The organism is Sphaerotilus sp. (genome assembly GCF_034519685.1).
Classification (GTDB): Bacteria; Pseudomonadota; Gammaproteobacteria; order Burkholderiales; family Burkholderiaceae_C; genus Sphaerotilus.
Genome location: NZ_JAXHOF010000002.1, coordinates 111,989 through 167,495 on the forward strand (window position 1 = coordinate 111,989; position 55,507 = coordinate 167,495).

Sequence of the window (55,507 nt, forward strand, 5' to 3'; positions counted from 1 at the left end):
CCACGAGGCTACCTGAATGCGGATGCAGGTGTCCTTGCCGGGCAGCAGTGCCCACTTCTCTTTGTCGCAGAGATCCTGCAAGAGTTTCTCAACCAGATCGAAGTAAGCTTTGGCCATTTCATGGGGCGGCCCATTCGCCTTCCATACGGTAACCGGCAGATAGATCCCGTAATCCCAGTCCATCTCCTGAGGTGGCGTCATGGCCGGCACAACACAAGTGTCGTATGACCACGAGCCTTGGGTGCGAAAGCGTGGTATCACGCTGCGATCCATGCCGAGGACGGTTTTGGTCACCTGTGTGATGCGTGGCTTGAGATGGTCCGAGATCTTCGTGACACATGATCGCAAGTAGCGACGCTGTTCCGCACTGGGGCGAATGTGGCTCTCGAAGGCATCCGCATCTGGATTACTCTGAAAGAAGAGCTTGGGAAACTTTAACATTGGATTTCACAAACAGCGTTAGGACCGCAGTAAAACTTTGGGGTGGCGCAGCGGTGGCGAAGGAACGACTGGCAGTCGTCACGGCCCAAACTGGCCTTCGATTTCTCGGATGCGGCACCGATCAACACCTCGCGCGCGGGCGCATTAGCTATATCTAGGGCGACAGCTCGGGCGCGCTCGTCGGTCAATACATCATCGATCGGCACGTAACGTGCGCCCAAGCGGTGCTTTAGCATGAAGTCACTGAGGGACTCCTGGACTGAAATCGACAAGCCGAACAGTCGTTTCGGCATGTTGGCGGGATGAAACCCTCCCCAGTCATATGTCCCTCCGCTACGATTTCGGCGTGGATCAGCCGTGAACTTCGAGGACATGGTACCAATCGACATCATATGTACAGCCTCAGACGGCTGACCCAAAAAAGTCTGGGCCTCATGTAATGCAAGTAGCCCAGGCGCATTTGCGTATAAGCCGCCGTCCACATACTGGTTGTTGTTGAAGGTGTGCCTCGGAAAATATCCCGGTGCGGCACTCGTCGCTAGGGCGATGTCTACTAATCGGAACCGGTGGTCGCGTTTGAACGATGAGTGGTGCGGCGTCTTGAACAATTGCGGCTGCCCAGTCGAATAGTTGATTGCGGGCACGATGACGGGGTGCTTGCATACTCCCAGGGTCTGTTCGCCGAAAAGTTTCGGTTCGCTCAGAAGCTGCTTCAAGGGCTCCGGGGAGTAAGGGGCACGCAAGATCCCCCACAGCGAGAGGCGCCGCCTGAAGATTTCTTGCCCGTGCTGCTCGAAGAGCCTGACCATCTGCTCAGCGGGAATCTCCATGGCAACGGCCAGGGCCAATATGCCTCCGATCGACGTTCCAGCAATCAAATCGAACCGCTGGGCGATGGGGCCGCCGATTTCCTGTTCCAGATCGGCCAGAATCTTGGCTGTGTAGAGCCCTCGATAGCCTCCTCCAGAGAGTGCTAGCACTTGAAAGCGTGTTTGTTCTGAGTGCACTACGAAATTCCCCTTCTGTTGTGTGCTGTCGTAGGACAGTCAGCATGCCGCGAATTCTTTAGATAGCGATCAATCAGACGGTTTGAAGCAGCTCCCGCGGCGGCTCTCGCTAGCGGCATGCTTGCCGATGGCCTCAGGTGTTGCCCGCGGGCATGACTGGCAGGCGCCTACTTCAGCCTTTCGGAGGAAAAGGGCTTTGTTGCACAACCCACCCCGCCGGCCGATGGTCGAGCGGTGAGGTAGGCTGACAGGATGAGCAAGCCAGCAAAGCAGAAGTACGTGACGAAGAACTGGGCGCCGTACACGAAGGCGCTGAGGGCGCGGGGCTCGCTGACGATGTGGCTGGACCGGGACATGGCGTGGCAGGCTGCGCCGGTCAGCGGCAAGCCGGGGCGACCGGCGACGTACAGCGACGCGGCGGTGCAGTGCTGCCTGACGATGAAGGTGCTGTTCGGACTGGCGCTGCGCCAGACGCAGGGGTTCGTGCAGAGCGTGCTGGGGCTGTCGGGGCTGGACTGGCAGGCACCGGACTACAGCACGATGAGCCGGCGCGAGAAGCGGCTGACGGTGGAGATCACGGCGCGGCCGAGCCGGGGCGGGCTGCACCTGCTGGTGGATTCCACGGGGATCAAGATGCTGGGCGAGGGCGAGTGGAAGACCAAGAAGCACGGGGCGGAGTACCGCAGGCAGTGGCGCAAGGTTCACCTGGGGATCGACGCCGAGACGCTGGAGATCCGGGCGATCGAGGTGACGGACAACAGCGTGGGTGACGCGCCGATGCTGCCGGAGCTGCTCGGGCAGATTCCGGCAGAGGAGGTGGTGCTGTCGGTGAGCGGGGACGGGGCGTATGACACGCAGGACTGCCACGACGCGATCGCCGAACGAGGGGCCGAGGCGGTGATACCGACGCGCAAGAACGCCCAGCCGTGGAAGGCCAAGCGGCCGGGGGCGGCGGCGCGCAACGAGATACTGCGGGCGACGAACCGGCTGGGCCGGGGGATCTGGAAGAAGTGGAGCGGCTACCACCGGCGCTCGCTGGTGGAGACGAAGATGCGCTGCTTCAAGCTGCTGGGCGAGCGGGTGATGGCGCGCACCTTCGAGCGTCAGGTGGTGGAGCTGCAGGTGCGGGCTGCGGTGCTCAACCGCTTCACCCACCTGGGCACCCCGGTGACGCAGGCTGTGGCGTAACTCCGTCTGGGGTCAGGGGAAACTCGGCTTCGGCGGAGTTGTGCAACAAAGCCGAGGAAAAGGATCGTGACCGTGGCTGTCTTTGTACTGGATCTGCCCGTTTTGACCGTGGACTACCAATTCGGTCTGCTGGTTCTTGGCGATCTCCCGGGCCCGGCTCACTGCATCTTGCTTATGGTCGAACACTTGGGTGACGCGCTCGGTGCCAGCACCCCTGACGGCCCAACCATCTTCGTGCGGGACGACATGCTGATTACGTTTGCTCATGATGAAGCTCCAATTTACGGCAGGATTGCCGCTTTGTAGGTATGCGGTGGCCGAATTCGGCGCGGACAATTCCGTGTGGATGTCCGCGCGGACAATGTCCCCCGCACACATAGAAGACTAGGGAGAAGTCGTGCTACCGAAGCCATCATCAGAACGACATGCCACCGTCGAGGAGCTAAGCAATGGAGTTGCCAAACTCACTCCTGCGGAACTGCTACGCTTGGCCTCCAAGGCCAAACTGTTGGCTTGGGGCACTGAGTTCACCAACCCGCAGGAGTTGCTCAACGAAGCAGTCAAACGGGCGCTCGTTGCCGCCAGTGGCAACAGGCAGGATGGCGAGCGAGGGCGACCATGGCCGATTGATCGCGTTGAGCTTGCTGCGTTCCTGTCAGGCTGCATGGAAAGCATATCTGAAGCATCCCGCGATTCAGTAGTGCAAACTCGAACCAGCCGACTGGACGCTCTCGCGGGTGAGCGAGGCGACATGGACGCCGCCATTCATCGAGCTGGGTTCTGGACCTCTGATGTAGTCGAGCAGGCGGTCGAAGCAGAGGAAGTGGCCGAACGACAGGAAAAGGCTCGGGCCGATGCCGAAGCTATCGAGTTGCACTTCAAGGATGACCAACAGGTTCTGGCTGTCATTGAGGGCGAGAAGGATGATATGCCTGTGGCCGAAGTTCTCGCTCTGTTCGATCTGGATCAGAAGACCTACAACTCTGCTAGGCGAAGGCTGAGGAGACAAGTGGACAAGTTGATGCCGGGCAGGAGCAGGAGACAGCGATGACCAACAAATCACCGAAAAAGACGCTAGATGCTGTGCGAGCCTTGGCGCTCAAGGATTTGGAAGCGTCATCCGACGACGGAATTCGAGCCGAGTTCGTTGCAGATGGTATCGATCCAGACGATTTTGCTGCGAAAATGGCTGTAACCCTCGATGAGGTCGTGTCAGCGTACCTTCGCCAGCAGGCTGCGGCAGCCAAGGTCGCCATGCGGTTACAAGTAGTGCCGAGGGCTGCTATGCGTTTCACACTGGAGCATATTAAAGAAAAAATCGCTCAAGCCTTCGCCATGGAGCCTCAGTTGGCAACTGCATTCCGAGAGGGGACACGCCAAAGCGATGCAGACCTCCAGTCGCTTTATGACGACCTTGTCTTGATGGGTAAGATTGCGTCCAGCGATGATGAGCGTTGATATTTGCAGGCTTAGCTCGCCTGAGCGTCTACTTTGGTCTCATGGAGTTCGAAAGCCTGAGCATATAGATTTGGAAGCGATTGCCGGGGCCAAAGGCGCACGGGTCATATACCGCAGCCTCGACGGCTGCGCAGCACGCTTGATAGCGGCTGGTGACCAAGCTGTGATCAGCGTATCAGTTGACGATAACAAGGGCCGGCAGCGATTCTCCTTAGGTCACGAACTTGCCCATTGGCTATGCGATGCGAACCGAGCATCCTTTAGGTGTGCAAGCACTGACATTGCAGGGCAATTGCATCATCGTGTCTATCAGTAACAAGCCCATTCGCTGGCTGATTCAGGCACTCACGGTCACGCGGACGTCAGGCCAAAGAGCATCTCCAGGTAGTCAGGGCTCCAGGAGGCCCGCTTGTGCTTGAGCTTGACGCTGGCCTTGGTCGATTTCTCCTTCTTGATCAGGTTGAGCACGATGCGGCGCAGGATGGCGAAGTTGTGCGCACCGTGGCCGACGTGCAGCCGGGCATCATCCTCGTGGAAGACGACATCCAGCAGCCAGTGGCACTGGTTCTCGATCTGCCAGTGCGCCCGGATGCGGCGGTTGAACTCCTGGGCGTCGAGCGTGGCCGAGCTGATGTAGTAGCGCCGCTCGGTGCTGGTCTGGCCCTTGCGCTTGCCGCTGATGAACTCGCGGGTGGACTCGATCATGATGGCCGATCGCACACCGGGCCAGAGTTCGCGCACCACCTCGCCCAGAGCGCTCAGGTCATGGGTCACCACGCATCGGCGGGTGTCGCGCCGGGCGTGGCCCTGGTCGATGGTGGTGTGCTCCTGCAAGTGCCCGAGGGCCACATCGCGCACCGAGTGGTCGAACGGCGTCTGCACGGCCTGCGCCAGATTGGGCTGGTTGTTCTTGGCCGACAGGATGAAGTCGGCTCCACGCTCGACGATCTTGTCGGCGATCTCGCGCTGGCAGCCGATGGCGTCGATGCTGATCGTCGCCCCGCGTACATCCAGCATGTCCAGCAGCAGTGGCACGGCCGTGATCTCGTTGCTCTTGTCTGGCGTGCGGCACTGCGCCAGCGTCAGCCCGCTGGCCGTCTCGCACAACGACACCAGATGCACCATTGCCTGTTCACCGCTGCGCGAGCCCCGCACGCTCTTGCCGTCGATCGCCAGCGCCGCCCCCTCCAGCGTCGGGCACAGGGGCTGCATCCACCGCACGAAGCACGCCTCGAACTGCTGGGCGTCGAGCAGCGCAAACACCCGGTTGAAGGTGTCGTGCGAGGCAATGCCACGCTCGAACGGCAGCCAGCGCCGCAGCCACTCCAGCTTCATGCGGCCCCAGTACGCCACGTCCACCCAGTCCTCGGCCCCGCTGGCCACCCCGGCCAGTGCCACCAGCAGCAACTCCTGCAGCGGGTAGCAGCAGCGCGCGCTGTCTCTCGGGTCGGCCAGATCGGCGAACGCCGTCAAATTGCCCAGTGGGTCTTCTGGCGTACTCGCTTCCATCCTGCTGACTCTGACCTGCTGCGTTTTCGGGTGGCCGTTGTAGCACCACACCGCTCGCTCAGCAGACGTTTTCAGTGGCTCACCACGTCGCCGTTACGAACTGATACGGTGGTGCAATTGCCCTGACTGACATTGGGCCGCAAAACGCTGAGGCGAAAACCGTTGAGGCGGACGCCAATAGTTATGCCAGCCAGCTAATCTTGCCAGATTACTTGGTACGGCCATGGGTGGGTGATCGTAAGGTTAATCTCGACCTCGCTCAGTCATTGGCCAATGAATTTCAATCAAGCGTCACAGCATCTGCCCTAAAATTACTTCGGCTTACGAAGGTGCCAACTGTTATAGCCTGCCACGATCAGAGGCGGCTGAAATGGTCTAGACGTAGCCTGAACTTCCCAATTGATTTCTACATCCTCAACGAACTACATCAAGACACCGCCGCCTTCGCGATGGCTTTTGGGCAAACTAAGGGATTGTCGAGGCCGAAGCGCGAGAGTGCCTCGTGTTGGATCAGCGGTCCCGGAGTGTATCGCATGGATGTTTGGTCGCAAACAATCAAGCTTCCGGAGGGCTCGGTACTTACTATGTTTTCAATAGTATGAATTTATTTTAACCGGAGAACTGCTCTGGGTTTCTCAGATATTATTTTATGTAGGAAGCCGAACCGCTGGTATTTTCTAGTGATTCTTCCCCTAATATGTCAATCTGACGAACTAACCCCCTCCAGCATGGCCCGCTCCACGAGCGTGACCAGCGCCCCAGCCTCATACCCCAGCGCTGCCGCCACCTTGAGGATCACGTACAGCGTCGGCTGGTTCTGCCCCCGCTCGATCCGCCCGAAGTACGACCGCTCCACGCCAGCCATGTAGGCGAGTGACTCCTGCGAGATGCCAGCCTCCAGCCGCGCCTGCCGGACCACGCGCCCGAATGCCGCAGCCGTCGCCGGATCGAAGCTGGTCGAGCCGGGAGGTCTGCCACGCTTGAGCGGCGTTTGGGGACGGGTGGTCATCCACCCGAGGTTCCCGGAGTCGCTCTATCTGAACCACGTTATAAAAAACGTAGCCTGCATCGGATGTGTGACTGCTGGCGGCTCACTGCATTGCCCATCACCCCACTCGTTCAGCCCGGTTGCCCAACCTACGACGGATCTCTCCGACGGATCCGCGCCACCCGCCGAGCCCGGAACATGGCGTCCGGAATCGGCAACCCCTCCAGCCGGTTGTTCAGCTCGCTCATGAAGGCCGAGAAATCGACATCCAGCGCGCGCAGCCAGGCCAGCAGTTCGATGACATCGAGTCGGCGCTCCCCGCGCTCGACCTTGCTGATGGTGGCCTGATCCCGGCCCAGGCGGATGGCCAGATCTGATTGGCGCACGCGCTGCGCTTCCCGGCTGCTGCGCAGCATGTCCAGGAACACGTCGTTGTGCCGGGTGTGGATCGACTTGAGCATGGCGACCTTTCTTGGATCACCCTAGACCCGTTGGCGCCGTATTCGGAATCCGAATCTATGGCCTGACACCCTCGTCACCTTCGTGCGTCCAAGTTGGTGTTTCGGCCAGCTTCGCACAAAATGCAGACGTTATAAATAACGCGAAGTTGGCGCCCGGCAGACTCAGTTCCGCGGGCCCGCCAACCCTCTTGCAATGTCTGCCCACCCGTGCGCGACCTGACCCCACCATGACTGAACGCATCGGCGCCTTGCAGACCTACCCGGACGACGAATGGATGCCGGCGGATCCCCAAGCTCGGAGCGACTGCCGCTACTGGACGAGCGCCGAAATCGCAAGCGATTACTGGTTCCTCGTCGAGTTCCACGGTGATCCGTCGGCACGAGAGCGGCCCGTGCGCCAGATGTGGATCACCGTCTGTGCCGAAACGGCGGTCAAGTTGACCCAGCGACCAGACCAGGGTCCGGCCAGCCTGATGGCCTGCCTGCCCGCACCCCGTGATGGCCAAACCGAACGCATCTTCCTGTTCGGCGAGGTCGAAGAAATCCTTGCGGATCGGACCAACGATCGGCAGGTCGTTCGCTTGCGCGATGGCCGCGCGTTCTGGGTCGAGCGACAGGACGACTCCGGCGTTCGGCACAGCACCCAGTTGAGCCGCCTGTATGTCGCGCCGCCCGACAACCCCGCCTCCATGGTCTCTGCGCCGTGACCGACTCGCCCTCCTGATTCCGCACTGAACACCCACCGGACCATTCGACCGCGTGATCGTCATGCTGTCAGGGTAGAGCGCTCCGGCGCCTCGAACGACTCTCTTCCTGCTTGTGGTGCCCATTCCGCCAGTCCGCGATCTCGCGATCGACGCTGGCACCTGCATCCACCCCTGTGCAACGCAGCACCCCCGCTGCGTGACAAGACCCCACCGATCCTTTCGGCCTCGGTGACTCACCCACCACTCCCTGTCTCGCCCTTGCGGTTTATGTCCTCTTCCATGGGAAGCGGATCCGACCGACGGACCTCACCAAGCGCTGGTCCGCGCTGCCCGATGCCACCGTGCTGCCGCCGGTGGCTGCTCTGCAGGTCTTGCCTGCAGGCGTCCTGGTTGCATGACTGCGACCGTCCAACCGACCACTCCCCCTATCGCACACCACACCAAGACCGCCACGGCGCGACATGACTGCCATGAATATGAACCACACCCACCGCCCATCCAGGACGCGCAACACCCCGGTGCCTGGAGGCTCACCGATTCGGCGGAAATCTGACGCCGCCATGGCCGCAGCGATGCGGCGCGTGCGCACCGCCGTCCGGGACGGCGATGCAAGCCGGCTGCTGGCGGCGATGGCCCGACAGCCCGATGCAGGTTTGCAGGGGGTGCTGTTCGGGGCCTGGACGATGGCTTCAGGCGCCTTGGCATGGCGTCGGCCGGCAGGCGCAGCATCCATGACGTCTGAGCAGGTGCAGCGGGTCAAGCGGTGTCTGTGGGGACTGGCCGGTGATGCGGTCTGGGTGGAGGCGTCCGTTGACCTGCTGACCAGCGAGCCGCGCCGGCTGGTGGCCCTGGCGCCGCAGCTTTCTCGACCCGAGGCGCTGGACCATCTGCTCGGGATGGTGGTGGCACGGGTGGCGCTCGACCGGATGACGGGGCGATCGGGGGGAGGATCCAGTGGCGGGGGCCATGAACCGTTTGGCCACCCCACGGCGGAACGTCACGAAGCGCGTTCCGAAGGACCGGGCGCGGTAGTGGGTGGCCGTGCCACTGAAGGGGATCCCTTGGTCACTGACGAACCGCCTATCGTCCAGCGCACCCACCTGAAATCACCGGTGCTGGTCATGCTCGCCAGCGCCGAGGGTCTGACGGGGGTAGCGCTGGCCGCGGCCAAGCCTTTGCGCCTGGCGCTCGATGAGCGACGCTCCCGCATCGCCCGGCTGGATGCCCTGGACGTCTGCATCGACCGGTTGTGGGCCGTGATGCCCGAGGCTCGGGCTCTGGAGTGCTTGACCGAGGAGCTGTTGACGGCGGTCGAGCCTGCGCTGCATGGGCCTCGCCACCGGGAGTTGCAGCTCAAGCCGGCTGTTCGTCGGATTGGCGTCAAGTGGCGCGATTTGCGAACAGAAGGTTGGGACAGTGACAACCCCGACGGACTGACCGACTTGCTGACCATCCCGGGTGCGGACCAGCTCAGAAAGGATCTGTCCCCGATCATGAGGCTGTGCTGGCGCGAACCGCTCGACGAGCAGTTGCACGACACCGAAGAGGCGGTGGCGCTGATCCGGCTGTTGCGGCTCTATGTGCAGTTGAACCTGGACACCTCGCTGGACCAGCCGGCGCAGCCGACGCTGAATGCGTGTGCGCGGGCATTCGGGATGTGGGCCGCCGTCGAGCAGCGGCTGCCAGACTTGCCGACACGCCCCGGTGGACCCGCAGCGCTGTACGGGAACGAGGAGTCGGACGAGACTTCAGCCATGGAGCCTGGTGCCGCTCTGCGGGTGTTGCTGCGGGACAGCGTGGAAGTGCGTCAGCAGGCAACGTTCCAAGTGGCGGGCCACACCGACATCATGGACGCGGTGCAGTCGCGACCGGCGTCGAAATCAGCGGGCGCCGGTCCGATGGTGCCGAGACCGACGTCAACAGAAGTGGCGATCACCGCCGCGCGTGACGCGGCCGTGGCCGCCTCGGCGATGGCGGTGGCGGCGCACCAGGAACTGCTGGCCGAGCGATTCCCTCAGCAGGCGCTGAGCACATTGGTCGAGCACACCACGTGGGTGGTGATCCGCGAGCCGATTGCGGAGATGCGCGACAAGGACGACCGGTTGATCCTGGCGTCCTATGAAGGGCTGCGGGTGCCGTTGCCACTGGCACTGCTTCCGGAGGCGGTCGAACTGGAGGCACGCATCGCGCAGTTGCACGCGGAATTCCCCTGGGCAACCCGGGCGATCGAGATCGTGGCGGGCGAGATGCTGGCCCGGCGCAGGCTGGGGGCGGTGAGCTTCGCGTGGGCGCCGATCCTGCTCGTCGGCCCGCCTGGTACGGGAAAGACCCGACTGGCGCGGCGGCTGGCCGAGGTGATGGGGCTGTCGTTTCTGCCGCTCGGCGTCGGGGGCAGCAACGACAGCAAGCTGCTGACGGGGACGAACCGCGGCTGGGCCAGCGGCGAGCCGTCACCGATCGTGCGGGCGCTGCGAGACCGGCGGATGGCGCAGATCCTGGTGCTGCTCGACGAAGTGGACAAGTGCAGTCATCGCACGGTGAACGCGGCGCCGATCCAGGCGGCGCTGCTCGGGCTGCTGGAGCCGGAGTCCAGTCGGAACTGGATCGACGCCTACCTGCAGGTTCCCTGCGATCTCAGCAAGCTGCTGTTCGTCGCGACGGCGAATCGACTGGGGACGCTTGACGCGGCGCTGATGTCGCGGTTGCAGCCGGTGCTGGTGCCGACGCCGGAGCGGCGGCATTACCCGGCGATCATCGAGCAGGTGGTGCGGGATGTGGCCAGCGACTGGGGGCTGCCGCAGGAGGTGATGCCGGAACTGGATGTGTCGGGCATTGCGCAGGCGGCAGGGTCGGTGCGGGAACTGGTGCGGCTGGTGCGGCGGGAGATCGTGCGGGAAGTGTCCGCCGCCGGGGCTCGGCATTGAACAGACGAAAGGTGCCACGATGAAACTGCTGATCCTGTCGGACTTGCACTTGGAGTTCCACCCGATGCGGGTGCCACCGGGGGATTTTGATGCGGTGGTTCTGGCTGGAGATATACAGGCGCCGGGCCGCCGAAGTGTGGCCTGGGCGGCGGCAGAGCCGGCCTTCGCAGGCAAGCCGGTGCTGTACGTGCCGGGCAACCATGAGTTCTACGGGCAAGTGCTGGCATCGGAGCTGGCGGAGATGCGCACAGCGGCGCAGGGCACCAATGTGCAGGTGCTCGATCAGGACGTGGTGACACTCGCGTCTGACGCGGGTCCTGTGCGCGTGCTCGGCGCCACCATGTGGACGGATTTCAGGCTGAAGGTGCTGGGGGCCGACGGCCAGTGGCGGCGCGATGCGCGGTTGGCCGCAGCGGAGGCCGGCGTCGGGTTGAACGATTTCAGCGTCATTCGGGTCAAGCGCACGGCGCCAGAGTCGGGCGTGCGACGGCTGCGCCCGCTGGACACGGTGCATTGGCACCAGGCGACACGGCGCTGGATGCACGATCGACTGGCCGAACCCTGGGGCGGGAGAACGGTGGTCATCACACACCATGCGCCGCATCGCAGTTCACTGGCGGCATGTTTCGAGCGAAGCGGCTTGAGTCCTGCGTTCGTGAACGACCTGCCGCCGAGTTGCTTCGACGGGGTAGACCTGTGGGTGCATGGGCACACGCACGACAGTTTCGACTACCTGGTCGATCGACCGGGCGGTGGGACATGCCGGGTGGTGTGCAACCCTCGGGGCTATGTGCGCTGGGACGGAGCACTGGAGAATCAGGGGTTCGATCCCGGGTGCTGGGTGGTCTGTGATCTGGCTCTGCGGGGACGTGTATGGGCACTTCGAGCACCTGATCGAGGCGGTGCTGCAGTCGCCGCCCGAGCAGCGGCCGGCAGCGATCATCCTGCTGGGTGACATTCAGGCGCAGCAGCCACTGGAGGTGGAACTGGCGGCGACCCTGGTGCATACCGAGGTGTAGTTCATCCACGGCAACCACGACACCGATACGGACGCCGACCACGACCATCTGTTCGGCTCTGCGCTGGCAGGTCGGAACCTGCATGGCCGGGTGGGCGAGATCGTAAGGGTGCGCGTCGCGGGGTTGGGTGGTGTGTTCCGGGGTCAGGTGTGGAGGCCACCCGAGCCACGGGAGGTCGAGACAGCACAGGCGTATGTGGCTCGGGCAGAGGGTGGCTACCTGTGGCGAGGCGGCCTGCCGCGGCGACATCGCAGCACGATCTTCCCGGCTAATTACCAGTCGCTTTGCCGCCAGCGGGCTGACGTGCTGTCACGCATGAGGCGCCGAGCTGTCACCCGTACGGGGTCGCGGTGATCGACGAGCTGGCCCGGTGCCTGCGGGTGCGCCAAACCTTCCACGGGCACCACCACGACCGGCTGGACTACCGCGCCGAGTGGCCAAGGCTGGGGTTCGAGGCCCATGGGGTGGGGCTGCGGGGGATCACAGCACTCGACGGTCGTGTGATCCAGCCGGGGGAGCTGGATGGACTGAGGGCTATCCGAGGTGGGTATGCCGCTCCACCTGGGTGCCGGCTTCCATAGCGGCCAGCCCACGCAAGATGCCGCAGGCATCGACCGCCTGTTCCACCTGGCATTGCTGGCGCAGCGCCCCGAGCTGCTGCTTCAGGTGCAGCAGTTCAGCGATCCGAGCATCGACATGCCCGATGTGGTCGTCCAGCAGCGTGTTGACAGCCCCACAATCCTCGGCCGGCGCGTCCTTCAGGCGCAGCAGCCCGCGGATTTCCTCGTGGGTCATGTCGAGTGCGCGGCAGTTGCGGATGAAGCGCAGGCGTTCAAGGTGTGTCGCGTCGTAGTGCCGGTAGTTGGCCTCTGTCCGGCTGGCCTTGACCAACAGTCCTTCCCTTTCGTAGAAGCGCACGGTCTCGGTTGTGCATCGGGCAGCATTCGCCAGTTCGCCGATCTTCATCTGCATGCCTCGGGTAGTTCCAGTGATCATTGCTTGACATTGTAGTTACACAAAGGTTTCTACTGAGTGCATGACGAATGCATTGCATGACCCCATCGACTTCGATCCGATCCTGTACGCACACCTGATGAAGAAGTATCGGGAGTCTGCGCCGCATGATTTTGCAGACCAGTGGCTGTTGCTGGAGACGCTCCATGTCGTGAGCCAGACGCAGTTCATCCCTCACTTGAGGGTGCATGACCTCATGCTCCATCAGGCATGGCGGACCCGTGACTGGGCTGAGGTGAGCGGGCAAATTCTGCGACTGCTGCTGGTCCCCTTGGGACATCTCACCGGCCGGCTACCCCTTGGCAACTCCGGACGCTCCGACATCAGCCCGTTCAAGCCGATGCCGCCGCGTCGTGACATGGCCGAAGTCGTTGCACAAGCACACCGCACCATTGCCCGTGCGGCAGAGATCCCGTCTTGAGGAGGCTGGCCCTACAATCTGCCGATGCGCAAGTGGTTGGCCATCCTTTTGTTGGTGCTGGTACCTCTGCAGTTTTCGTGGGCTGCGGTAAACGCCTATTGCCAGCACGAGAGTGGGCCGACCGCCTCACATGCAGGCCACCACACCCATGAGCACCAGCCGCAAGCCCAGTCAGACGAGACCGAGGGCGGAACGAGCGCGATGATGTCGGCCGACGCCGATTGCGTGACCTGTCATGCAGGTTGTGTGCTGTGGACCATGCCCAGCCACCACGATCCTGTGCGCATCCTTGCGTCGTTGACCAGTTCAGCCGACCCCGGCGCCATGCTGGTCTCACCACCTGCTGCACGGCCGGAACGCCCGCAGTGGGCGAGCTTCTCGCCGATCTAGCAGGAGCGGTGGCCTGCAGGCTCGGACCCGTGCTGAGCCTGTGACCTGCACGGCCATGACCGTCGCAGACCGGCCGTCCCATTTTCCAATGTGAACCGATTCCGAACTTTGGTTGCTAACGCACCGAGGGCAGGACATGGCACGCACTCGGGCTTGTGTGTCTGAGCGAGGATTGACATGAACAGCAAGACTTGGTTGCTCCTGATGGGGGCGTGGCTTATCGCGATGCTGGCCACGGTTGGCGCATTGTTCATCGGTGAAGTCATGATGATGACCCCCTGCACGCTGTGCTGGTACCAGCGCATCTTCATGTTTCCGATGGCCATCGTCTTGACCATCGCCTGTTTCAGCGAAGACCGCCGCGGTGCAGTCTATGCCTGGGTGCTGGCGGCCGGTGGCCTTGCGGTGGCGGGGTATCACACCCTGCTCGTTGCGGGATGGATTCCAAAATCTTGGCTGCCGTGCCAATCCGGTATTTCATGTGCAGATCAAAAACTAGAAATACTGAGCGGTGTCCAGATCCCTTGGCTGTCTTTGGCTGCGTTTGGTTTGATCTTGATCCTCCTCACCTATTTTTTACGGAAAACCTCTCGATGAATACAAAGAAAATCGCTGTAGCCGTTGTGCTTGGTGTCATTGCACTGGCTTTTCTGATCGGCATGAACGCTTACCAGCGAAGTGTTCAGATTGATCAGGAGGAGAAGGTCAGCCAACAGAATGACAGACTGGTTCGTCCCCACTCCCCAATCTTCGGCCCGAAAAAAGCGCCCGTGACCATTGTCGAATTCTTTGACCCTGCTTGCGAAAGCTGTCGATATTTTTACCCGATCGTCAAGGATATTCTCAAGAAATACCCGGAAGATGTACGGCTTGTCCTGCGATATGCCCCCTTCCACAGAGGGTCCGAGCAAGTCGTGGCGCTGCTGATCGCCGCCAAATCACAGAATCAATACCAGCCAGTGTTGGAGGCGCTCCTGGATGCCCAGCCGCAGTGGGCCGACCACGGCACGCCAAATATCGCCCTTGCGTTCAAATCCGCTCAGCAGGTTGGCCTTGACATGGACAAAGCTGCAATCCAAGCACAAAGTCCTGAGACGGAAGCTGTGATTCGACAAGAGATGCAAGATCTGACGTCCTTGGGCGTCACTAGAACACCTACGTTTTTTGTCAATGGGCGCAGTCTGTTGAATTTCGGCCCCGAGCAACTGGCTTCCTTGGTAGCCGAAGAGGTGGCGAAGGTCAAAAAATGACATCAGCCCTCAATCGACAGGTACGCTGGCAAACAGATGCGTTGGCATTTCGTACCTTGAACCCTTGATGCGGTGCGGGACTAAACCTTGTCAAGAAAGGTTGTGTTTATCATGCGTATAGGGGAAGTTGCCCAAGCCAGTGGCGCATCGGTCACTACGGTCAGATTTTATGAGCGGGAAGGGTTGCTGTCTGAGCCAATGCGTTCCGATGGGAATTACAGAGTCTACGAAAGGCACCATGTCAGCTCGCTGAGATTCATCTTGCATTGTCGCAGCTTGGGTATGACGCTGGATGAGGTGCGTTCACTTCTGAAATTCATGGAAACCCCTGATCAAGGATGTCAGCTTGTGAACAAGCTACTGGATGAGCACATTGCTCAGGCAGGGCAATTGCACCACCGTATCAGTTCGTAACGGCGACGTGGTGAACCACTGAAAACGTCTGCTGAGCGAGCGGTGTGGTGCTACAACGGCCACCCGAAAACGCAGCAAGTCAGAGTCAGCAGGATGGAAGCGAGTACGCCAGAAGACCCACTGGGCAATTTGACGGCGTTCGCCGATCTGGCCGACCCGAGAGACAGCGCGCGCTGCTGCTACCCGCTGCAGGAGTTGCTGCTGGTGGCACTGGCCGGGGTGGCCAGCGGGGCCGAGGACTGGGTGGACGTGGCTTACTGGGGCCGCATGAAGCTGGAGTGGCTGCGGCGCTGGCTGCCGTTCGAGCGTGGCATTGCCTCGCACGACACCTTCAACCGGGTGTTTGCGCTGCTCGACGCCCAGCAGTTCGAGGCGTGCTTCGTGCGGTGGATGCAGCCGCTGTGCCCGACGCTGGAGGGGGCGGCGCTGGCGATCGACGGCAAGAGCGTGCGGGGCTCGCGCAGCGGTGAGCAGGCGATGGTGCATCTGGTGTCGCTGTGCGAGACGGCCAGCGGGCTGACGCTGGCGCAGTGCCGCACGCCGGACAAGAGCAACGAGATCACGGCCGTGCCGCTGCTGCTGGACATGCTGGATGTACGCGGGGCGACGATCAGCATCGACGCCATCGGCTGCCAGCGCGAGATCGCCGACAAGATCGTCGAGCGTGGAGCCGACTTCATCCTGTCGGCCAAGAACAACCAGCCCAATCTGGCGCAGGCCGTGCAGACGCCGTTCGACCACTCGGTGCGCGATGTGGCCCTCGGGCACTTGCAGGAGCACACCACCATCGACCAGGGGCACGCCCGCCGCGATACCCGCCGATGCGTGGTGACCCATGACCTCAGCGCTCTGGGCGAGGTGGTGCGCGAACTCTGGCCCGGTGTGCGATCGGCCATCATGATCGAGTCGACCCGCGAGTTCATCAGCGGCAAGCACAAGGGCCAGGCCAGCACCGAGCGGCGCTACTACATCAGCTCGGCCACGCTCGACGCCCAGGAGTTCAACCGCCGCATCCGGGCGCACTGGCAGATCGAGAACCAGTGCCACTGGCTGCTGGATGTGGTCTTCCATGAGGATGATGCCCGGCTGCATGTCGGCCACGGTGCGCACAACTTCGCCATCCTGCGCCGCATCGTGCTCAACCTGATCAAGAAGGAGAAGTCGACCAAGGCCAGCGTCAAGCTCAAGCACAAGCGGGCCTCCTGGAGCCCTGACTACCTGGAGATGCTCTTTGGCCTGACGCCCGCGTGACCGTGAGTGCCTGAATCAGCCAGCGAATGAGCTTGTTACTAATAGACACGGTGGTGCAATTGCCCTGATTGCTCAGGTCGCAGAAAAAATTGGGCAACTCCAGGCGCTGAAAAATGAGCTTCAACGGGTCAGAGCGAAATGTCATGGAGCTGATTCAATAAACCAGTGCGGCATCCTTCGTGAACTGACGCACCAAGCTTGACCTTAAAGCCACTTTAAGGTGTCCACTGGGTTCTGTTCATCAAGGAGTCCCTATGGACGGCTGCTGCGACCACCCACACGACAAGAAATCCACGCATGAGGTCCATCACCACGGACACGACCATCCCGGTGCCTCCTGCGGCTCGGCTTCCACTGTGCGGGCTGATCTGCCTGTGCCTGAACCGATGGTGGATGGGATACGTACTCCGATCCGGATCCTGCAGATGGATTGCCCTACCGAGGAAGCACTGATCCGTCAGGCGCTGGGTCATTTGCCCTCGGTCAAAAGCATGGAGTTCAACCTGATGCAGCGCGTGCTGACCGTGGTGCATGTGCCCGATGCCCTCGACACCGTGCTGCAGGCCGTGCGTTCGCTCGGTTTCCAGCCCGAGGTGCTGACGGTTGGTCAGCCTGCTGAATTGGCTGTTGAGTCACCCAAGCCCTGGTGGCCCCTGGCGCTAGCGGGTGCAGCCGCCGTGTCTGCTGAAGCGGTGGGCTGGTGGGGCCTCCTGCCCGAATGGCTGGCGGCGGCTCTTGCGCTGCTGGCCGTGGTGTCCTGTGGATTGACCACTTACCGCAAGGGCTGGGTGGCGCTGCGCCACGGCAACCTGAACATCAACGCGCTGATGAGTATCGCCGTGACGGGTGCGCTGCTGCTGCGGCAGTGGCCGGAAGCGGCCATGGTGATGGTGCTGTTCACGATCGCCGAGCTGATCGAAGCCAAGTCGCTCGACCGTGCCCGCCACGCCATCTCTAGCCTGATGAAGCTAGCCCCGGAGACCGCCACGGTACAGCAAGCTGACGGAACCTGGCGTGACACTGTGGCGGCAGAGGTGACCGTGGGCAGCCTGGTGCGGGTCAAACCCGGCGAGCGCATCGGGCTGGACGGCACGATTGTCCAGGGCCGCTCGGCGGTGAACCAGGCCCCGATCACCGGGGAAAGCCTGCCAGTGGACAAGGTGCCCGGGGATGCGGTGTTCGCTGGTACGGTCAATGCGTCTGGCGCCTTCGACTACCGGGTCACGGCGGCCGCGAGCAACACCACGCTTGCCCGCATCATCCATGCCGTCGAGGAGGCCCAAGGCGCCAAGGCCCCCACACAACGCTTCGTCGATCAGTTCGCCCGTGTCTACACGCCGATTGTGTTCGCGACGGCCCTGCTGGTCGCTGTCGTGCCCCCGCTGCTGTGGAATGGCAACTGGCACGACTGGATCTACAAGGCCCTGGTGCTGCTCGTGATCGCTTGTCCCTGCGCGCTGGTGATCTCGACGCCGGTCACCATCGTCAGCGGACTGGCTGCAGCGGCCCGACGCGGCATCCTGATCAAGGGCGGTGTCTACCTGGAGGAAGGTCGCAAACTGGTGTGGCTGGCCCTCGACAAGACCGGCACGGTCACCCATGGCAAGCCGGTGCAGACCGAGTTCGAGTTGCGTGCCGAGGTGGACACTGCACTGTGTCGCCGACTGGCCGCCAGTCTGGCCGGTCGCTCCGATCACCCGGTGTCGCAGGCCGTGGCTCAGGCCGCTGACCGCGACGGTGTCACCCGCGAGAGCGTCGAAGCCTTCGAGGCGTTGCCCGGCAGGGGCGTGCGCGGGGTGATTGGCGGCAAGGCGTATTCGCTGGGCAACCACCGCCTGGTGCATGAACTCGACCGCTGCTCTCCTGAACTGGAAGTGCGACTGGACACCCTGGAGCGGCAAGGTAAAACGGTGGTCATGCTGGTCGATGACCGGCAGGTACTGGCCTTGTTCGCCGTGGCCGACACGGTGAAGGACAGCAGTCGCGCTGCCATCGCCGAGCTGCATCAGTTGGGGGTCAAGACCGTGATGTTGACCGGCGACAACCCGCACACGGCGCAGGCGATTGCCGGGCAGGTGGGGATCGACCAGTCGCGTGGCAACCAGTTGCCCGAGGACAAGCTGAAAGCGGTCGAGGCGTTCGCCACCGAAGGCCCGGTGGGCATGGTCGGCGACGGCATTAACGATGCCCCGGCGCTGGCACGCGCCGACATCGGCTTCGCCATGGGCGCCATGGGCACTGACACCGCGATCGAGACGGCCGATGTCGCCTTGATGGACGACGACCTGCGCAAGATCCCGGTCTTCATCCGCCTGTCGCGGACTACGCACGCGGTGCTGGTGCAGAACATGGCGGAGTCAAGTCTGAAGTGCAACGTTTCTGAGCGCGAGGGCCTGCCGCTCGGCGAGCTTGGCCTGAACGATTTCGGTATAGACCTCGCGAGGGGTGCGGAAGTCGAGGATCTTGCGGGGCCGGTCATTGAGCATGGCCTCGATGTAGGCGAGCTTCTGCGGGGTGACGGTGGACAGGTCGGTTCCTTTGGGCAGGAACTGGCGCACCAGGCCGTTCATGTTCTCGTTGGAGCCGCGCTGCCAAGGGCTGTAGGGCTCGCAGAAGAACACGGGCATGCCGGTGGCTTCGGTCAGCTCCTGATGACGGGCCATCTCGGAGCCGCGGTCGTAGGTGAAGCTCTGGCGCAGCTCGGGGATGACGGTCTTGAAGCGGCGGCTGAAGCCGTCGAGTGCGTGCTGTGCGGTGCAGCCGTTCATCTGGGTGAGCAGCACGAAGCGGCTGTAGCGCTCCACGGCGGTGCCGATGGCGCTGGCGTTGCGCGCACCCTTGATGAAGTCGCCTTCCCAGTGGCCGGGCACCTCGCGGGAGTCGACCTCTGCGGGGCGCTCGCTCAGGGGCGTCATGTTGGCGATGTTGCCGCCCTTGCGGCTGGTGCCCCGCGCACGCGGCATGCGTTTGGCGTGGCTGCGGCGCAGCTCGGCGATGAGTTCGGTGCGCAGCTCCCCGCGCGGCACCAGGTAGACGGCTTGGTAGATGGTCTCGTGCGAGACGCGCTGGGTGGGGTCTTCGGGGTGCATGCGCTTGAGCCTTCCGGCGATCTGTTCGGGGGACCAGGCCCGCTGGAGTTCGTGGCGCACGAACTTGCCCAGCGGGGTGTCGAGCAGGGCGCCGAGCTTGCGCACGCCGGCCTTGGCCTGCACCCGGCGCTGACTGGCCTGCTGCTGCGCGCCCGCGGCCAGGTAGCCTCGTTTCGGGTGTGCGTTGCGCGCCAGCTCCCGGCTGATCGTCGAGGCCGAGCGGCCCAGTTGCACGGCGATCTCTCGCTGCGTCAGCTTCTGCGTGACCAGCAGCCCAATCTGCGTGCGCTCCTCCAGACTCAGGCTTGAATACTCTTGTCCCATCGGCTCAACCTGTTGATTCCATTGCGGTGTTGCACTTCAGTCTAGAGCGTGCCCACTGGTCTGGCTCCGGGTTGTCGATGGGGTACGCTTATCGGCGCTGGATTGGCTCGGCGCTGGTGTGGCGCTGTTGGGAATGTTGATCATCGTGGCAGGTTGGGACAGTAGAAATTAGTCACGCAAACCAGCCAGCCGCAGTCGGTCTTCGGCTGTGATCGACGTCAGCATTTCTTGGATGAATTTTTGCTGCATTGAAAATGCACGAGGCTTGTCAGGGTCAATACTGGAAACTCTGAACAAGAGTCCATCTGCGATATCACCTTGCATCGCGTATGAAATTTCCTTCAGTTTCTTGTCCAGCCCGGACTTGACGGCGTGATTGCCGATGGTTGTCCAGTAGGTGACTGGCTCGACCCTGCGGGACTGAAATGTGGTTTCCAATTGCTTGGTGGGAATGTCACCGTAGGGCGTTGTCAGGGTCAGTTTTCGCGAGTCACCAACCTGAAATCCTTGCGCTGGGTAACATATCTCTGGTAGATGCACTTGGAAGGAATCGTTCTGGTTTTTGCCGTAGGCAATCGATAACATAATCACGTAACCTTCGTTTGATGCGTAAGTTCTTGTAACCAGCTCGGTGTAAAGTTCATCGAGTAACTGCTGCTGCTGTGGATTAACTATCCCTGTTGATACGTCCATTTTTTTCCAGGAGCCAAATTTCTCTGGAATTATGCTGGATATTTTAATGCCGCCTCTCGTGTCAGACATGAAATTGGTTGGTTTGATTTGATTTGCGGAAAATCCGCTGAGCAACATTGCCGCACACAAGATGATGGCGGATATAATTTCACGAGTCATGATTTTTTAACGAAGATAAATCTGAGAAATCCATCAAATAAAATTATCAACAGCAAGGCTGCCATGAAAAGTACCATTCCGGCAAAGTCATGTAGAAAACCTTGCCCGGCTTCATCGCCAAGATGATAAGTGATTAGTGTCAACGCAATGACGCGAATGACGTTGGCGACAAAACTGATCGGCACTATGCAGATGGCTAAGACGATGTTTCGTGCTATTGATTGGTGTTTCACCAAGTTCAAGTAGAGTAGTCCCAGAGCCTCTAGTGTGAATAGTGTGTTCAATCCTGCGCAGGCATCCGCCACCAGTAACTGGTACTGTCCGATTTGCAAAATGACCCCACTACGGCTGATAGGATACCCAACAGCATAAAGTACCGACTCAACCACATAGGACACGGCGGTTTTCATGGGCTGAGTCATGGCATCGACAAACACGCCTGGCAGAGGAATCATGAAGATCATGAAAACCAGTGGAAACCATAAATACCGCAAGGCTTCTGTTCCCCGAAGTATAAGCACGGTACATGCGACAATAACAATGAGTGAGCCAACCTCAAATATTAATATATTTTGAGATCTTCCAATGATGTATATCAGCAATCCAAAAATCAGCAATGCCCAACCTACAAAAAAAGTAGGCCGTAGCGGTGCCGCAATGACTTGGAATGCTTGCTTCCAAAGCAGCCAGACAGAAACAGCTAATACGATGGGGCCATGTCCTTGCTGATCTCCGGCCCACAACCCATTGAACAGGTCTCGGAAAGTTGGGAAGTACATCACCAGTAATCCGAGTAATGCAATGGCCCATGGAATTAATTCTTTTCTGGCGTCAGGTAGGGAAAATGGTTTTGCGGTTTTATGTATAGTGGCTTGATTTATTTTTGACATATTTTATTGATTGCCTGTATATAGGCTGACCAGTTAATGCGTATATATATCGGTAAATAATAATTATTTAATTTAATTTCGCTTGGTGGCGATTCGCTGCTGGGCAATTAATTGATTTAACACCTCAAAGACTTGAACTTCACCGCCCGCTTGATGAGGCTCCGTACTGAACTGTCCATTCACGATAAATTTTGGTACCCCATCTATTTTGTAAGTATTTGTCAGGGTTCTCATTTTGTTCACCTGAGCTTGCATGCCGAATGACTTGTACATGGACTCAAAAGCTTTGCTGTCTATGCCATTTTTTATCGCCCAGTTGATGATCGCTCCGTCTTCCCTAAAATTGATGCGGTCTTTGTGTATGGCTTCGAAAACAGCCAGGTGATACTTCGAGAGGGAGTCCATTGCGCGCAGTGTTGCAAATATTTGGGCGTGGATGGAAGTTTCTTTTCTGGAATCCCAGACGATATGTTCTCGTCGAAAAGAGACATCGGCTGAAAGCTTCTTCTCCCACACATTCACCATTGGATCCACTTTGAAACAATGTGGGCATCCGTACCAAAAAAACTCAACGATCTCAATCGTTTCAGCGTTGGCATTGGGGACGGGTGGCTTCATGGTGGAAAACACACCCTCAGCACCATGATCTCCTGCTGCTTGCGCCCAGTGTGGGATGGAAATTAGTCCAAGTGACAATGATGTTGTGATGGCTCTTCGCAATTGATTCATGATGCTTTGAATGTAAGATTGTTTTGTTGATATAGGTTATGCGAGGAGGGCTTTTATGTCCGCAGAGAAGTCTGAGGCTGTCTGCTCATGTTTCATTGCCAGACGCAATAGCCCTTGTGTGTCGAATATATAGGTCAGCGTGGTATGGTCCATCGTGTAGGATTGTCCTGTGGCTACTTTCTGATAAAAAACCTTGAATTCCTTGGCAAACTCAGCGGTGGCTGCAGCACTGCCGCGCAAGGCGATGATTTTCTTGTCGAATGCACCAACATAGTCACGCAGAAGAGTTTCCGTGTCTCGCTCCGGGTCAATGGTGACAAAAATGATCCGAAGTTTCTTGGCGTCCTCCCCCAGTAAGCGACTGACTTCTGCCGCTCGCCCGAGCGCAGTTGGGCAGACATCAGGGCACTGTGTAAATCCGAAGAACAGCATGACAACGCTGCCTTTGAACTCAGACAGAGTTCTAGTTTTTCCATCTATGTCTGTCATGCTGAAAGACTGGCCGAATTTCGCACCGGTTAAGTCCAGTCCTTTGAATGAATACGGGACACGTCTCTCGCAGCCCATTAAAACCAAGGCTGATAGACAATTCATGGCCAGCCATGTACGGCGATTCCTGTAAGGTGATATGTCCATGGGGCTTGATTTCATTGTTGTTTCTTTCCGAGTGGCTTGCCAGATACCGTGCTGCTTGATGGATTTAGCCTTATCTCCGTGGTTTGAGGTGGATAACAAACCCCAAGCGTCTCGAAGCAGCCCTGGTATCGTGCAATCAAAGTGATGGGGGGTGAGGTTTTTTCGGTGTTCGCAATTGTTCCGCGAATTTCAAAAGATTCTGGGTACACCTGCGTGGGGCCGAAACTCCTGTCTTGTTTGGTGATGGCTGCCGGATAATCTGTGCGCAGTAGCTTTACTCCGGTGGAGCCATTTATTTCAAGGCTCACCTTGTCTTTGTATAGATAATAATATGGCTTCAGCGTAAACTGAACGCTGATCCTGCTAGGATCTAACAAGCGTGCTGAAACTTGAAATGCCTGTTCAGGGGGGAGCGGCTCGACAGCTTTCGTGTCGAACCATGCATTCAATCGCCCGGGCTCTGCGGCACTGATATTTGGCGCGCTAATACTGCCGACCACGAACAGCAATGCGCTCCAGATTTTTCTACGACAGATGGATGAAAAAATGATCATTACGTGCTTTCACTCGTGGCTGCAGGGGTGCTGAAACTGATTGTCAGCAGCAAGAATGCTCCTGACATGACATAAATGTCTGCAAGATTGAATGCTGGCCAATGCAAATCTGCCCAGTGAAAATCCAAGTAGTCAACTACAGCACCTATGCGTAACCGATCCAGTACATTACCGAGGGCTCCGCCTATAAGTAATATATAGGCAAAACTTTTTATAAAGCTTTGAATGCCCATCCAAAGTAATCGTGTCAAAATCGCACTGATAATTAATCCAAAAGCACTCAGAAAGTATTTCTGCCATCCACCTGCATTCGCCAGAAATGAGAATGCGGCGCCAGGATTGAGAACATGCACCAGATTAAACCATGCGCTAACCTGTTCAATCGTGCCGACTGGCATGGTCAATGCCACGCCAGCTTTGATTCCCTGATCCATCAAAATCAGTGCAGTCGCCAAAGAAAATATTGGAAATCTGTGCTGATTTGAATTAAATACGTGATTTTTTAACATCGAAGGTCAATCTATTATTTTAAATCTCGACAAATAGCCCAATAAAGATGCTATTAGGACTTACGCAAGTTGAACTCAGTTAGCACAGAGCTTGGACTTTTGTAGCCATCTCAAATGTACGCCATCGGCACTGACGGTCGAGCTATTTCCTGCCGCATGTAATTCGACATCATCGCCTTCTTGATGCTGTAGATATTCGTCCTCATGTCTCTGGCCAGCGCGGACAGATGGTTCCACGCCAAGATGACACAGGCAATGTGATTCCTCTGCGCCCTGGCAGATCGACACTGGCATTTCTCCATGCCCAGCACCTGCTTGACCTCCCGGTGATACTGCTCGATCTTCCACCTGATCGCGCAGATCTCTCGCGTGTCGTCCACCGAAGTCTGTTCCAGATCATTGGTCACCACCCATTCCGTGCGACCGTTTCCCGTCGCCACCCGAAACAGCTTGACCTTGAGGCTGCCTGGAAACTTGTTCACCTTGACGAGCTTGCCGTGCGCGGCGCCTTGGTCGCTCCACTGCAACTCACTGACGGCCTGATAGGGCGCCTGCGCCTGACTGTCATCGACCAGGCGATTGCTCTTGAGCGGGCAGTAGAAGATCTTGCCCGCACGATGGATGTGCACCATCAGCTCCTTGGTGGCGTACCAGGAGTCCATCAGCACCACGCGGAATGGCAGCTTCTTGCCCGTCATGGCCTCGTCGAACATCTCCTGGACGTGCTGGAGCTTGGTCTTGTGGTCCACCTGCGGGGCGAACACTCGCCAGTCGATGATCCAGTAGCGACCGCTGCGGGGGTTGACGTACAAGCAGTTGACCACACCGATGCCCTTGATCAGGCCATGGGCATTGCCGCTGTACTGCCGCCGCACCAGCTCGATCGCATGGGAGTGGTTCTTGTCCGAGACGCTGTCGTCGAACAGCAAGAAAGCGTTCGGATCAGGTTCGATGGATTTCTCCACCTGCTCCCAGACGATGGCAGGCGTTATGTTTTCGTCTTGCAGGTAACGGTTGATGGCGTCATGCGAGAAATGCGGGTGATGGTCGGCGAAGTAGGTTTGGGTATAGTTGGTCTGGGTGGAGATCAGAAACTGACAGTAGTCGCGTCTTGTCGGCTTCATCATGGCTCCTGTTGAGTTGAGGCAAGCCAATTGTAGGCATATTTAATGAATCCGAACAGCCAGTTGAAACAAGATATTTCAGTGCACATCGGGTGCCGGATCAATCCATGGATCAGAATATGGCACTCAAAACTCAGTTGAGTTTGAAAGTTTCTTTTGCGTAAGTCCTAGCTATGCCAAAGATAATCAACAGAAAGGCTGTCCTTTTGTTTTGCCGTCGTAGTTGACTCTGCTGCTGTTGCGTGTGTGCGTTGTCCATGAACGGTGACCAAGATAAAACTTCTATTTCAAACCCTGCAGCAGGTGTAGGGTCAAATCCACCTGTAATACCCCTGACTTGGTTCAGGTTTTGAGAAGATGTCGCCGTGGTGAAGATGTCTCGAAGTTCTCGTGTGAGGTTTGAGATCTGTGCCGCGTCTTGGCAGGTTGGTTCCGAGCTACTCCCCTCCATCCAGTAGTGCTGAGGGTGCCAAGGCAACGGGGTGACGAATTTCTAGAAGCAAGTCACTTGCACATGAGATCGGGGGCCATGCACAATGGTGCGCATCTCATGCTTGCCCTTCTGCGCACTGTCAATGCTCCTGCCCAGACCATCCGTATCGGTGTGCTGTTGGTTGTGTGTCGGCTAAGGGCTGCTGTGAGGTGCGCAGCGTGAAGCGATCGTTCTTGCTGACAATCTGCCGCATGCTGATCGGCGTCGTGCTGTTCGCGCAATTCGCGGTGGCCGCGTATGCCTGTCCAGGGCTGTCGGTCGCCGGTACTCCGAAGCCAGGGATGGTCATCCCTGTCGTGGCAGAGGTGCAGTCGATGGGGACCGATAGAGTGTCGATCACGCTGGCCGCCATGGACTGCGACGACATGGCGGGGTCGATGGACCCGTCGTCTGCCAATCTCTGCGCCGAACATTGCCGCCAGGGGCACCAAAGCGACCAGGCGGCCACGCTGACGCTGCCCGCCGCACTGCTGACGGCCCTGTACCGCCTTCCCCTTGCCCCTGAGCCGCCTGCCCTCAGTCCGCGCCAGGCAGCCGAGGAGGTCAGCGCCCTGGCGGCGGCTTCTCCGCCGCACGCCATCCTGCACTGCTGCTTCCGAACTTGACCGTCCAGACCGCCTGACGCCGACGACCCTGCGGTCGATCCGGCGCCGTGGTCGTGCTCGTCCGTGCCCTGACACCAGTCCGCCGTCCGCACCGAGCCGACACGAAATCACCGTTTCGTTGTCTGGAGAATCCATGTTCTGTCCCCCATCGCCCCACGGCGCTCCCCGGGTGCCTGTCCGTCGCCGCTTGGCCGCGCTGCTTGTCCTTGGTGCCGCATTGCTCCCGCTTGCCAGTCCGGCCCAGTCCACCCTAACGCTCGATCAGGCCCTGCAACTCGCACAGGACCGCTCGCACCAGCTTCCGGCACAGGAGGCCGCAGCCACCGCCGCCCGCGAGATGGCCATGGCGGCCGGCCAGCGTCCCGACCCGACGCTCAAGGTCGGCCTCAACAACTTGCCCTTCGACGGCCTGGACCGGCTCAGCCTGACACGCGATTTCATGACCATGCGCTCGGTCGGCGTGATGCAGGAAATCACACGCGGCGACAAGCTCGCCGCCCGATCAGCACGTTTCGCTCGGGAAGCCGAGACAGCAGAAGCCGCACGGACGGTGGCACTCGTACACCTGCGCCGTGACACCGCCATGGCCTGGTTGGAACGGCATTTCCAGGAGCGCATGGTCGAACTCCTGCAGAGGCAACGCACCGAAGCCGGCCTGCAGGTCGAGGCCGCCGACGCGGCCTACCGGAGCGGGCGTGGCGCGCAGGCTGATGTGTTCGCCGCCCGGGTGGCGGCGGCGCTGATCGACGACCGCCTTCGTCTGGCTGCACAGCAGGTCGAGGCCACTACGATCCGGCTTGCCCGCTGGGTCGGCCCGGATGCGCAACAGCCACTCGGCGAATGTCCGTCCCTGACCACCGTTCCTGCTGCGGTGCATGACCTGGATGCCCATCCGAGCCAGCATCCCGAGATCGCGCTGCTCGCCAGACAGCAAACCATCGCACAGGCCGACGCTGAGCTTGCGCGGCGCAACCAGCGCCCGGATTGGAGCGTGGAACTGATGCTCAGCCAGCGCGGCCCTGCCTACTCGAACATGGTCTCCGTCGGGGTCTCGATCCCGCTGCAGATCGACCCCAGAAACCGCCAGGATCGCGAACTCGCCGGCCGGCTCGCCGTGGTCGAGCAGGCCCGCGCCCAGCGCGAGGAGGCCACGCGGGAGCACCTGACCGAAACCCGTCTCCGGCTCTTGGCATGGCATGGTAACCAGGCGCGACTGGCCCACTACGACCGCACGCTGATGCCGCTGGTCGCCGAGCGCACGCTGGCTGCGCTGGCCACCTACCGGGGCGGCGGCGGCTCGCTCGGCGCAGTGCTCGAAGCGCGGCGCCTGGAGATCGACACCCGCATGGACCGGCTCCGGCTCGACATGGAAACCGCCGCACTGTGGGCCCAGCTCCACTACCTGATCCCGGCCGAGCGCAACGCCGCCGCCGTCACGGAGCAATGAACATGCAACTCAAACCCCTTCTGATCGGCTTGACGGCAGCCGGTGTCCTGGCCGCCACCGGCTACGGCCTGTACACCACCGGCCTGCAGCGCGGCATGGGCATGGCCGCCGCGCCAGCGCCGGCCGCGCCGCCCACGCAGGCCATCCCGCAGAGCATCGCGCAGGGCGAGGACGCCACCCGCCGACACCTCACGGCGGGCCTCAAGGCCGGCGATGTCGATCCGGCCACCGGCCGCAGGATCCTGTACTACCACGACCCCATGGTGCCCGGGAACCGGTTCGACAAGCCCGCCAAGTCGCCCTTCATGGACATGATGCTGGTGCCCGTCTACGCGGACGGCGGTGGGGACAGCGGGGCCGGCGAAGGCCGCACCGTCACGGTCAGCCCCCGCCTGCAGCAGAACCTGGGCGTGCGCACGGTGCCGGTCACCGAGGGCACGCTGTCGCCACCCGTCACCGCTGTCGGCAGCATCGCCTTCAACGAACGCGACCAGGCCACCGTGCAGGCCCGTGCTACCGGCTACGTCGAGCGCCTGCATGTGCGGGCCACGCTTGACCGCGTGGCCAAGGGGCAGGCACTGGCCGAGCTGTACGTGCCGGACTGGATCGCCGCGCAGGAGGAGTTCCTGTCGGTGCGCCGCATGCAGGGCACCGACCTCGCGCCGCTGATGGAGGCGACCCGTCAGCGCATGCGCCAGGTCGGGATGAACGAGGCCCAGATCGCCTGGGTGGAGGGCAGCGGAAAGACGCAAGCCCGCACGATCCTCCTGGCGCCGATCAGCGGCGTGGTCACCGAACTGGCGGTGCGCGAAGGCATGACCGTGACGGCCGGCACCACGCTGTTCCGTCTGAACGGCCTCGGCACGGTGTGGGCCAACGCCGAGGTGCCAGAGAGCCAGGCGGCCCTCCTTCGCCCGGGCACCCGAGTCAGGGCAAAGAGCACGGCCATGCCAGAGGTGACGCTCGACGGACAGGTGCAGGCGCTCCTGCCCGAGGTCAACCCGACGACCCGCACGCTGAAGGCGCGGCTCGAACTCGCCAACCCCGGCGGGCGACTGGTGCCGGGCATGTCCGTGCAGATGCAGTTCACGGACTTGCAGGTAGGCAAGGCCCTGCTGGTGCCGACTGAGGCGGTCATCCAGACCGGCCGGCGAACGGTGGTGATCGTGGCGGACGGCGAGGGCCGCAGCGGACACTTCCGGCCGGTCGAGGTGGAGATCGGCACCGAGGGCGGTGGCCAGACCGAGGTCAAACGCGGTCTGCAGGCCGGTCAGCGGGTCGTGGTCTCGTCGCAGTTCCTGATCGACTCCGAAGCCAGCCTGAAAGGGGTCGAAGCGCGACTGAACACGGCCGAGTCAAAGCCGCAAGCCGAGGACACCACACCGCGCCATGAAGGCGATGCCACGGTGGAGAGCCTCAACCGCGATGCGCTCACGCTGTCCCACGGCCCGATCCCGTCCCTGAAATGGGGCCCGATGATCATGGACTTCAAACCGCCGCCACAGGGTTTGCCCAGCGGATTGAAGGCCGGGGACAAGGTGCGCTTCACGTTCTACATGGGCACGGACAACCTGCCGCAGCTCACGGCTGTGACCATGCAGGCTTCTGCCTCCAAGGCCAAGCCGGTGACGGGTGCCAAGACCGGGAGCCAGCCATGATCGCTCGCTTGATCCGCTGGTCGATCGCCAACCGCTTCCTCGTGCTGCTGGCCACGCTGATACTCAGTGCCTGGGGCCTCTATTCGCTGCAGCGCACGCCGCTCGACGCGCTGCCCGACCTGTCAGACGTGCAGGTCATCATCCGCACGTCCTACCCGGGCCAGGCGCCGCGCCTCGTCGAGAACCAGGTCACCTACCCGCTGACGACGACGATGCTGTCGGTGCCGGGTGCGAAGACGGTGCGCGGCTATTCGTTCTTCGGCGATTCGTTCGTCTACGTGCTGTTCGAGGACGGCACCGACCTGTACTGGGCGCGTTCGCGGGTGCTGGAGTACCTCAACCAGGTGCAGTCGCGCCTGCCACCCGGCGCGAAGGCATCGCTCGGGCCGGATGCGACCGGCGTGGGCTGGATCTACCAGTACGCGCTCGTCGATCGGCGCGGCACGCAGGACGCGGGCCAACTGCGCGCCCTGCAGGACTGGTTCCTGAAGTTCGAGCTGAAGACGGTGCCGAACGTGGCCGAGGTTGCCTCGGTCGGCGGCATGGTGCGCCAGTACCAGGTCGTGCTCGACCCGGACAAGCTGGCGGCCCACGGCATCCCGCACACCCGGGTGGTCGAGGCGATCCAGAAGGCCAACCAGGAGGCCGGCGGCTCGGTGCTCGAACTGGGGGAAGCCGAGTACATGGTGCGTGCGTCGGGTTACCTGCAGTCGCTCGACGACTTCCGCCAGGTGCCGCTCGTGACGACGGAGGCGGGTGTCTCGGTGCGGCTCGGGGACGTGGCCCGCATCCAGATCGGGCCGGAGATGCGGCGCGGTATCGGTGAACTCGACGGCGAGGGCGAAGCCGCTGGTGGCGTGATCGTGATGCGCTCGGGCAAGAACGCGCTGGAGACGATCGCGGCGGTGAAGGCCAAGCTCCGGACGCTGCAGGCCAGCCTGCCCCCAGGCGTCGAGATCGTGCCGGTCTATGACCGTTCGGGCCTGATCGAACGCGCCGTGGAGAACCTCGGGTTCAAGCTGCTCGAAGAGTTCGCTGTCGTCGCTGTGGTGTGCTTCGTTTTCCTCTTCCACCTGCGCTCGGCGTTCGTCGCGATCGTCTCGCTGCCGCTGGGCATCCTGATGGCCTTCATCGTGATGCACCACCAGGGGGTCAACGCCAACATCATGTCGCTGGGTGGCATCGCGATCGCCATCGGCGCGATGGTCGATGCGGCTGTCGTGATGATCGAGAACGCGCACAAGCACCTGGAGCACTGGACCCATGAGCACCCCGGCCAGACGCTCGACGGCGAGGCCCGCTGGCGCGTGATCGGTGACTCGGCCGCCGAGGTCGGGCCGGCACTGTTCTTCTCGCTGCTGATCATCACGCTGAGCTTCATCCCGGTGTTCACGCTGGAAGCGCAGGAGGGGCGGCTGTTCTCGCCGCTGGCCTTCACCAAGACCTACGCGATGGCAGCGGCGGCGGGCCTGTCGGCGACGCTGATCCCGGTGCTGATGGGTTACCTGATCCGGGGCCGCATTCCGCACGAGCAGGCGAACCCGCTGAACCGGCTGCTGATTGCCGTCTATCGGCCGCTGCTGAACAAGGTGCTGCAGGCGCCGAAGGTGACGCTGGTGGCGGCGGCGGCCATCCTGGTGCTGAGCCTGTGGCCGCTGCAGCACATCGGCGGCGAGTTCATGCCCAAGCTAGACGAGGGTGACCTGTTGTACATGCCCACGGCGCTGCCTGGGCTTTCTGCGGGCAAGGCGGCCGAGCTGCTGCAACAGACCGACCGCCTCATCCGGACCGTACCCGAGGTGGCAAGTGTCTACGGCAAGGCTGGCCGCGCCGAAACGGCCACCGACCCGGCGCCGATGGAGATGTTCGAGACGACGATCCAGTTCAAGCCGAAAGACCAGTGGCGGCCCGGCATGACGCAGGACAAGCTCGTCGAGGAACTGGACACCATCGTCCGGGTGCCGGGTCTGGCCAACATCTGGGTGCCACCGATCCGCAACCGCATCGACATGCTGGCCACGGGCATCAAGAGCCCCGTCGGCGTGAAGGTGGCGGGCGCTGACCTGGCCGTGATCGACCGCCTGACGGGCGAGATCGAGCGGGCGCTGAAGGACGTGCCGGGTGTGAGCAGTGCGCTGGCCGAACGGCTCACGGGGGGGCGTTACGTGGATGTGACGATCCGGCGCGACGCTGCCGCACGCTTCGGGCTGAACATCGCCGATGTGCAATCGGTCATCACCTCGGCGGTGGGCGGGGACAACATCGGAGAACTGGTGGACGGCCTGCAGCGTTTCCCGATCAACTTGCGCTACCCGCGAGAGGTCCGCGACTCGCTGGCGGCGCTGCGCGTGCTGCCCATCGTCACCGAGAAGGGTGCGCGGCTGGTGCTCTCCGATGTGGCTGACATCCGCATCACGGATGGCCCACCCATGCTGCGCAGCGAGAACGCACGCCTGTCCGGCTGGGTGTACGTGGACATCCGGGGCCGCGACCTGCGCTCGGCAGTGCAGGACATGCAGCGCGTGGTCGCCGAGAAGGTGATCCTCACCGCTGGCTACTCCATTTCGTGGTCGGGCCAGTTCGAGTTCCTGGAGCGGGCGACGGCGAAGCTGAAGGTGGTCGTGCCGTTCACGCTGCTGATCATCTTCGTGCTGCTCTACCTGACCTTCAAGCACTTCGACGAGGCGCTGCTGATCATGGCGACACTGCCTTTCGCGCTGGTCGGTGGTGTCTGGCTGCTCTACCTGCTGGGCCACAACCTGTCGGTGGCCGGTGCGGTGGGCTTCATCGCGCTGGCGGGCGTGTCGGCCGAGTTCGGCGTGATCATGCTGCTGTACCTGAAGCAGGCGTGGGGCGAGCGTGTGGAGGCCGGCACGACAACGACCGACGACCTGCTCGACGCGATCCGCGAAGGCGCGGTGCTGCGCGTGCGACCGAAGGCGATGACGGTGGCGGTGATCCTGGCCGGGCTGCTGCCGATCCTGTGGGGCACCGGCACTGGCTCGGAGGTGATGCAGCGCATCGCCGCGCCGATGGTCGGCGGCATGGTCACGGCGCCGCTGCTGTCGATGTTCGTCGTGCCGGCGGTCTTCCTGCTGATGCGGCGCTACCGGTCCTGAGATTCAGCGTCACGGTCGTGGTGCCTCTTGCTGTCTTGGAAAGAGCATGCGGAACACCGTGAGTCCATCCTGAGATTGGGCATCGATTGTTCCGCCGTGGGCCTGCACGATGGCGCGGGTGATGGGCAGACCCAGACCTGCACCCTCGGACTCCGGATGCGCCCGTGATGGATCAGCCCGGTAGAACCGATCGAAAAGCCGGGGCAGTGCCAAAGGATCTATGCGTTCTCCCGAGTTTTGCACCGTCACGAGGGTGCCTTCGACTGTCTCGTCAACCTTTACCACCACCGTGCCTCGGTGATGGGCGTGGCGCAGGGCATTGGACAGCAGATTGCTCAGTGCCCTGCGGAACATCAGGCGATCACCCAGGATGGCACCGTCGCCGTGCAGGCTCAGCGTGATGCCCTTTTCTTCCGCCACGGCTTCATAGAACTCCAGCAAAGCCTGTGCATCCTGGGCGGCCGAAAACGGCTCCTTGTGAGGAAGGTCCACCCCCCGTTCCGTCTTGGCCAGAAAGAGCATGTCCGAGACCATGCGGGCGAGGCGCTGGTACTCCTCCGCATTGGATTCCAGGGTGTTGCGGTAGGTCTCGGCATCACGCCTGGCGGACAAGGCCACCTGCGTCTGCGTCAGGAGATTGCTGATGGGGGTACGCAACTCGTGTGCCAGGTCAGAAGAGAATTCCGACAACCTCCGGAAATCCTCCTGCAGGCGATCCAGCATCTGGTTGAGTTCCCGGGCGAGGTCGGCCATCTCGATCGGAACAGCCTCGACGGACATGCGCTGGCTGAGCTGCTGGCCTGTGACGACAGAGGCCCGGGCTTTCATCGCCCGCAAGGGGGCCAGGCCCTTGTAGGCGGCAAACCAGCCCAGCACACCACTGACGCCGACGGCCAGCACCGCATACAACGCGAAGGTGCGCCGCAACTGGGCCATGAAATGCGTGTGGTGTACCGTGTCGATGGCGACCAGAACATCAAGTCTGTCGGATGAGGCATCGGCCAGGTTGGCCTGGAATCTCAGGCTGCGGAATTCATGGCCCTTGTCACGCCAGTCCTGAATGGCCGTCTGCGCACTGGCAGCGTGCGCCACCCACAACGACTCTGGTGGCTGAAATCCATTGGATCTGAAAATGGTTTCCCCTTGCCTGGATGCGACGAGGGCATACAGGCCATGGTGGTTGCCCAATGCCTCACCCAATCGCCACCGAGCGTCGTCGGTGGAATTGGCGGTGGTCAGGATCTCCTCGATCAGGTGCTGCTTGTCCTGCAGGGAGGATCGGTCCAGGTCCACGAAATGCCGCTCCGTCAGGACCATGAACAACACACCCAGACCCAGCACGATGGCCGCCGCCGCCATCGTGAAGAAAACGGTCAGCCGGCTCGTGAGCGAAAACGACCGCCACACTCAGGGGGTCTCCGGCATTTCCAGCACGTAGCCCATGCCGCGCACGGTCTGGATCAGTTTGGGTTCCTGCCCCTCGTCGATCTTGAGGCGAAGGCGCCGCATCGCCACTTCGATGACGTTGGTGTCGCTGTCGAAGTTCATGTCCCAGACCTGTGAAGCGATCAGGGAGCGGGGAAGCACCTCGCCCTGTCGCCGCATCAGCAACTCCAGCAAGCCGAATTCCTTGGCCGTCAGGTCGATGCGCCGGCCGTTGCGGGAGACCCGGCGGCGCAGCAGGTCCAGCTCCAGATCCGCCACGCGCAGTGTAGTGGGCTCGGTACCGCTGCGCCCTCTGCGCAGGATGGTGCGTACCCGGGCCAGCAGTTCGGCGAACGAGAAGGGCTTGACCAGATAGTCGTCTGCGCCCAGCTCCAGGCCCTTGATCCGGTCCTCGACCTGGTCGCGGGCGGTCAGGAACAGCACGGGCATGTGCAAGCCACGCCTGCGCAGGGACTGGAGCACTTGCCAGCCGTCCATCCCGGGCAGCATCACATCCAGGATCACCAGATCGTGCTCGCCCTGCAGCGCCAGATGCAGCCCGTCCAGCCCGTCCTGCGCCAGGTCCACCACGAATCCAGCCTCTCGCAATCCTTGGCGCAGGTACTCGCCGGTCTTCGGTTCATCCTCGACGATCAGGATCTTCACGCACTCGCTCCGCTGTGTGGCATGGCGTGCAGTGTGCAGAGTTTCAGGGCGACTGGCCTGCAGATGACAGAAATGTCATCTTGCCGACAGCATCCTGACGGCCTCGGGTTTTCAGAATCTCCCTCCAACAAGTGTCGAGATTGCCCCCGAGGAGCCCATGTCCACCACGAACCATCCTGTTGCTGTCAAAGACCTGCTGCCGTGGGCGTTAGTCTTGCTGGCAGGCACGGCAGCAGCGCAATCGCCTGCCGCACCGACCCAACCGGCCATGCCGGCCATGCCGGCCATGCCGACCAGGCTGCAGTACACCTCCACGCTGAGCGGTTACCAAGCCTATGCGGACGAACCCGTCCAGTCCTGGCGCGAAGCCAACGACCGGGTGGGGCGTATCGGGGGCTGGAAGGTGTATGCCAAGGAAAAACCCCCGGGAGTGGCTCCGACTGCAGAAACACCGGCTGCACCGCTGCCCCACGGTGCCCACCACGGAGGTGGCAAGCCATGAAGCGTGTCCTGGACGCTTTCCGTGGCCGGCTGATGCTGTCCACCATCACCCTGGCCGCACTGTCCGGTTGTGCCAGCGTCAGCCTGGAACAGCAGATGGCGAAGGTCAATGACGAGACGGGATCTTTCACCGACGGACGACTGGCCCTGGCGCGCACCGACCGCGAGCGCACCCAGCGGGCACAAACCGCAGCCGACTTGCTGAAAGCGCCCGTGGGGCAGCGTGAGGCCGTGCATCTGGCCCTGGTCAACAGCCCGGCCTTGCAAGCCCTGCTGGCACGGGGATGGGCCGAATCGGCCGATGCTGCACAGGTGGGCCGCATCGCCAACCCGGTGTTCAGTTTAGAGCGCATGGTCGCCGGCAGCGAACTGGAACTGGGGCGCGCCTTGTCCTTCGGGTTGCTGGATCTCCTGACCCTTCCCAGTCGCCAAGGCATCGCCCGACGCCAGATCGACCAGTCGCAACTGCGGCTTGCCAGCGAGGTGGTGGACCAGATCACGCAGGTGCGCCAAGCCTGGGTTCGTGCCGTCACGGCACAACAGACGTTCGCGTATACCCAGCAGGTCTTGACCAGTGCCGAAGCCAGCGCGGACATCGCTCGTCGCCTGCAGTCCGTCGGCACCTTCAACCGGCTCAGCCGGGCGCGTGAACAAGCGTTCTACGCCGACGCCGCCACCCGACTCGCCACGGCGGGTCATCAGGCCACGGCCAGCCGGGAAGAGCTGGTGCGCCTGCTGGGGCTCGATGAAACGCAGGCGCAGGCCCTCCGCTTGCCCGAGCGCCTGCCCGATCTGCCCAAGCAGGCACTGGAACCCGATGCCGTGGGGTCGCTCGCCACCCGTGGCCGCCTGGACATTCGCCTGGCGCAGGCGGAGCTTCAGACCTCCGCCCAAGCACAGGGGCTGAACACGTTCACCAGCTTCACGGACATCGAGCTGACCGCACGGCGCAACACCCGGTTCGACAACGAATCAGGGACGAAGTCCACCGCACGGGGATTCGAGATCGACGTGCGCCTGCCGGTCTTCGACTGGGGCGGGCTGCAACGTGATGCCATGAACGCACGCACGCTGGCCGCCACGAACCGACTGGAGGCCACGCTCCGGGTTGCGGGTTCCAGCCTGCGCGAGAGCTACTCGGCCTACCGCACGGCCTATGACATTGCCCGCCACCACCGCGACGAGGTCGTGCCGCTGCGCAAGGTCATCTCGGAAGAGAACCTGCTTCGCTACAACGGGATGCTCATCGGCGTGTTCGAGCTGCTGGCCGACTCGCGGGACCAGGTGAGCACCGTGATGGCCGCCATTGATGCGGAGCAGCAGTTCTGGCTGGCCGACGCGGCGCTGCAAGCCTCGCTGATCGGCCGTCCCACCAACACCACCCTGTCCGTGAATGCCAGTGCGCCCAGTGGGGGCGGTGCTGGTCACTGAGGGAAAGACCCGTTCCATGACATCCAGACGAGATTTTTTCAGATACGCCGGGGTGACCGGCGGAGCCGTGGCCATCAGTGCGGTGAGCCGTGTGGCGATGGCGGCACTGCCCGAGCCGGTGATCCAGACCCGGCCGGACACCATGCCGCCGCTGGTGCCCGACAGTGGCACGCCCTATAACCCGGTGGTCACCCTCAACGGGTGGACCCTGCCGTGGCGCATGAACCAGGGCGTCAAGGAGTTCCACCTGGTGGCCGAACCGGTGGTGCGCGAGATGGCGCCGGGCTTCAAGGCCCACCTGTGGGGCTACAACGGCCAGAGCCCGGGGCCGACCATCGAGGTGGTCGAGGGCGACCGCGTGCGGGTCTTCGTCACCAACAAGCTGCCCGAGCACACCAGCATCCACTGGCACGGCCAACGCCTGCCCAGCGGCATGGATGGGGTGTCGGGCCTGACACAGCCCTCCATTCAACCCGGCAAGACCTTCGTCTACGAGTTCGTGGCACGCCGTCCCGGCACCTTCATGTACCACCCGCATGCCGACGAGATGACGCAGATGGCCATGGGCATGATGGGTTTCTGGGTGACCCACCCGAAGACCCGGCATCCACTGATCGACGAGGTGCAGCGGGACTTCTGCTTCCTGCTCAACGCCTACGACATCGACCCGGGCAGCTACACGCCCAAGACGATGACGATGACGGACTTCAACCTCTGGTCCTGGAACAGCCGCATCTTTCCGGGCATCGACACGCTGAACGTGCGCCTGAACGACAAGGTGCGCATCCGCATCGGCAACCTGACCATGACGAACCATCCCATCCACGTCCATGGTCACGAGTTCACCGTGACGGGGACTGACGGCGGGCCGACACCCAAGGCATCCCGGTGGCCGGAGGTGACCGCCGACATCGCGGTCGGTCAGATGCGCCAGATCGATTTTGTGGCGGATGAAGAGGGCGACTGGGCGTTCCACTGCCACAAGAGTCACCACACGATGAACGCCATGGGCCACAACGTGCCGACGCTGATCGGTGTGGACCACAGCGGGGTGGCCCGGAAGATCAACAAGCTGATCCCCGAGTACATGGTGATGGGCGAGCGGGGCATGGCCGACATGACCGAGATGGAGATGCCCATCCCCGACAACACTGCGCCCATGATGACCGGGGAAGGCCCGTTCGGCTCGGTGGAGATGGGCGGCATGTTCAGCGTGCTCAAGGTGCGCCGTGACCAGAAGCCGGGCGACTACAAGGATCCGGGCTGGTTCAAGCACCCCGAGGGCACTGTGGCCCACGAATACACCGGTCCGCTGGCTGAGCCGGCACGCTTCAAGGCCGAAGGAGGGCAGTCGATGCCCCGCGTCCAGTCGCCGGCCAAGGTCACTGAAGTTCAAGTTCGCAAACCCGCGTCGCACAGCGGCCACTGAGTTCCTTCCACCCCACCCCTGGAGATCCCCTGATGCTTTCCAAGCTTTCGCGCACACAACAACTCATCACCGTCGCCGCATTGGCTTTGTCGAACACGGCGTTTGCCGGCGGTACGCATGGGGGCGGCCACGATGCGGCAGAAACCGCCATCGGCAAGCCCGGCGTGGCGGCCAAGGCAGCCCGCACGGTGACCATCGAGATGAGCGACGCCATGCGCTACACGCCGTCGGACATCCAGGTCAAACAAGGCGAGACCGTCCGCTTCATCGTGAAGAACAGCGGCAAGGTCAAGCATGAGCTGAGCCTCGGCACCGAAAAGGAACTGCTGGAGCATCTGGAACAGATGAAGAAGTTCCCGGACATGGAGCACGACGAGCCGAGCAAGGTTTCGCTGGCCCCCGGCAAGCAGGGTGAAATCGTCTGGCAGTTCACCAAGGCTGGGGCGGTCAACTTCGCCTGCCTGATGCCCGGGCACTACGAAGCCGGCATGAAGGGCGCGGTCAAGGTCGCCAAGAAGTAACGCAGCCGTCCACCAGGAGCCTTGTCGATGCACCCGGCTGTACCTTCACTGAATCCCCGGCGACGCACACTGCTGTTGGGTGTGCTTGCGTTGAGTGCGGCCACGCCGACCTTGGCAAAAAAACCGCAAGTCGTAGCAGTCCCCATTCAGGTCTGGAAAGACCCCAGTTGCGGCTGCTGCAAGGATTGGATCGCGCATCTCGAAAGGAATGGCTTTGCCGCGACAGCTCTTGATCAAGGCAATAGCGCGGCTCGGGTTCGGCTCGGGATGCCCCAGAAATATGGCTCCTGCCACACCGCGCTTGTTCAGGGCTATGTGATCGAAGGACATGTCCCGGCCGCGGACATCCAGCGTCTGCTCAAGGAACGACCCAAGGCCCTGGGGCTGGCGGTGCCGAGCATGCCCCTCGGGTCACCCGGGATGGATGGCCCCGTCTACGGAGGGCGCCACCATCCCTATCAAGTGCTGCTGGTCCAGAAGGACGGCTCAGCGCAGGTTTTCAACTCCTACTCGTGAAGAAACCATGAACTCATTCAAACAGATTCTCGTCATCTTCGCCCTGACTTTGGGTGTCGCCTTGTCCATGAGCAGCTTCGCTCAGACAGCGATGGAGCCAGGCAAGATGGACATGTCGCAGCAGGCCGCCATGACAGATGGGGAGGTGAAGAAGATTGACATGGAGGCTGGAAAGATCACCCTCAAGCATGGCGACATCAAGCACATGGACATGCCCGGCATGACCATGGTGTTCACCGCCAAGGACAAGAGCCTGCTCACCAACGTGAAGCCTGGCGACAAGGTCAAGTTCATGGTCGTTCACGAGGGCGGCAAGATGTTGGTCACGTCCATCCAACTGGCGAAATGAGCATGCAGGGCCTGCGTGAACCTGCTGGTCATGTTGCCCGAGATGCCGCGGCGAGGTCTGGGCTGCTGGACGAGTCCCAAGGCTATGGCCTCGTCTCGAAAGTGTTGCACTGGGTCGGCGGCTTGATGGCGCTATTGCTGTTCGGTGTCGGCACAGCCGTCTGGTTCACCAGTGGTTCTGACAGTTCCCACCTGCATCACAGGTTGTCGGCCCTGCATATTGCGCTGGGCGGCTTGTTTGCTCTGCCTTTGCTGGTCAGGGTATTGTGGCGCCTGTCAAGTTTTTGGGCAGGGCGCCACCCATTACCGGTTCCCAGCCAAACCGGGATGAGAAGGCTTGCGTGGACAGTGCAGTTTGGTTTGCTCACCATGCTGACGGTACTGATCGTCAGCGGACCACTGCTGCGGTGGTGGAGCGGAAATCCGATCGAACTGTTCGGAGGGTGGTACATCCCCAATCCTTTAGAGGACAACAAGCTTCTGCGAGTCTATACACGGGCCATTCACCAGCGCGCTTGGCAAATCATGGCCGTGCTGCTGGTGTTCCACATCGGGGGTGCGCTGCTGCATCGGCGTTTGTCGTGGCAACGCATGCGATGGTTTGATTTTAGGTCTCGATGTCAGCCTTAATAAGTCAGGTCAATTTCATCGGCTCGCGAGTCAAGGTTGATTTTATGGCGACGCTCGGCTTTGTTGCACAACTCCGCCGAAGCCGAGTTCCCCCTGACCCCAGACGGAGTTACGCCATAGCCTGCGTCACCGGGGTGCCCAGGTGGGTGAAGCGGTTGAGCACCGCAGCCCGCACCTGCAGCTCCACCACCTGACGCTCGAAGGTGCGCGCCATCACCCGCTCGCCCAGCAGCTTGAAGCAGCGCATCTTCGTCTCCACCAGCGAGCGCCGGTGGTAGCCGCTCCACTTCTTCCAGATCCCCCGGCCCAGCCGGTTCGTCGCCCGCAGTATCTCGTTGCGCGCCGCCGCCCCCGGCCGCTTGGCCTTCCACGGCTGCGCGTTCTTGCGCGTCGGAATCACCGCCTCGGCTCCCCGCTCGGCGATCGCGTCGTGGCAGTCCTGCGTGTCATACGCCCCGTCCCCGCTCACCGACAGCACCGCCTCCTCGTCCGGAATCTGGCTGAGCAGCTCCGGCAGCATCGGCGCGTCACCCACGCTGTTGTCCGTCACCTCGATCGCCCGGATCTCCAGCGTCTCGGCGTCGATCCCCAGGTGAACCTTGCGCCACTGCCTGCGGTACTCCGCCCCGTGCTTCTTGGTCTTCCACTCGCCCTCGCCCAGCATCTTGATCCCCGTGGAATCCACCAGCAGGTGCAGCCCGCCCCGGCTCGGCCGCGCCGTGATCTCCACCGTCAGCCGCTTCTCGCGCCGGCTCATCGTGCTGTAGTCCGGTGCCTGCCAGTCCAGCCCCGACAGCCCCAGCACGCTCTGCACGAACCCCTGCGTCTGGCGCAGCGCCAGTCCGAACAGCACCTTCATCGTCAGGCAGCACTGCACCGCCGCGTCGCTGTACGTCGCCGGTCGCCCCGGCTTGCCGCTGACCGGCGCAGCCTGCCACGCCATGTCCCGGTCCAGCCACATCGTCAGCGAGCCCCGCGCCCTCAGCGCCTTCGTGTACGGCGCCCAGTTCTTCGTCACGTACTTCTGCTTTGCTGGCTTGCTCATCCTGTCAGCCTACCTCACCGCTCGACCATCGGCCGGCGGGGTGGGTTGTGCAACAAAGCCGCGACGCTCGAAGAACGGCCGAGCACGAGTGGCGATCCTGTTGTTGACACAGTCCTCATACCATGCAGGTGGATCCTTCATGTCCCGTAGCAGAAAGTTGTGCCGAATCGCCCGAGCCCGGCATGCCTGATGCAACCGAATTTGCGGATCTACCAATAACCAAGCGGCAAGCTGCATGTACTGGTTGCGCACATGGCATTGGTAGGATTCCAGCGCGACGCGAGTTTCATTGATGGGAACATAGTCATCTGCTCCAATCATGTCCGCAACATGCTGACCCAAGTGGTAGCGCTTGCGCTCTTTTGAGACCATAGCCGTGAGGTGGTGAAACAAGCTCATTTCTTTCAGATCGACTTTTGCCGATTTTCCCGCTGAGAAATCGTCGACATCAGCAATGACCTGGCGAAGCCAGTCAAATGCTGCTTGATCGTAGATTTTGACGGGTGTGACAAAAGCACCTCTCAAGTCGAAGCCGCATTCGTGGCAGGCAGACAAGGGTTCAAACTCGACGTGATTGGGTTGGCCCATTCCGATGCGGTGATAGCTCACCGCGGAATCACATTGCGGGCATCGATCCATCAGCATGCAATTGTGCTTGAGGCACATGGTCTTGATCGCCAATCGCCAGGTTTTTCGGAAATAGGGGACTTTGTCTTCTCGCAAGCAGCTTGGGCAAAACTGCTGACCATAGCCTTCACGCTTCCGGTGATACATCTGCATCAGTTGTATCCACTGGAGCGGCCCAGCTTCTCGGTAGTGCTTGACTAGAACACCATCAAATATTCGCAAGGTTGTTTGCTCTGCTTGTGTCTGATTTGCTCCAGTATGGAGTATCAAATCATCTAGCAACCATTGCGGTGCAAGTCTGTCTATGTCTCTATTCCAGATTTGTCGTTTGTTGCCATACAACATATTGCAAAACGACTGAACCTTGAGCCCGTGCCCATGGGCAAGACGAACCAGCCAACTTGAGAGTAACTCGTCTTCCAGTGGCTTGTATCTGATGGGCCACAAATCTTGATGGAAGCGAGCCATGTGCCTCATAGCGGTGGGCGATAGTTCTTTCTCCGTGATGGGGGAACCCAATCAATCCCTTTGATCAATTTCAAGGATATCTTTTCTTCACCAGACTCAATCGCCTTAATTGCTGCCGCTTTGACAAGATCAAAGATATCTCCTAATGATCCCTCAGCTCGGTTGACGATGGTCAGCAAGGATTCTGGAGAATCCAGATCGGACGGGTGCTTGACAGGAATGCGCTTTTGCAGTGTCGCCAGCAAAATGCCCGTATTTTGATCAGTCTGCCAACTCGGGAGCCTCAAAGGAATGAATCGGCTGGACATTTGCGGATCAGCGTTGAATGCGTTGTACGCCTCGTCAATGCCTGCGGCAACCAGACAGACTTTTGTCTCGTTGCTCAGGCTCTTCAATGCATTCCTGAATTCACGCTGTCGGTTGAGGCTTCCAGCAATCAGATGATGAATTTCATCAATGATCAACATCTTGACGCCGAGTTGCCTGAACAGCAGCTTGATCTGGGAGTATTTTTCGTAGCTAGCGGCTCTGCTTTGATACTTCGCCATGAGAGCATCAAGGATGCGGCTGTAGAAATCCGCGATGTCTGGCTTGGGCGGTGAATCAATCATGACGACAGGGCAAGTCATGATTTCACTTGAGGGGTCCACGTCTGGCGGGTGCAGAGAAAGGAATCTCTCCAGGATGGTGCTCTTCCCGCTGAACGATGCGCCTACCAGCAGCAGGCTCGGCATGCGTGTCACCGTTGGATAGTCGAGCAGCATTTCCATGCGCTCAATGGCTTCCTTTGCATGCGGTAGTGGCAGCCACGATCCTTGCTGTATCGCCCGAATCCTTTCGGCGTCTGACCGCCCCATCAATTCACGCGCCACACTATTCAGATGAGGATATGGAAGGTCTTGAACGGGATCGGCGTTCTGATCGACTTTCTCGATCTTGTTCTTGCCTCTGACTCTTTTGATCTTCTCTGCTGCTGGCGGTGGTGCTTCAATATTCGTCATCCAGTGGCCTTACTTTGGATTGATCATAACCAGGCAGGGCCGGAGGCGCTGCACTTTCCTTCAGGGTGCTGACTTTGGGAAGTTCAGTGTGCATCTTGACGGTCCGAGCCTTGGCGTGTTCCTTCTTGACCTGCTGTGCATGTCGAACTTGCTTGGTTTTTTGCGCTGCGGAGGCTTCAAGATCGCGCTGCCGGTTGAGGTAAGAAAATTTTTCCCGCTCGTCATAGTCCGGTATTCCAAGCTCGCGGGTTTTTTTCTGGGCCTCACGCCATTCCCAAATGCTGATCACCGGCAATCCTATGTCCCGATACGGAATAGCGTAATACTGCCGCACATCTGGATCGTAAAAATATAGCTGACTGATGTCTCTGGGGTCTCGTCGGAATCTGAATTGACGGGCCAACTTTGGGTTTTCTGGATCGCGGGCATTGATCCATGGTCTCAGGACATCATGGTAGTAGAAAATCTTGTCCAAGACGACGCCATAATCTTGTATGGTTCTCTCCTCATAAGGCATGAAATCCATCCGGGCTTTTTCTTCGTCCAAGCGGATCAGTTGGAGTCCGCGTCCCGGCGTAGTCTTGGTCCCAAAAATGCCTTCACGCCACTTTGTCAGCGGAGTAGTGCCGATTCCCCTGTGGATATTGGAGTGATAGCGAGCAAAAACGAGCACCAGCCATTTTTCAAGCTCGCTGAGGGTCATGCATGCATTGCCCTCGGCGTCGTAGTCTCCTTTTTCTTTGGGGCCCGAGAATGTTGCACCTTTGACAGACTTCAGTTCTTCTGAAACAGTGCCCATGAGTCGTTCAATATGAGCGCCGTAGTGCGGCTTCTTGACGGGTCTCAGATTGACATCGATGTCATATTCAGCGCAGGCTGCTTTGAGCATGTTACCCCTGAACTCTCGGGCGTTGTCCATGTGCAAGGTATCCATCACGCCGTAGCAGGGCCATTCCAAATCGGACATTCCCAAACGTAATAGCCACTTATTTTTCGGAAAAATGGCGTGCAGCACACACATTCCTGCAGACATGGCCGAAGGTGGGTCCAGTGTCAGGTACATGCCCACGCACATGCGACTGAACACATCGATGGCCAGTGTGATCCAGGCGCGGTTGATCGGCCTGCGATGTTCATCATCGACAATGATCACGGGCAAGAGCGTATGGTCCATCTGGACAATAGCTAAAGGCCAGTTGGCGTCAGGAATTTTTCCAATCTTTGGGTCGAACCGAAGCTTGGCAACACGATCGCCTTCACGCTGCTTGATTCTGGTTTGTTCATCGATCCATTCGATGTGGCGCCGCACGGTCGTGGCCGCAGGCATTGGAACTCCTGCATTACTGCAGCGACGTCGAACCTCTACGGTGGTTGCCGCGATAGATACCTTCTGCTGGGTGAGGTGAAAATTTTCAATACAGTCTTTGAGGATTGTTTCCACTTCAGGTGACAAGCGGCCTTTCATTTGTCCTCCATCACGCCGGTTAGGCAGTAATGATGACAATAACCCTGTGTTCCTGTACGTGGACAACCAGCGATAAAGCGTCGCCACGCTTATGCCTGCTGCTTCTGCTTGCAGTTTGTATTCCGCACGAGATTGGCGCGTACCTGTTATCCAAGGATCGATGATCGCCCGCCGGGCTTTGGCAATATCCCAGTCGTCTTGTGAAATGCTTTCAAGATCGATAGCCGGTGGAGTTGGTCCTTCGCTTGGCGCTACGGTGCGAGGACTCTGAAGTGAATCCAGTTGCAGAAGTACCTGCTGTTCTGAACCAATCTCTTTCGCCAAGATCAAGTTCATGTCAACCAGACTTTGGACGACATAATCGCGGCCAAGGTGGTGGACAGTTGCTCCCTTGGTGATGCGCATGACGCTGGGTGGCGGCTTTTTCATCATCAGTTTCCAGGCAGCCAGACCTCGACGTTTGAGGACAGCGGTTCTCTGTCTATGTTGAACATGATCCGGTTGCGGACCACCAGGTTCCACAATATCGGTGTCCACTGCGCTTGCTCTTCTGGCGTTGCCCCGAGCATGTCAAGCAGAGACTGAAGTTCAGCGGTTCCCCCCAAGACTTGCAATCGCGCAAGTACGCCGGCTTCTTCTTCGGGAGCGGGTGAGAGGTTTCGATACCTGCGCAAGAACTTCAGATTTGCCAAGCGCTGCGTTCGGATGTCCAGTTCAGTCTTCTTCAGGAAGATCCAACCACGATCGGTTGCGTACTTTTCGGCGACAGCGAACTTCGGCTCAAGATCCTCGGCCTTGCGAGTCAATTCGGCGGTGGTTTTGACCTCGATGAGTTGGGCTGGCGGCCGGTGGCCGGTCGAGTCCTTCCTGAAGGTCACCAGGAGGTCGGGGGTGTAGCGACGTGATTTGCCAGGCACCGGCAGCGTCACCGGCTGCTCGACGTACTTCTCGACGGTCGGGTCGAAGTCAAGGAGCAGCATGTACTCCTTCTCCAGCAACGACTCGAAGCCGATCATGACGTCCGATTTCGAACTGGCGTAGGCGCCAGTGACGAACAGGTGGTTCTTCGGGATCTTTCGTGATGGCATCGGCGGTGGCTCCCTGGTTTTTTGCCGACATGGTGGTCGATTCAGTCTCGGCTGCTTCGAGACATTTTCAGATTTGGTTTTTCGGAACGAACGCAGGTAAACCCTTGGTTGGTTCATCCGCGTGCTCCGATGTCCTCTATCAAGACGACAGGGATGTGTGAGGCCGAGGTGTCTGCACTTGACGGGGCGGGTCCGTTCCGGGCGACGACACGATCTGGCTGGCCTGTGCGATGGTGATGTTCAACGTGCTGGCGGTGGCCAAGTCGGCCATCTGCGCCGCCCAAGGTCAGCAGGTCAAGGCGGCGCTGTCGGACTACGCCATGGCTATCGAGATGCGCAACCTCTGCGAGAGCCTAGACATGATCTTCAACGCCTCGTGCATTTCTCCTGTCAACCAGACCCCTCGACGAGTTCAGTTACCGCGCCATGCGCGGTTGCCACGTCCGCTCCGGGCGTCGCCAGTCGATGCCTTCGAGCAGCATCGACAGTTGTGCCGCGCTCAGCGAGACGCTTCCGGTCTCGGCCTGTGGCCAGATGAATCGGCCTCGCTCAAGACGCTTGGTCAGCAGGCACATGCCGTCGCCATCGCTCCACAGCAGCTTGACCAGATCGCCTCGGCGACCACGGAAGGCGAACACATGGCCTCCGTATGGATCCGCTGCCAGCGTGGCCTGCACCTTGAATGCCAGGCTGTCGATGCCGCAGCGTGAGGTAGCCTGACTTCCGTGGACACCCACTTGACCCGGTGACACGACGAGAAAGACGATGAAGAAGAACCAAAGCTACACAGCAGAGTTCAAGGCGGAAGCGGTAAAGCTGGTGCTGGAACAGAAGCTGTCACACCAGGAAGCGGCGCAGAGAGTGGGCATTCCGAAGGGCTCGCTGAGCAACTGGGTGGCGAGCAGCCAGCGCCGGGGAGCCCAGGCGCTGAAGGCGGCCGAGCCGTCGGTGGCGGAACTGAAGGCCGAGGTCAGCCGGCTGCGCCGGGAACTGGCGCGGGTGGAGATGGAGCGAGAGATCGTAAAAAAAGCGGCCGCGTACTTTGCGAGGGAGTCGTTGCAAGGTACGCGGTCATGAAGGAGTTGCAGGCTCGACACGACTATCCGGTGGCGGTGCTGTGCTCGGCGCTGGGGGTCTCGCGCAGCGGGTACTACGCCTGGTGCGAGCGGCCGGCGTCGGCCCGTCAGCGCGACGACGAGCGGCTGAAGGTGGCCATCCGAGGGGTGCATGCGGCCAGCCGCCAGACCTACGGCACGCGCCGGGTGCTGGTGGAGTTGCGGGCGCAGGGCTTCGAGGCCGGGCGTGACCGTGTGGACCGACTGCGCCGCACGATGGCGCTGCGTTGCCGGCAGAAGCGCTGCTTTCGTGTCACCACGGACTCCGAGCACACGCTGCCCGTGGCTGACAACCTGCTGCAGCAGGACTTCACCGCCAGCGCGCCCGACCAGCTCTGGCTCACCGACATCACCTACATCCGCACCGACGAGGGCTGGCTCTACCTGGCCGGGATCAAGGACATGTACACCCGAGAGATCGTCGGCTATGCGATGGACGAGCGCATGACCCAGCAGCTCTGCCTGCGCGCGCTGGGCCACGCCCATGCCCGGCGCCGACCCCCGCCCGGGCTGATCCACCACTCCGACCGGGGCAGCCAGTATTGCGCCCACGACTACCGTCACGCACTCGATGCACTGGGCATGCGGGCGTCGATGTCACGTCGCGGCAACTGCTACGACAACGCCCCGATGGAGAGCTTCTGGGGGAGCCTGAAGAACGAACTCGTCCACCACCGGCGCTTCGCCACCCGCGCGCAGGCCATTGCCGAAATCACCGAGTGGATCGAGGTCTTCTACAACCGCCAGCGTCGCCATAGCGCCATCGGCAACCTCCCGCCTGCCGTCTTTGCTCGGCAGTTCTATCAACAACTGCGCTCTGCGCATTAACTTTGACTGTCCACGGTTGACAGTACACCTCAGCGCATGTCCGTGACACCGGCGGCCAGCCACACCCGGGTGCCCGCAATGTCGGTGACCTACGAGACAGTGCGTGCTGGGCGTTGAAGTTCGGGGGGAGCATCGCCCGTCGCATCCGCGCGATGGGGCTGGGTCGAGCGGTAGTGCCTTGCTGGATCCTTGGATGCCATCTAAATCGGCAATATTTCACCATCCCGTACACTTCGACGCGCACAGGGCAGTACCATGCTGGCCCATGTCGACAACGAATGCCTTCTCTGAAAATCCGAAGCACGTCGCATCGGACTCAGAAAATGCAAATCATTCCTCCGTTGAAGTCGATGACAGAGAAGAGACTGTGCGTCTTTCCAACATCGAACGGCTCAACGCGAGAGTTCTGCTGGAGCTTCAGGTTCGGTCTGCCGCGGAACTCCACGATCGCGCCGCGGCCTGCGCGGCCAGTTATGCCGAACGCATTGCCAAGCTGCCGCCGATTTGAGTTGTCACAAATCACAACTTCCTTCAGGCAGCAATGGCATTGCCCTCCGGCTGCGCCTTCGCTGCCAGCGCCCCAGTCTGCGCTTTTCAGTTCCCTATGGGCGACGCAACACAAAATCCGGGAAGTCTTGAATTTAGTCTCATCAACTCCAATATTTTTTCTCACGTAGTGCGAGAAATTTTGGCTAATTATGATGCTTTTTTCTCGTTATCTTCGAGATGCTGTCATGAGCATCGGCGGGTACGGGTGCGGGTGCGGGTGCGGGAATCCGGCCCAGCACCTGCAGTCCCGCCGCCGTCGGGCGCACCACGATGCCTTCGCCCGTGTGTGGCGAGATCCCGGTGAGGGCGGCGATGTTGACCTGGTGCGTGCTCACCACCAGCACGCCGGGGCCGCGCCAGCCCTGCAGCAGGGTGCGCGCCTGTGCGGTCTGCTCATCGGCGCCGGACGGGTCGCCGAAGAAGGAGTTGAAGGCCGGCTGCTCGACCGGCCGCAGCTGCGGAAACGCCAGCGCGGCGGTCTCCCGGGTCCGGCACCACTGCGAGGTCCACACCGCGCGGACGGGCACGCCCATCTGGCGCAATTGCTCGCCGATGTGACGCGCCTGCGTGCGGCCCTGCCTGTCGAGGTTGCGCTGCGTGCTGCAGTCGCCCAGGCGCATGTGGGCGGGATCGCCAATGCCGGGCGCGGTGGCGTGGCGAAACAGGATCACCGAGGCATCCGACGCCAGCGCCCCGGCCGCGGCCGACAGCAGCAGCGCGAAGACTGCGGACCGCACGGATGGCAGCGCCTTCATGGCCGCCCCGCGCAGCGAAAGCCGATGTAGACCACGGCCGTGTCGGCGGGTTTGCCCTGCAGGTGGTCCGCACGCATCTGGGCCGCGCCGTACCACCAGGAGCCACCACGGGTGCGCCGCTCGGCTTGGTCGCCAGCACCTGTGCCGGCCTCCGCACCCGCGTCCACCCACTCCCAGGCATTGCCCCCCATGTCGTGCAGGCCGTTGACGCCGGCGGGTGTCGTGCCGGCGCGTGCATGGCCGTCACCGCGCCACAGGCGGGTGCCATGGCGGACGGCCCGCGTACGGGCATGCGGCCCGCACTCGTCCAGGCACTGTGCGCCGACGGGGCTGTCTCCGGTGGGGTAGGTGTAGGTGCGTCCGTGGACAAACGGGGCGGGAGGCGCAGGGCGACGTTCGGTGTAGGCCGCCTCGCGCCACTGCGCGTCGCTGGGCAGGTGGCCCCCCGCCCAGCGGCAGAAGGCCTCGGCTTCGCCGTAGGTGAGGTGCACGGCAGGCTCGTCCAGGGCGACGGCCTGTTCGCGGCCGAAGGGCGTGCGCCAGGTCCAGCCGGGTTTTCGGGTCCAGCCGGCCTCGTACACCTCGCCGCCGCCTCGGCGTTCGGCGAGGGTGGTGGGCCGGGTGGCCTCGGCGAAGCGCCGGTACTGGGCGATGGTGGTCTCGGTGTGGGCGATGCGGAACGGGCCGGACAGACCCGAAGCGCCGGGGGGCACGGCGATCAGCTGCCAGTCGATGCCGGCTGGGTTAGGGGCGGCATCGACTGCCAGTACGGTGGGCGACGCTGCGGCCAGCAGGGCCGCGACGCCGCCGAGGCGCCAGAGGGCTGTGTGCACAGGAACTCCCTTGCTTGCTTGCGTTGTGCCGGACCGCCTGGCGTCCGGCGTCTGGCGGGCACGCAAGCACGCAGGGACGTTCAGGAGCGCTGGGCCACGGCGCCGAATCCGGTCGATGCAGTACCACCACCGGCACGGCGTCCGTAGCGTGCCATCGTCAGCCCTTCCATACTGATCTCGGGGTTTCGGCCGCTGATGAGATCGGCCAGCACACGGCCGGTGCCGGCGGCCATGGTCCAGCCCAGCGTGCCGTGGCCGGTGGAGAGCGACAGGTTGCGCAGCCGGGTGGCGCCGAGGATGGGCGTGCCGTCCGGCGTCATCGGGCGCAGGCCGCACCAGAACTCGGCCCGCGACACATCGCCGCCCTTCGGGAACAGGTCGGTGACGACGAACTCCAGCGTGCGGCGGCGGGCCGCGTCCAGATCGAGGTTGAAGCCGGAGAGCTGCGCCGTGCCGCCGACGCGGATGCGCTCACCTAGGCGCGTCACGGCGACCTTGTGTGTCTCGTCCATGATGGTCGACTCCGGCGCGTGGGCGGCATCGGTGATCGGCACAGTGATCGAGTAGCCCTTGACCGGGTAGACGGGGATGTGCAGCCCGAGCGGCTTGAGCATCTGTGTCGAGTAGCTGCCCAGCGCCAGCACGGTGTGGTCGGCGGTGAATGTGCCGCGGCTGGTGCGCACGCCGGTGATCTGGTCGCCTGCGTGGTCGATGCCCTGGATGTCCACGCCGAAGTGGAACTGCACGCCCAATGCCCGCGCTGCGTCCGCCAGCCGCTGGGTGAACTGGAAGCAGTCGCCGGTCTCGTCGCCCGGCAGGCGCAGGCCGCCGACGAACTTCTCCTGCACGCCGGCCAGCGCCGGCTCGTGCTGCAGGTAGCCGGCGCGGTCGAGCACCTCGAAGGGCACGCCGTGCTGGCGCAGGATCTCGGTGTCCTTGCCGATGCCGTCGAGCTGTTTCTGGGTGCGGAAGAGCTGCAGCGTGCCCTGGCTGCGCGCGTCGTACTGGATGCCGATGTCGGCGCGCAGCTCCTTCAGGCAGTCGCGGCTGTACTCGGCCAGCCGGACCATGCGCGCCTTGTTGACGCGGTAGGCGCGCTCGTTGCAGTTGGCCAGCATTTGCAGGCACCAGGTCCACATGCCCGGGTCGAGCAGCGGCTTGATGACCAGCGGGCTGTGGTGCATCAGCAGCCACTGGATCGCCTTCAGCGGCACGCCCGGCCCGGCCCACGGCGCCGAGTAGCCCGGCGAGATCTCGCCTGCATTGGCATAGCTTGTTTCCAGACCGGGACCGGGTTGCCGGTCGACCACCGTCACTTCGTGGCCGGAACGGGCCAGGTAGTACGCCACCGAGGTGCCGATCACCCCACTGCCAAGGACCAGGACGCGCATGTTGCTGTTCTCCAGAGTTGCAGAACGCAGTGCAACGACCATGCCATTCGACTGCCCCAGCGCGCGCGCCCCATTCGTATGCAATTCAATACGAATTCGGGGCTGTGCTGTCTTGATTTCAGCTCACCGTATTGAAATCAATGCACCCCCCCCTCCGTCATCCTCGCGAACGCGAGGATCCACCCTCGCCCACCCCGTCCACCCCACCCACCCCATATTTCCGCAACCGCACCGCGATCGCCGAATGCGAGGTCCGCAGCCGCTCGGCCAGCTTGCGCGTCGAGGGATGTTCGCGGTAGAGCCGCTGCAGCAGCGCCTTCTCGAAGTCGGCGACGGCCTCGTCCAGCGAGCCGACCTCGTCGACCGCGGGCGTGGTGCTGGCGCCAGCGGCGGGCGTCGGCGCGCTGCCGACGAACTCCAGATCCGCCGGCTCGATCACCGGCGCCTCGCTCAGCGTCACGGCGCGGAAGACGACGTTCTGCAGCTGCCGCACATTGCCGGTCCACGGATGCGCGAGCAGCGCCGCCGCTGCCGCGGCCCCGATGCGCGGCCGCGGCCGGCCGATCTGCGCACAGGCGCGTTCCAGGAACACCTGCGCCAGCGGCAGGATGTCCTCGGTGCGTGCGCGCAGCGGCGGCACCTGCAGCTGCAGCACGTCGAGCCGGAACAGCAGATCCTGCCGGAACGTGCCCGCGGCCACCATGTCCTCCAGCGAGCGGTGGGTGGCGCTGATGATGCGCAGGTCCGCCTTCAGCTCGCGCTCGCCGCCGACGCGCCGGAAGCTGCCGTCGTTCAGAAAGCGCAGCAGCTTGGCCTGCAGATAGGCCGACATCTCGCCCACCTCGTCGAGGAAGAGCGTGCCGCCATCGGCCAGTTCCAGCAGCCCCGGCTTGCCGCCGCGCAGCGCGCCGGTGAAGGCGCCACCGGCGTAGCCGAACAGCTCGCTCTCGGCCAGGCTCTCGGGCAATGCGGCGCAGTTCAGCGCAAAGAAGGGCTGGTCGCGGCGGCGGCTGCCGGCGTGGCAGGCATGGGCGATCAGCTCCTTGCCGGTGCCGGTCTCGCCGCGGATCAGCAGCGGCGCGTCCACCGGCGCCATGCGCGCGGCGCGCTGCTTGAGCTGGCGGATCGCGGGCGAGTCGCCCAGGATGGCCTCGAAGCCGCCCGCGCCGTGGTTGCGCAGCGCGCTCAGCCGCTCGCCGAGGCGGTGCGGCGCGTGCAGCGTCAGCACCGCGCCGGCCACCGCACCCCCCGCCTCGTGCAGCGCCACCGATTCGAGCAGGAAGGGCTGGCCGCCGAACTGCACCTCGCTGCCCGCACGGGGCGCGTCTGTCCGGTCGGTCAGACCCGGCAGGGCACGTCCGATCAGCGCCGACTCGGCCAGCCCGCTGGCGCTGACCGCCGCCGCATTGGCCACGACCACCACGCCCGCGGCATCGACGGCGAGCACCGGGTCTTCCTGCGCCGCCAGCAGCGCATCCAGGTACAGCCGCCGCCGTGCGCCCGGCAGCATCGCCACCGCGCCGACCGACTGCACGCCTGCCACGCCGAGCAGCTCGCCGCGCAGCTGCTCCAGCCCCTGCGCATCCAGCGCCGGCGCTTCGAGGTAGACGTGCGGCGGCTCGACCTCGACCGCCGACACGTCCAGCGCCCGCTGCGCCAGCGTGGCGAGGATTTCCTGGGCGATGCCGACCCGGTCGGTGAAGAAGACGTCGATGCGCATGTGTCGGATTCTGCGTGAATGAAAAGTTGGGTTAACCGGCGTAACGCTGTTCACTTGTGCATGGACATGGGGCGGTGGAGGCTTCTAGGATGTCCATATATGGGAAAGTTTCCCATTTCATTCAATCTCGCCGTCCCAGGAACCTACCGATGACCCGTACCCGCCTCAGCCAGTCCCTGATCCTGACCTTGACGACGGCCGCGCTGGCCGTGCTGACCGCCTGTGGCGGTGGCGGCGACACGGACACCACCACGCCGACCGCGACCGCCTCGTCGGTCACGCTGCAGACCTACATCACCGACAACCTCGCCACCGAATACTCCAAGGTCTGGGTCACGATCAAGCAGATCACCGCCACCGACAGCACCGGCGCCGTCGTCACGCTGCTGGACGCGACCGCGGCGCCGGTCGTCGTCAACCTGTCCTCGCTGGCGGATGTGGGCCAGTTCATGTCGAGCGTGACGCTGCCGGCCGGCCTCTACACGCAGGTCGCGGTGACGCTGGGCAATGACGTGCAGCTCGTCTCGCTGGATGGCGCCACCACCGTGACCGGCAAGCTGGGCAGCGGCAGCAGCGATTTCGTGTGGAACGTGCGCAACCTGCGCTTCGACACCGCCACCACCGGCCAGCTCGTGCTCGACTTCAACCTCGCCCGGTTCACCTACAGCGCGGCCACCGGCCTCGTGACGCCGCAGGTCGATGTGCTGTCGCCGACCGACGCCTTCCGCAAGTTCGTGCGCCAGCAGGCCCATGTCCACGGCACCGTGCAGAGCGTGGACACCGCCGCCGGCACGATCACCGTCCACGACAGCCGTCTGGGCACTGGCGTGGTCGTCTCGCTGGCGACCGATGCGGTCATCACCAACGAAGCCACCGGCGCCACGCTGACGCTGGAACAGCTGGCAGTCGGCACACGCATCGGCATCAAGGGCACCGTCACGCCCGGGGCCACGACGGCCGACCCGATCACCGTCTCGGCCACCGTGGTCCATGTCGAATCCACCACCTTGCGCGCCCGTGGCGAAGGCAGCATCAGCGCCATCAACGGCTCGCTGGTCACGGTCAAGCTCACCGACGCCAACTTCCTGCCGGGCAGCGACAGCGTGGTGATCGATGTCAGCGAGGCCAGCTTCCCGCATGGACTGGTCAGCGACCTTGCCGTCGGTGTGGTGGTGAGCTTCCGCGGGCAGGTCAGCGGCATCGGTTCGGCGGCGGTGATCACGGCCAACACGGTGGATGTGCGGGGCGCCGCATCAAGCCGCGCGCGGACGGCCCATCCGGGCCACGCCTACACCGGCAGCGGCGTGCGCGGAACCGTGGACGCGGTGGCCGCCGACGGCAGCTTCACCTTCACCGTGGCCAGCAGTGGCGCCACGACTGCCGTGGCCGCCGGCACCTACACCGTGACCACGGCGGGCGCCACCTACCACGACGGCACGGCGAGCTGCCTGGTGGCGGGTGCCACGGTCAAGGTGGTGGGCACGCTCAGCGGGTCGACGCTGGCCGCCAGCGTCCTCGATGTGCACGGCTGCGCCGGGCAGCGCCACGCCGCGCAGCACGGCAAGCGCTGAGCCAGCGCCCGCCGCAACCCCCTTCAGTCACCGCGCACGAGGACCGTCACGCGGCGGTTCTGCGCGCGGCCGGCCTCGGTCGTGTTGTCGGCCACTGGCACGGCGGAGCCGATTCCACGGACCTCGATGCGGCTTGCAGGCAGACCACGGGTGGCGAACTCGCGCGCCACGACCTCGGCGCGGCGCGTGGACAGGCGCCGGTTGTAGGCCTCGTCGCCGATGTTGTCGGCATGGCCTTCGATGCGCAGCCGCGTCAGGTCTTCTTTCAGCAGGGCCTCGGCGATGTCGGCGATCGTGCGCAGACCGTCGGCGCCCAGGCGTTCGTCGTTGAACCCGAACAGCACCTTGCCCGCCAGGTTCAGCTCCCAGCCTTCGGTGATCTCGGCGAATCCCAGTCGCTGGAGCACGGTGACCTGCGTCGGCGAAAACCGCGGCGCCGGGGCGGCGGGTGCCGGCGGAGGCTGGGAGGCGCAGCCCGTCAGACCCATCGGGATGGCCAGCGCCATGCCCAAGGCGAGGGCGGCCAGTACTGCGAGGGGTTGGCGGCGGGCCAGTGGCTCCAGGGGCGGTTGCGGTCGTGTCATTGCGCGATCTGATCGATCTGGTCGATCTTGTCGTGGAGGATGGGGTAGGCCGACTGCTGCAGCCGCGCCCGCTTGCCGGCATGCTTGGCGCGGTACATGGCCCGGTCGGCCGTGTCGAGCAGGGCGGGGATGGTGTCGCCGTCCAGCGGATAGGTGGCCATTCCGGCGCTCAGGCCGCAGTGGAACTGGCCGTAGGCGTCCAGGTCGAAGGGCTGGGTCATCAGGCTGTGGATCTTCTGCCCGACGCGGCGTGCGTCCTCCACGCTGCGCAGCGGGTACAGCAGCACCGCGAACTCGTCTCCACCCAGCCGGGCCACCACATCGGTCTCGCGCACGGCGGTGCGCAGCCGGTCGGCCATCATCGTCAGCAGGCGGTCACCGGCGGCATGGCCCGCGGTGTCGTTGACCGCCTTGAAGCCGTCGGCATCGAGGAAGAGCACGGCCAGGTGCCCGCCGCGTGCGCAGGTGCTGTTGAGCGCTTCCTGCAGGCGCCGCTCGAACTGCGAGCGGTTGGCCAGTCCGGTCAGCT

Annotated in this window: 57 protein-coding genes and 1 pseudogene (2 of these 58 cut by a window edge); 29 read left to right on the plus strand and 29 right to left on the minus strand. The window is 62.2% G+C overall.

From position 1 onward, the window contains the following. Both U5O44_RS01015 and U5O44_RS01020 read right to left on the minus strand, forming a co-directional pair. Positions 1-441: the start of a CBASS cGAMP synthase gene (locus U5O44_RS01015; protein ID WP_322586605.1), read on the minus strand. It extends 729 nt beyond the left edge of the window; 441 of the gene's 1,170 nt are visible here — the first part of the coding sequence; it begins with the start codon at positions 439-441; its stop codon lies off the left edge, out of view. Further along, the gene (locus U5O44_RS01020; protein WP_322586606.1) at positions 435-1,421 is read right to left on the minus strand and encodes a CBASS cGAMP-activated phospholipase; all 987 of its coding nucleotides are present in this window, start codon (positions 1,419-1,421) and stop codon (positions 435-437) included. The genes U5O44_RS01015 and U5O44_RS01020 overlap by 7 nt, the downstream gene beginning before the upstream one ends. A 279-nt stretch (positions 1,422-1,700) precedes the next feature. On the opposite strand from U5O44_RS01020, the gene U5O44_RS01025 reads away from it, so the two are divergent. Beyond that, positions 1,701-2,636, plus strand: a complete 936-nt coding sequence (locus U5O44_RS01025; RefSeq protein ID WP_322586607.1) for an IS5 family transposase — start codon at positions 1,701-1,703, stop codon at positions 2,634-2,636. Positions 2,637-2,648: 12 nt separating this feature from the next. Here U5O44_RS01025 and U5O44_RS01030 read toward each other — a convergent pair whose 3' ends face one another. Then, a complete protein-coding gene (locus tag U5O44_RS01030; RefSeq protein WP_473964704.1) occupies positions 2,649-3,014 on the minus strand; it encodes a DUF2188 domain-containing protein in 366 nt (121 codons plus the stop codon). 109 nt (positions 3,015-3,123) lie between these two features. Between U5O44_RS01030 and U5O44_RS01035 the strand changes: the two genes are divergently transcribed. The 3 genes from U5O44_RS01035 to U5O44_RS01045 are packed head-to-tail and all read left to right on the plus strand — an operon-like array spanning position 3,124 to position 4,410. Next, entirely contained in the window at positions 3,124-3,687 is a 564-nt protein-coding gene (locus U5O44_RS01035) for a hypothetical protein (protein ID WP_322586609.1), read from the plus strand. Further along, positions 3,684-4,094: a hypothetical protein gene (locus tag U5O44_RS01040; RefSeq protein ID WP_322586610.1), complete on the plus strand. Its 411-nt coding sequence runs from the start codon at positions 3,684-3,686 to the stop codon at positions 4,092-4,094. Before U5O44_RS01035 ends, U5O44_RS01040 begins: the two co-directional genes overlap by 4 nt. Further along, positions 4,084-4,410 carry an ImmA/IrrE family metallo-endopeptidase gene (locus tag U5O44_RS01045; RefSeq protein ID WP_322586611.1) on the plus strand — a complete coding sequence of 109 codons (327 nt, stop codon included), beginning with the start codon at positions 4,084-4,086 and terminating at the stop codon, positions 4,408-4,410. Before U5O44_RS01040 ends, U5O44_RS01045 begins: the two co-directional genes overlap by 11 nt. A 35-nt stretch (positions 4,411-4,445) precedes the next feature. On the opposite strand, the gene U5O44_RS01050 is transcribed toward U5O44_RS01045, so the two are convergent. The 3 genes from U5O44_RS01050 to U5O44_RS01060 all read right to left on the minus strand — a co-directional run bounded on the left by U5O44_RS01050 (position 4,446) and on the right by U5O44_RS01060 (position 7,052). Then, positions 4,446-5,603, minus strand: coding sequence for an ISAs1 family transposase (locus U5O44_RS01050; RefSeq protein ID WP_322586612.1), 1,158 nt, complete (start codon positions 5,601-5,603; stop codon positions 4,446-4,448). Positions 5,604-6,303: 700 nt separating this feature from the next. Further along, the gene (locus tag U5O44_RS01055; RefSeq protein WP_322586613.1) at positions 6,304-6,612 is read right to left on the minus strand and encodes a helix-turn-helix domain-containing protein; all 309 of its coding nucleotides are present in this window, start codon (positions 6,610-6,612) and stop codon (positions 6,304-6,306) included. Between the two features lie 128 nt (positions 6,613-6,740). After that, the gene (locus tag U5O44_RS01060) at positions 6,741-7,052 is read right to left on the minus strand and encodes a helix-turn-helix domain-containing protein (RefSeq protein WP_322586614.1); all 312 of its coding nucleotides are present in this window, start codon (positions 7,050-7,052) and stop codon (positions 6,741-6,743) included. A 227-nt stretch (positions 7,053-7,279) separates the two neighbouring features. Between U5O44_RS01060 and U5O44_RS01065 the strand changes: the two genes are divergently transcribed. From U5O44_RS01065 to U5O44_RS01075, 3 genes are all read left to right on the plus strand, one after another. After that, positions 7,280-7,759 (plus strand): hypothetical protein, encoded by a 480-nt coding sequence (locus tag U5O44_RS01065; protein ID WP_322586615.1) that lies wholly within the window; start codon positions 7,280-7,282, stop codon positions 7,757-7,759. Between the two features lie 476 nt (positions 7,760-8,235). Continuing rightward, entirely contained in the window at positions 8,236-10,683 is a 2,448-nt protein-coding gene (locus U5O44_RS01070) for an AAA family ATPase (RefSeq protein WP_322586616.1), read from the plus strand. Positions 10,684-10,702: 19 nt separating this feature from the next. After that, a complete protein-coding gene (locus U5O44_RS01075) occupies positions 10,703-11,638 on the plus strand; it encodes a metallophosphoesterase (protein ID WP_322586617.1) in 936 nt (311 codons plus the stop codon). Between the two features lie 598 nt (positions 11,639-12,236). Here the strand turns inward: U5O44_RS01075 and cadR are convergent. Beyond that, a complete protein-coding gene (gene cadR / locus U5O44_RS01080) occupies positions 12,237-12,668 on the minus strand; it encodes a Cd(II)/Pb(II)-responsive transcriptional regulator (protein ID WP_322587094.1) in 432 nt (143 codons plus the stop codon). Between the two features lie 70 nt (positions 12,669-12,738). Here cadR and U5O44_RS01085 point away from each other — a divergent pair, with 70 nt between their 5' ends. The 7 genes and pseudogenes from U5O44_RS01085 to U5O44_RS01115 all read left to right on the plus strand — a co-directional run. Beyond that, positions 12,739-13,137 (plus strand): DUF3703 domain-containing protein, encoded by a 399-nt coding sequence (locus U5O44_RS01085; protein ID WP_322586618.1) that lies wholly within the window; start codon positions 12,739-12,741, stop codon positions 13,135-13,137. Between the two features lie 24 nt (positions 13,138-13,161). Continuing rightward, on the plus strand, positions 13,162-13,527 hold the full coding sequence (locus tag U5O44_RS01090) for a hypothetical protein (RefSeq protein WP_322586619.1): 366 nt from the start codon (positions 13,162-13,164) through the stop codon (positions 13,525-13,527). 177 nt (positions 13,528-13,704) lie between these two features. After that, positions 13,705-14,124, plus strand: coding sequence for a disulfide bond formation protein B (locus U5O44_RS01095; RefSeq protein WP_322586620.1), 420 nt, complete (start codon positions 13,705-13,707; stop codon positions 14,122-14,124). Then, a complete protein-coding gene (locus U5O44_RS01100) occupies positions 14,121-14,777 on the plus strand; it encodes a DsbA family protein (RefSeq protein WP_322586621.1) in 657 nt (218 codons plus the stop codon). Before U5O44_RS01095 ends, U5O44_RS01100 begins: the two co-directional genes overlap by 4 nt. Positions 14,778-14,888: 111 nt before the next feature. Further along, a complete protein-coding gene (locus U5O44_RS01105) occupies positions 14,889-15,191 on the plus strand; it encodes a MerR family transcriptional regulator (RefSeq protein WP_322586622.1) in 303 nt (100 codons plus the stop codon). A gap of 93 nt (positions 15,192-15,284) precedes the next feature. Continuing rightward, positions 15,285-16,442, plus strand: coding sequence for an ISAs1 family transposase (locus U5O44_RS01110; protein ID WP_322586623.1), 1,158 nt, complete (start codon positions 15,285-15,287; stop codon positions 16,440-16,442). Between the two features lie 254 nt (positions 16,443-16,696). Further along, a pseudogene (locus tag U5O44_RS01115) lies at positions 16,697-18,793 on the plus strand (heavy metal translocating P-type ATPase); the annotation flags it as partial. A 6-nt stretch (positions 18,794-18,799) separates the two neighbouring features. Here the strand turns inward: U5O44_RS01115 and U5O44_RS01120 are convergent. Beyond that, the gene (locus U5O44_RS01120) at positions 18,800-19,855 is read right to left on the minus strand and encodes an IS30 family transposase (protein WP_322587095.1); all 1,056 of its coding nucleotides are present in this window, start codon (positions 19,853-19,855) and stop codon (positions 18,800-18,802) included. Positions 19,856-19,910: 55 nt separating this feature from the next. On the opposite strand from U5O44_RS01120, the gene U5O44_RS01125 reads away from it, so the two are divergent. Beyond that, entirely contained in the window at positions 19,911-20,027 is a 117-nt protein-coding gene (locus tag U5O44_RS01125) for a YnfA family protein (protein ID WP_416222115.1), read from the plus strand. Here U5O44_RS01125 and epsI read toward each other — a convergent pair. The 7 genes from epsI to U5O44_RS01160 form a co-directional block, all read right to left on the minus strand. Continuing rightward, positions 20,024-20,707, minus strand: coding sequence for an exosortase-associated protein EpsI, B-type (gene epsI / locus U5O44_RS01130; RefSeq protein WP_322586624.1), 684 nt, complete (start codon positions 20,705-20,707; stop codon positions 20,024-20,026). The genes U5O44_RS01125 and epsI overlap by 4 nt on opposite strands. Continuing rightward, positions 20,704-21,597, minus strand: a complete 894-nt coding sequence (gene xrtB / locus U5O44_RS01135; RefSeq protein ID WP_322586625.1) for an exosortase B — start codon at positions 21,595-21,597, stop codon at positions 20,704-20,706. Before xrtB ends, epsI begins: the two co-directional genes overlap by 4 nt. Before the next feature lie 72 nt (positions 21,598-21,669). Further along, positions 21,670-22,326: a thiol:disulfide interchange protein DsbA/DsbL gene (locus U5O44_RS01140; protein WP_322586626.1), complete on the minus strand. Its 657-nt coding sequence runs from the start codon at positions 22,324-22,326 to the stop codon at positions 21,670-21,672. Between the two features lie 36 nt (positions 22,327-22,362). Beyond that, on the minus strand, positions 22,363-22,962 hold the full coding sequence (locus U5O44_RS01145; RefSeq protein WP_322586627.1) for an SCO family protein: 600 nt from the start codon (positions 22,960-22,962) through the stop codon (positions 22,363-22,365). An 11-nt stretch (positions 22,963-22,973) separates the two neighbouring features. Beyond that, on the minus strand, positions 22,974-23,516 hold the full coding sequence (locus U5O44_RS01150; protein WP_322586628.1) for a protein-disulfide reductase DsbD N-terminal domain-containing protein: 543 nt from the start codon (positions 23,514-23,516) through the stop codon (positions 22,974-22,976). Next, positions 23,516-24,025 (minus strand): signal peptidase II, encoded by a 510-nt coding sequence (gene lspA, locus U5O44_RS01155; protein WP_322586629.1) that lies wholly within the window; start codon positions 24,023-24,025, stop codon positions 23,516-23,518. Before lspA ends, U5O44_RS01150 begins: the two co-directional genes overlap by 1 nt. A 110-nt stretch (positions 24,026-24,135) precedes the next feature. Continuing rightward, on the minus strand, positions 24,136-25,149 hold the full coding sequence (locus U5O44_RS01160; RefSeq protein WP_322586630.1) for an IS701 family transposase: 1,014 nt from the start codon (positions 25,147-25,149) through the stop codon (positions 24,136-24,138). Positions 25,150-25,800: 651 nt separating this feature from the next. Here U5O44_RS01160 and U5O44_RS01165 point away from each other — a divergent pair. The 4 genes from U5O44_RS01165 to U5O44_RS01180 all read left to right on the plus strand — a co-directional run bounded on the left by U5O44_RS01165 (position 25,801) and on the right by U5O44_RS01180 (position 32,471). Further along, positions 25,801-26,247, plus strand: a complete 447-nt coding sequence (locus tag U5O44_RS01165) for a hypothetical protein (protein WP_322586631.1) — start codon at positions 25,801-25,803, stop codon at positions 26,245-26,247. Between the two features lie 217 nt (positions 26,248-26,464). Beyond that, on the plus strand, positions 26,465-27,694 hold the full coding sequence (locus U5O44_RS01170; protein WP_322586632.1) for a TolC family protein: 1,230 nt from the start codon (positions 26,465-26,467) through the stop codon (positions 27,692-27,694). A gap of 2 nt (positions 27,695-27,696) precedes the next feature. After that, the gene (locus tag U5O44_RS01175; protein ID WP_322586633.1) at positions 27,697-29,352 is read left to right on the plus strand and encodes an efflux RND transporter periplasmic adaptor subunit; all 1,656 of its coding nucleotides are present in this window, start codon (positions 27,697-27,699) and stop codon (positions 29,350-29,352) included. Then, a complete protein-coding gene (locus tag U5O44_RS01180) occupies positions 29,349-32,471 on the plus strand; it encodes an efflux RND transporter permease subunit (RefSeq protein WP_322586634.1) in 3,123 nt (1,040 codons plus the stop codon). Before U5O44_RS01175 ends, U5O44_RS01180 begins: the two co-directional genes overlap by 4 nt. Positions 32,472-32,480: 9 nt before the next feature. Here U5O44_RS01180 and U5O44_RS01185 read toward each other — a convergent pair whose 3' ends face one another. Together U5O44_RS01185 and U5O44_RS01190 are read right to left on the minus strand one after the other, a co-directional pair. Continuing rightward, positions 32,481-33,878, minus strand: a complete 1,398-nt coding sequence (locus U5O44_RS01185) for a heavy metal sensor histidine kinase (protein WP_322586635.1) — start codon at positions 33,876-33,878, stop codon at positions 32,481-32,483. Then, entirely contained in the window at positions 33,879-34,562 is a 684-nt protein-coding gene (locus tag U5O44_RS01190) for a heavy metal response regulator transcription factor (protein WP_322586636.1), read from the minus strand. Positions 34,563-34,719: 157 nt separating this feature from the next. Between U5O44_RS01190 and U5O44_RS01195 the strand changes: the two genes are divergently transcribed. Genes U5O44_RS01195 through U5O44_RS01225 form a run of 7 tightly spaced genes read left to right on the plus strand, consistent with a single transcriptional unit; the run spans position 34,720 to position 39,938 of the window. Further along, positions 34,720-35,064, plus strand: a complete 345-nt coding sequence (locus tag U5O44_RS01195) for a hypothetical protein (RefSeq protein ID WP_322586637.1) — start codon at positions 34,720-34,722, stop codon at positions 35,062-35,064. Then, entirely contained in the window at positions 35,061-36,494 is a 1,434-nt protein-coding gene (locus U5O44_RS01200; RefSeq protein ID WP_322586638.1) for a TolC family protein, read from the plus strand. The genes U5O44_RS01195 and U5O44_RS01200 overlap by 4 nt, the downstream gene beginning before the upstream one ends. Positions 36,495-36,510: 16 nt before the next feature. Then, the gene (locus U5O44_RS01205; RefSeq protein ID WP_322586639.1) at positions 36,511-37,923 is read left to right on the plus strand and encodes a multicopper oxidase domain-containing protein; all 1,413 of its coding nucleotides are present in this window, start codon (positions 36,511-36,513) and stop codon (positions 37,921-37,923) included. A gap of 32 nt (positions 37,924-37,955) precedes the next feature. Further along, the gene (locus U5O44_RS01210; protein ID WP_322586640.1) at positions 37,956-38,444 is read left to right on the plus strand and encodes a cupredoxin domain-containing protein; all 489 of its coding nucleotides are present in this window, start codon (positions 37,956-37,958) and stop codon (positions 38,442-38,444) included. 27 nt (positions 38,445-38,471) lie between these two features. Next, positions 38,472-38,960 carry a DUF411 domain-containing protein gene (locus U5O44_RS01215; protein ID WP_322586641.1) on the plus strand — a complete coding sequence of 163 codons (489 nt, stop codon included), beginning with the start codon at positions 38,472-38,474 and terminating at the stop codon, positions 38,958-38,960. A gap of 7 nt (positions 38,961-38,967) precedes the next feature. Beyond that, entirely contained in the window at positions 38,968-39,309 is a 342-nt protein-coding gene (locus U5O44_RS01220) for a copper-binding protein (RefSeq protein WP_322586642.1), read from the plus strand. Next, positions 39,306-39,938 (plus strand): cytochrome b, encoded by a 633-nt coding sequence (locus tag U5O44_RS01225; protein WP_322586643.1) that lies wholly within the window; start codon positions 39,306-39,308, stop codon positions 39,936-39,938. Before U5O44_RS01220 ends, U5O44_RS01225 begins: the two co-directional genes overlap by 4 nt. A gap of 109 nt (positions 39,939-40,047) precedes the next feature. Here the strand turns inward: U5O44_RS01225 and U5O44_RS01230 are convergent, their stop codons facing one another. From U5O44_RS01230 to tnpB, 6 genes are all read right to left on the minus strand, one after another. Beyond that, positions 40,048-40,983, minus strand: a complete 936-nt coding sequence (locus U5O44_RS01230) for an IS5 family transposase (RefSeq protein ID WP_322586644.1) — start codon at positions 40,981-40,983, stop codon at positions 40,048-40,050. 9 nt (positions 40,984-40,992) lie between these two features. Beyond that, a complete protein-coding gene (locus tag U5O44_RS01235) occupies positions 40,993-42,078 on the minus strand; it encodes a TniQ family protein (protein WP_322586645.1) in 1,086 nt (361 codons plus the stop codon). A gap of 5 nt (positions 42,079-42,083) precedes the next feature. Further along, positions 42,084-43,079: a TniB family NTP-binding protein gene (locus tag U5O44_RS01240; protein ID WP_322586646.1), complete on the minus strand. Its 996-nt coding sequence runs from the start codon at positions 43,077-43,079 to the stop codon at positions 42,084-42,086. Next, the gene (locus tag U5O44_RS01245) at positions 43,066-44,973 is read right to left on the minus strand and encodes a Mu transposase C-terminal domain-containing protein (RefSeq protein WP_322586647.1); all 1,908 of its coding nucleotides are present in this window, start codon (positions 44,971-44,973) and stop codon (positions 43,066-43,068) included. Before U5O44_RS01245 ends, U5O44_RS01240 begins: the two co-directional genes overlap by 14 nt. Positions 44,974-44,975: 2 nt before the next feature. Next, the gene (locus U5O44_RS01250) at positions 44,976-45,632 is read right to left on the minus strand and encodes a TnsA endonuclease N-terminal domain-containing protein (RefSeq protein ID WP_322586648.1); all 657 of its coding nucleotides are present in this window, start codon (positions 45,630-45,632) and stop codon (positions 44,976-44,978) included. 416 nt (positions 45,633-46,048) lie between these two features. Beyond that, entirely contained in the window at positions 46,049-46,384 is a 336-nt protein-coding gene (gene tnpB / locus U5O44_RS01255) for an IS66 family insertion sequence element accessory protein TnpB (RefSeq protein ID WP_322586649.1), read from the minus strand. Between the two features lie 13 nt (positions 46,385-46,397). Here tnpB and U5O44_RS01260 point away from each other — a divergent pair. Further along, positions 46,398-47,575, plus strand: a protein-coding gene (locus U5O44_RS01260; RefSeq protein WP_322586650.1) for an IS3 family transposase whose coding sequence is annotated in 2 segments (ribosomal slippage) — positions 46,398-46,665 and positions 46,665-47,575 — 1,179 coding nt in all. Because the reading frame shifts where the segments join, the coding sequence is not laid out codon by codon here. Positions 47,576-47,840: 265 nt separating this feature from the next. After that, on the plus strand, positions 47,841-48,083 hold the full coding sequence (locus tag U5O44_RS01265; protein ID WP_322586651.1) for a hypothetical protein: 243 nt from the start codon (positions 47,841-47,843) through the stop codon (positions 48,081-48,083). 184 nt (positions 48,084-48,267) lie between these two features. Here the strand turns inward: U5O44_RS01265 and U5O44_RS01270 are convergent, their stop codons facing one another. The 4 genes from U5O44_RS01270 to U5O44_RS01285 all read right to left on the minus strand — a co-directional run bounded on the left by U5O44_RS01270 (position 48,268) and on the right by U5O44_RS01285 (position 52,823). Further along, a complete protein-coding gene (locus U5O44_RS01270; RefSeq protein ID WP_322586652.1) occupies positions 48,268-48,879 on the minus strand; it encodes a histidine phosphatase family protein in 612 nt (203 codons plus the stop codon). Further along, positions 48,876-49,712, minus strand: coding sequence for a formylglycine-generating enzyme family protein (locus U5O44_RS01275; protein ID WP_322586653.1), 837 nt, complete (start codon positions 49,710-49,712; stop codon positions 48,876-48,878). The genes U5O44_RS01270 and U5O44_RS01275 overlap by 4 nt, the downstream gene beginning before the upstream one ends. 80 nt (positions 49,713-49,792) lie before the next feature. Continuing rightward, entirely contained in the window at positions 49,793-51,103 is a 1,311-nt protein-coding gene (locus tag U5O44_RS01280; RefSeq protein WP_322586654.1) for a D-amino acid dehydrogenase, read from the minus strand. A gap of 157 nt (positions 51,104-51,260) precedes the next feature. Beyond that, a complete protein-coding gene (locus tag U5O44_RS01285) occupies positions 51,261-52,823 on the minus strand; it encodes a sigma 54-interacting transcriptional regulator (RefSeq protein WP_322586655.1) in 1,563 nt (520 codons plus the stop codon). 149 nt (positions 52,824-52,972) lie between these two features. Between U5O44_RS01285 and U5O44_RS01290 the strand changes: the two genes are divergently transcribed. Continuing rightward, positions 52,973-54,394 carry a DUF4382 domain-containing protein gene (locus U5O44_RS01290; RefSeq protein ID WP_322586656.1) on the plus strand — a complete coding sequence of 474 codons (1,422 nt, stop codon included), beginning with the start codon at positions 52,973-52,975 and terminating at the stop codon, positions 54,392-54,394. A gap of 23 nt (positions 54,395-54,417) precedes the next feature. On the opposite strand, the gene yfiB is transcribed toward U5O44_RS01290, so the two are convergent. After that, positions 54,418-54,978: an outer membrane lipoprotein YfiB gene (yfiB, locus tag U5O44_RS01295; RefSeq protein ID WP_322586657.1), complete on the minus strand. Its 561-nt coding sequence runs from the start codon at positions 54,976-54,978 to the stop codon at positions 54,418-54,420. After that, positions 54,975-55,507, minus strand: the 3' end of a protein-coding gene (gene dgcN / locus U5O44_RS01300; RefSeq protein WP_322586658.1) for a diguanylate cyclase DgcN/YfiN. The gene runs 757 nt beyond the window's last position; only the last 533 of its 1,290 coding nucleotides appear in the window; the start codon falls outside the window, past its right edge; its stop codon occupies positions 54,975-54,977. Before dgcN ends, yfiB begins: the two co-directional genes overlap by 4 nt.

Excerpts from the sequence above, each read along its gene's own strand:
- U5O44_RS01095 (WP_322586620.1), top strand. The coding sequence starts at position 13,705 with ATGAACAGCAAGACTTGGTTGCTCCTGATGGGGGCGTGGCTTATCGCG.
- U5O44_RS01290 (WP_322586656.1), top strand. The coding sequence starts at position 52,973 with ATGACCCGTACCCGCCTCAGCCAGTCCCTGATCCTGACCTTGACGACG.
- U5O44_RS01110 (WP_322586623.1), top strand. The coding sequence starts at position 15,285 with ATGGAAGCGAGTACGCCAGAAGACCCACTGGGCAATTTGACGGCGTTC.
- U5O44_RS01120 (WP_322587095.1), bottom strand. The coding sequence starts at position 19,855 with ATGGGACAAGAGTATTCAAGCCTGAGTCTGGAGGAGCGCACGCAGATT.
- U5O44_RS01205 (WP_322586639.1), top strand. The coding sequence starts at position 36,511 with ATGACATCCAGACGAGATTTTTTCAGATACGCCGGGGTGACCGGCGGA.
- U5O44_RS01250 (WP_322586648.1), bottom strand. The coding sequence starts at position 45,632 with ATGCCATCACGAAAGATCCCGAAGAACCACCTGTTCGTCACTGGCGCC.
- U5O44_RS01140 (WP_322586626.1), bottom strand. The coding sequence starts at position 22,326 with ATGAATCAATTGCGAAGAGCCATCACAACATCATTGTCACTTGGACTA.
- epsI (WP_322586624.1), bottom strand. The coding sequence starts at position 20,707 with ATGACTCGTGAAATTATATCCGCCATCATCTTGTGTGCGGCAATGTTG.
- U5O44_RS01195 (WP_322586637.1), top strand. The coding sequence starts at position 34,720 with ATGTCCACCACGAACCATCCTGTTGCTGTCAAAGACCTGCTGCCGTGG.
- U5O44_RS01150 (WP_322586628.1), bottom strand. The coding sequence starts at position 23,516 with ATGATCATTTTTTCATCCATCTGTCGTAGAAAAATCTGGAGCGCATTG.
- U5O44_RS01230 (WP_322586644.1), bottom strand. The coding sequence starts at position 40,983 with ATGAGCAAGCCAGCAAAGCAGAAGTACGTGACGAAGAACTGGGCGCCG.
- U5O44_RS01220 (WP_322586642.1), top strand. The coding sequence starts at position 38,968 with ATGAACTCATTCAAACAGATTCTCGTCATCTTCGCCCTGACTTTGGGT.
- U5O44_RS01025 (WP_322586607.1), top strand. The coding sequence starts at position 1,701 with ATGAGCAAGCCAGCAAAGCAGAAGTACGTGACGAAGAACTGGGCGCCG.
- U5O44_RS01285 (WP_322586655.1), bottom strand. The coding sequence starts at position 52,823 with ATGCGCATCGACGTCTTCTTCACCGACCGGGTCGGCATCGCCCAGGAA.
- U5O44_RS01050 (WP_322586612.1), bottom strand. The coding sequence starts at position 5,603 with ATGGAAGCGAGTACGCCAGAAGACCCACTGGGCAATTTGACGGCGTTC.
- U5O44_RS01030 (WP_473964704.1), bottom strand. The coding sequence starts at position 3,014 with ATGTGTGCGGGGGACATTGTCCGCGCGGACATCCACACGGAATTGTCC.
- U5O44_RS01200 (WP_322586638.1), top strand. The coding sequence starts at position 35,061 with ATGAAGCGTGTCCTGGACGCTTTCCGTGGCCGGCTGATGCTGTCCACC.
- U5O44_RS01040 (WP_322586610.1), top strand. The coding sequence starts at position 3,684 with ATGACCAACAAATCACCGAAAAAGACGCTAGATGCTGTGCGAGCCTTG.
- xrtB (WP_322586625.1), bottom strand. The coding sequence starts at position 21,597 with ATGTCAAAAATAAATCAAGCCACTATACATAAAACCGCAAAACCATTT.
- U5O44_RS01075 (WP_322586617.1), top strand. The coding sequence starts at position 10,703 with ATGAAACTGCTGATCCTGTCGGACTTGCACTTGGAGTTCCACCCGATG.
- U5O44_RS01070 (WP_322586616.1), top strand. The coding sequence starts at position 8,236 with ATGAACCACACCCACCGCCCATCCAGGACGCGCAACACCCCGGTGCCT.
- U5O44_RS01245 (WP_322586647.1), bottom strand. The coding sequence starts at position 44,973 with ATGAAAAAGCCGCCACCCAGCGTCATGCGCATCACCAAGGGAGCAACT.
- U5O44_RS01160 (WP_322586630.1), bottom strand. The coding sequence starts at position 25,149 with ATGAAGCCGACAAGACGCGACTACTGTCAGTTTCTGATCTCCACCCAG.
- U5O44_RS01065 (WP_322586615.1), top strand. The coding sequence starts at position 7,280 with ATGACTGAACGCATCGGCGCCTTGCAGACCTACCCGGACGACGAATGG.
- U5O44_RS01280 (WP_322586654.1), bottom strand. The coding sequence starts at position 51,103 with ATGCGCGTCCTGGTCCTTGGCAGTGGGGTGATCGGCACCTCGGTGGCG.
- U5O44_RS01225 (WP_322586643.1), top strand. The coding sequence starts at position 39,306 with ATGAGCATGCAGGGCCTGCGTGAACCTGCTGGTCATGTTGCCCGAGAT.
- U5O44_RS01235 (WP_322586645.1), bottom strand. The coding sequence starts at position 42,078 with ATGGCTCGCTTCCATCAAGATTTGTGGCCCATCAGATACAAGCCACTG.
- U5O44_RS01100 (WP_322586621.1), top strand. The coding sequence starts at position 14,121 with ATGAATACAAAGAAAATCGCTGTAGCCGTTGTGCTTGGTGTCATTGCA.
- U5O44_RS01175 (WP_322586633.1), top strand. The coding sequence starts at position 27,697 with ATGCAACTCAAACCCCTTCTGATCGGCTTGACGGCAGCCGGTGTCCTG.
- U5O44_RS01085 (WP_322586618.1), top strand. The coding sequence starts at position 12,739 with ATGACGAATGCATTGCATGACCCCATCGACTTCGATCCGATCCTGTAC.
- U5O44_RS01045 (WP_322586611.1), top strand. The coding sequence starts at position 4,084 with ATGAGCGTTGATATTTGCAGGCTTAGCTCGCCTGAGCGTCTACTTTGG.
- U5O44_RS01210 (WP_322586640.1), top strand. The coding sequence starts at position 37,956 with ATGCTTTCCAAGCTTTCGCGCACACAACAACTCATCACCGTCGCCGCA.
- U5O44_RS01270 (WP_322586652.1), bottom strand. The coding sequence starts at position 48,879 with ATGAAGGCGCTGCCATCCGTGCGGTCCGCAGTCTTCGCGCTGCTGCTG.
- U5O44_RS01215 (WP_322586641.1), top strand. The coding sequence starts at position 38,472 with ATGCACCCGGCTGTACCTTCACTGAATCCCCGGCGACGCACACTGCTG.
- U5O44_RS01090 (WP_322586619.1), top strand. The coding sequence starts at position 13,162 with ATGCGCAAGTGGTTGGCCATCCTTTTGTTGGTGCTGGTACCTCTGCAG.
- U5O44_RS01105 (WP_322586622.1), top strand. The coding sequence starts at position 14,889 with ATGCGTATAGGGGAAGTTGCCCAAGCCAGTGGCGCATCGGTCACTACG.
- cadR (WP_322587094.1), bottom strand. The coding sequence starts at position 12,668 with ATGAAGATCGGCGAACTGGCGAATGCTGCCCGATGCACAACCGAGACC.
- lspA (WP_322586629.1), bottom strand. The coding sequence starts at position 24,025 with ATGTTAAAAAATCACGTATTTAATTCAAATCAGCACAGATTTCCAATA.
- yfiB (WP_322586657.1), bottom strand. The coding sequence starts at position 54,978 with ATGACACGACCGCAACCGCCCCTGGAGCCACTGGCCCGCCGCCAACCC.
- U5O44_RS01180 (WP_322586634.1), top strand. The coding sequence starts at position 29,349 with ATGATCGCTCGCTTGATCCGCTGGTCGATCGCCAACCGCTTCCTCGTG.
- U5O44_RS01055 (WP_322586613.1), bottom strand. The coding sequence starts at position 6,612 with ATGACCACCCGTCCCCAAACGCCGCTCAAGCGTGGCAGACCTCCCGGC.
- U5O44_RS01265 (WP_322586651.1), top strand. The coding sequence starts at position 47,841 with ATGTCGACAACGAATGCCTTCTCTGAAAATCCGAAGCACGTCGCATCG.
- U5O44_RS01060 (WP_322586614.1), bottom strand. The coding sequence starts at position 7,052 with ATGCTCAAGTCGATCCACACCCGGCACAACGACGTGTTCCTGGACATG.
- U5O44_RS01145 (WP_322586627.1), bottom strand. The coding sequence starts at position 22,962 with ATGGACATATCACCTTACAGGAATCGCCGTACATGGCTGGCCATGAAT.
- U5O44_RS01240 (WP_322586646.1), bottom strand. The coding sequence starts at position 43,079 with ATGACGAATATTGAAGCACCACCGCCAGCAGCAGAGAAGATCAAAAGA.